Here is a 57,671-nt window from a genome sequence, read left to right as displayed (position 1 = left end):
AGAAACGCCATCAAATACCAGATGCAGGAAGAGTTCATGGATATATCCCAACAAATGTACGAGACCTTGATACCGTCTGGGATAGACCCGTTGCATACGTTGACCATATTGCCTGACGGAGTGTTGTCGACGATTCCATTCGAGAGTTTAGTAAAGTCTGATCGTGATGGGAACCGATATTTGATAGAGCAAGCAGCGGTAAACTATGACTATAGTGCCACGCTATACCTCAGTAATATATCCAGTCAACCGACGGCTGCCAACCGGCAAGTGCTATTGATTGCGCCAGTGGATTTTGATCGTTTGGATGGAATGTCAGACCTACCTGCGACTATGGACGAAGTGAATGAGATCAAATACCTTTTTGGAGGGAATGATGTAGAGGTAAATATGGCGGTAAGGGCTGATGCATCCAAGGAAGTTTTGGTAGGCGATCTGTCTAGCTACCACTATCTACACTTTGCTACGCATGGGGTAGTTAACGAGTCCAATCCAGATCAGTCACGAATCTATATGCATTCGACTGCTAGCAGCGATGGTAGGCTGTACTGTAGCGAAATATATAATCTCAAACTCAATGCAGGGCTCGTGTCCCTGTCAGCTTGTGAGACGGGGTTAGGTAAGATTTCGAAGGGAGAGGGCGTGATAGGTCTGAGTCGTGCGCTTAAGTACGCAGGTGCTAAAAATCTCATGGTCTCACTATGGCAGGTCAATGATCAATCTACCTCAGATATGATGATTTCCTTTTACCAAAACCACTTGTATCATTCGGATCAGGAAGGGTATAGTGATGATTTGAGAAAAGCCAAATTGAAAATGATTGGTTCAGACGATTTTTCAGCACCTTACTATTGGGCACCATTTGTTTTGGTTGGGAGATAAACCGGTCATCATGAGATGTGTTTTGTTTTGGCTAAGTTTACACCGTTACTTTTTATCAAACTGGAATTATGAAAAGGACTTTTTTCTTGCGGTTTTGGTTGATAGTGGTACTGTTTTCGTTTTTGGCAAGCGCGCAAGCAAGTGACTTGACATGGCAGCAGGCGCAGCAAAACAAAGGGGGTGTCATTACAATACAGTACAAACTCAATGAGCCTTTTCTGCTTTCTAACGATGGTGTCTTAGAAGGGCTGGAGTATGAGATGATGATTGGGTTTCAGCGTTTCTTGTCCAAAAAATACGGCGTAAAAATTCAGTACAAATGGCACGAGTGGCAAACCCTCGCCGAGATATTCGGGCAAATACAGAATGAAGAGAATGCGGGTGACATAGGTCTAGACATCATCTCATGGACTGCTGATCGTGAGCGGAATGTTAAATTCTCCAATCCCTACTTCCCTGATTTTCAGGTTTTGGTGACTCATAGGACCAACCCTACAGTCCTGCATGAGGAGGATTTTAGCAATCCATACAGCGACTATACAGCGATCTCTGTACTCGGTACGACTTATGATCAGAACCTGAAACGGATCAAAGAAGCTAATCAGTTCGGGTTTGAGTTGAAGTACATAGATAAGAGTACACAGATCATCCAAGAAGTGGCCGCTACGCCTAGGAGTTTTGGGTATAGCGACCTGACGCGGTATCTTTTGGCGCTAGATCAGAACTGGCCTATCAAACGGCTCAATGCTTTTGCCATGAAAGGGCATGGGTTGGGCGTGGTTTTTAATCATAACTCGGACTGGGATGCTCCCTTCAATGAGTACCTGGCAAGCCCTGAATTTGCGCGTATCAAGAAGGGGAGTGTACAGCGCTACTTCGGCTCGGAGTTCAATGCATTCATCAAGAATCTCTCGAACCATCAAGACGAAGAAGTCGTCCTCCTGATGCAGGAAAAAATGTTCATGGACGAAGAACTAGAACTAAATCGTCAGGAGGTAGAGCGTCAGACCCGTGTCAAGAACCTCATGCTGGTTATCATTGCTTTTGCGGTGGTTATTGCCTTCTTCTTATTCAACCGGAGTTGGATCAAATCCAAAGCGAATAAACAGCTCCTCGAACATCAGGAAATGATCGAAAAGCAAAACGAAGAACTCATCGCTGTGAATCAGGACAAAAATAATTTCATTCACATCCTATCGCATGACCTCCGTGCTCCCATCAATAACATCAACAGCATCTCAAAGATCTTGAGCGCTGACCTGAAACTGGAAGAAGGAGAAACCAAGATGCTACACCACATCACGACCGAGTCACAGCGTCTGAGTGACATGGTGACACGGATACTGGATATCGAAAAGATAGAGTCTCGCACAATAGACGAGTACCAGCCCGTAGACCTTGGTAAGCTGCTCGCAGAGATAGCAAAGAATTTTTCTTCAGCAGCAGCGGCAAAGAGTATTTCGATAGAGACAGATTTGGAGGAAGGTACCTACATTATGGGGTTGGATGAGTTTGTTTTCCATGTGTTTGACAACTTGTTATCCAATGCCATCAAGTTTTCTCCTCTTAAAAAGAGCATTTATATCAGTACGAACCGAGTAGGGGAAGACATAGAAATCAGTATACGAGATGAAGGGCCTGGTATCTCTGAGGCAGACCAGGTTAAAATGTTTCATAAATTTCAGGTATTGACTGCTAAAGCTACAGGAGGAGAACAGTCCAATGGACTCGGCCTATCTATCGTCAGCAAATACATAGGACTCTTAGAGGGTAACCTTCGCTGCGAATCGACATTAGGAGAAGGTACGGCCTTTATCGTGTCTTTTCAGGCTGCTCCACAAGATGTCAAAAAGCTTTGAACATTAGAAAACAAGTTTTAAAATCATTGTCTCCTCAACGAGAAGAGGTTCTAGCTTTCAAAACGGATCGATTTTTGTGTTCATCCTTTGATCAAATAGACGGATGCTTTGTAAGGCTAATCTTAGTGAAACACCAAGATATAGGTGTTTGGTTTTAGTGTTGGTGGGGCAATATTCCTGACTAACCGTTACCCCAACCCCAAGGTAAGGCAACCCCAGCCCCAAGGTAAGGCAACCCCAGCTCCAAGGTAAGGCAACCCCAGCCCCAAGGTAAAGCAACCTCAACCCCAAGATAAAGCAACCCCAGCCCCAAGGTAAGGCAACCCCAGCCCCAAGGTAAGGCAACCTCAGCTCCAAGGTAAGGCAACCCCAGCCCCAAGGTAAGGCAACCCCAGCCCCAAGGTAAGGCAACCCCAGCTCCAAGGTAAGGCAACCCCAGCCCCAAGGTAAGGCAACCCCAGCTCCAAGGTAAGGCAACCCCAACCCCAAGGTAAGGCAACCTCAGCCTCAGGGTAAAGTAAGCTTTAGTCTTCGGTAGCCTTACCTTTGAATACCCCCAACCTAACTCTCCTTGGAACGATGTAATGGGAGTGAATGACTTACTTGGTGACGTGAATTTGTACTTCTCATCGCTTCCTTTGTCATTTGTGATCAAATGGTTATACAAAGGAGGTGATGAGGTATAAGAATGAACAACGTAAATCGAACCATTGATTATTATAGTGCTCTCTTTGCTATCTATTCCAATATTTTAAACAACCTGAACAACAAGAAGTCCTGTCTCATGTGTAGCTTAGCGTTAAAATGTTAACGATATGAGGTCAATTCTTTTTTGGTTGTGGTTAGGTGCTATGGTAGGGGTGTCGTGTTCTGAGCGACCCAAGAGGACGTTGGTGCCAGGTGTGTCCAAGGAACTGGCAGATGATCGTGCGAAGTGGATCAAATCCATTCATTACGATTTGCATTTTACCATCCCAAAAGATCAAAATGAGGTTGTACTCGGTCAAGCAACTCTTTCCTTCAAAATCAAAACACCAAAGGATTTGATATTGGATTTTACGGAGGGGAAACAGCACATCACCAAATGGATCGTTAATGGTGAGACCGAAGAGGTTTATGAAGAAAATGAGCACCTTTTCATCCCAAGTGATCAACTAAAGTCAGGCTATAACGAAATAGAAATTGACTTTGTCGCAGGAGCGGAAGCCCTCAATCGGACAGAAGACTACATGTACACACTGTTCGTACCCAACAAAGCGTCAAGTGCTTTTCCATGTTTTGATCAGCCGAATCTAAAAAGTACGTTTAGCCTTTCGCTCGATTATCCATCAGGATGGTCAAGTATGGCTAACGCCAAAGTCAAGGAAGAAACGGTTCATGGCGATCAGGTAAAGGTAGTTTTTGAAAAGACAGAGGCTATTAGTACCTATTTGTTTGCTTTTGTCGTGGGGGATTTTGACAAGCAGGTTTTATCAAATGGCACATTCTCCATGGAAGTCATGCATCGCGAGCCCATAGACAGTATGTTGGAGACGAACTTGGATGAGATACTTCGGTTGCACGTTCAGTCTTTGGCGTGGCTGGAGTCTTATACGGGGATTGCTTACCCTTTCCAGAAGTTTGGGGTATCCCTCATTCCGGGTTTTCAGTTTGGGGGAATGGAGCATCCAGGTGTGATTGACTACAAGGCCTCTTTGCTCATGCTGGAATCTTCTGCTACCGCAGAGGCAGAACGCAGACGTGCAGCACTGATAGCACACGAGACCGCGCATATGTGGTTTGGCAACTATGTGACCATGACTTGGTTCGACGATGTATGGATGAAAGAGGTTTTTGCCAGTTTTATGGCAGACAAGATCGTGGCTCAACTGTACCCTGAGGTTAATGATGATCTAGTTTTTCTCTACGATCATTATCCTAGTGCCTACGCTGTAGACCGCACTGCGGGTACTGTACCGATCAGACAGCCATTGGCTAATCTCAATCAGGCAGCGAATATGTACAGCAACATCATCTATGACAAGGCACCTATCATGATGCGGCAGTTGGAGCAGCGTGTGGGGGAACGCGTCTTGCAGTCTGCACTGACGGACTATCTGGATAGTTTTTCTTACAGCAACGCGGACTGGGAGGATCTAATGACTATCCTACAGCGGGTATCGGGAGAGGATCTGTCTGCTTTCAATCAAGCGTGGGTTTACCAGACGGGAATGCCATTCTTTGAGCTCAAAGAAGTGCGCAGTGAGGCGGTCAATGAGTTTGATATCATACAGCATGATCCGAAAGGTGAAGGCCGAGTCTGGCCGCAGTATTCGGATATCATGTTCTCGGATGAGGTTGGGTTTGTGAAAGAGAATTTGACGTTAGATAAGATACATACCGTATTGCCAATCAATGCTACTGTAGAAGATAGTCGCATGATATTGCTCAATGCTGGTGGTCAAGGTTATGGCGTGTTTACCCATGGGTTAGGTTATATCAAGGGCGAATTTTTGTTTAATCGTGCTAGGGTAGATCTGTCTCGTTATGAAGATGACTTGACTCGTGGGGCTGCCTACATCAATCTTCATGAGTATCTACTCCAAGAAGGTTTTCACCCACAGTTGTATTTTTATTTCCTACAGAACTATCTCAGAGAGGAAAAGAATGAGATGATTATAGCGTATCTACTGTCCAATCTAGAGCAGGTATATGACCAGTTTTTTAACGGATCGATGCGTGCTGATAATGTGGCGCAGATCGAATCTACACTACTCGCAAAACTAGATGCGGTAGAGGATGTGCAAGTGAAGACATCGCTGTTCAATGCCTATATACGTATGGCATCTTCGCCAGAAGCTGTAGATCGCATGAAACAGTTTTGGGAAAGTGAAGGGCTGCCCGATGGGATCATGCTTTCCAGCCGTCAGTTCGAGAGTCTTGCCCTCAATATTGCGCTCAAAGGGACAGCAGAGGATGAGTCATATATCGATTGGCAGATCGATCGCATGGACAATGAGGATAGGATCAAACGACTACAGTTTATCCAGCCAGCTGTGTCGCATGACTCGGCGGTTAGGATGTCTTTTTTCGAAGGACTCAAAAAACCAGCCAATCGTAAAAATGAACCTTGGGTGATTTCTGCCTTGTACTACTTGCATCACCCGATACGAAACGAAGCGTCTGTGGCTATGATCGCACCATCGCTGCAACTGCTGGCGGAACTACAGCAGACTGGAGATATTTTCTTTACGAAACGATGGCTAGATCAGACCTTATATGGTTACAACTCTGCTACGGCAGTACAGACGGTTCGTGATTTTATAGAGACCGCACCACTCGATGTGCATACGCGCAACAAACTGCTGCAGTCTTCCGATCTCTTGTTTCGATCAGAGAAGAACCTGAGCGAATATCTCGGAGAATAATTAGACGGAGTATATCGAATTAGATTCTAGCCTGATAGGTGTAGAGTTCGTAGTAGCGTCCTTCTTTTTGGATTAGTTGGTCGTGTGTCCCAGATTCTTCTATTTGTCCACCCTCGATGACGAGTATCTGATCTGCCTGTTTGATAGTACTGAGCCTATGTGCGATTACAAAGGTTGTCCGTCCTTTCATCAGTGATTTGAGACTTTCTTGAATGTAAGATTCACTTTCCGTGTCTAGGTTGGAAGTTGCCTCGTCTAGGATCAGTATTTTGGGATCAGCCAAAATCGCTCTTGCGATAGCGATTCTTTGTCTCTGGCCTCCTGATAGCTTGACGCCACGTTCGCCGATTACAGTATCTAATCCATCTTCGAACCGATCCGTGAACTCTCTCACATGCGCAGCATTCACTGCGTTGATGAGGTCTGATTCGCTAGAGTCGGGACGAGGAAAGAGGATGTTTTCTCGAATTGTACCCTCGAATAGGAAATCATCTTGTAATACTACACCCAGATTCATTCTATAGCTCTGGAGTGTGACTTTTGATAGATCTTTCCCATCGATCATCACTTGCCCAGATGCAGGGGAAATAAAAGAAGCTACTAATCCAGCGATCGTAGACTTACCAGACCCTGATGTGCCTACTAGCGCAGTAACACTGCCTTTCGGCGCCTCGAAGGATACTTCTTTGATGACATTCTTGCCTTCTTCATAGGCAAAAGAGACTTGATCGAATTTGATATCACCAGATACCTGATCTAGGATAATGTCTCGTTCGCTGATTTCATCTTCGCTATCCATGGTCATGATCTCCTCAGTTCGATCCAGACCTGCAAAGGCTTCTGTGAGTTGACTGCCGATGTTACTCATCTGCACGATGGGTGCGATCATAAACCCTAGGTAGAGGGTAAAAGACAGGAATTCGCCAATCGTCAAGTCATCATGAATGATCATGTATCCTCCTATACCCATGATACCTGTAGAGGCGATTCCGAGCAGGAAAGTAGCCGAACTGGTAACGATGGCAGTAGAGGTGAGGCTTTTCTTGACATTGTCATAGAGCTTCATCGTACCTGCTTCGAAGGTTTTGATTTCTTGTTCTTCGGCATTGAAGCCTTTGATGACACGAATGCCATTTAGTGTTTCGGTGAGTCTGCCGGTTACTTCCGCATTGATTTTGCCTCGGGTTCTAAATATCGGACGAATGTAACTAAAGGCTTTCATGGAGATAAAACCAAAGATTCCCACGGGTATCAGTACATATAGCGTCATCATCGGACTGATTCGGATGAGCAGCCCTAGGGAAATGATGGCAGTGAGAATACCGCCAAAGAGTTGTACTAAGCCCGTTCCGACAAGGTTTCGGACGCCTTCTACATCACTCATGATACGAGAGACCAGTGCACCACTCTTATTGTTATCGAAGAAGTTGATCGGGAGCTGAATGATTTTCTTTTGCACCTTGACTCTGAGTTGGGCGATCAAGTGTTGTGCCTCTACACTGAGTAGGCGAGTCAGCGCATAACTGGTGATGGCCTGTACTACGATAGCACCGCCTACGACTGCTACGAGGACTTTGAGCATTTCATAGTCACCTTTGGCGATCACATCATCCATCAGGTACTGGCTAGAGCCCGGTAGAATTAAACTCGCCAGTCTACTGACGATAATCAATACTAAACCGATGAGAAGAAGTTTTTTTCTGGGTAGGATGATGGTCTTGAATACTTGACCGAGTGTAGTTTTTTGACTCATAGAAAGGGGTAAAAAAATAATCTTAACCTACTTACGCAGCTTTTACGAAATAGATTAAGATTATGAAAGATAAAAAAAGTAGATCTAAAGATTAATACCCTACACCGTAACCAATGTTGATGATAAATGACTGAATTTGGTAATCATTTGAAGACTGAAAGGCTTGATCATATCTTGCGCTGAGGTTTAGTCCACCACCTCTCAAACCCACTGGGATGTAAACACCGATTTCGGGAGATAGGGTGTAGTTTCCAGTGGTTTCGGATACTTCCCAGAGACCTATTTGTATGTTTTCATTGACGATCGATACCCCTGTGTTGATACCAAAATAAGGTCTGACTCCTCCGTCTTGACCACCGTATATATGGACGTTGGCCATGATTGGATAGATGTTGAGATGTCGAATTTTTCTACCCCATATATCTAGACCGTCTTTGACAGCGTGTAGTCCAGTGGATTTGTCATGGTACAATTGCCATCCCGCATAGCCCCCGAATGAGACAAAATCATAGATGAATTTTCGGCCACCAATGTTGAATCCACCGAAGCTAGGCTGATCTGTGTAGTCTACTAATTCGGCCACAGGTATCGCTATAGACCAGTTGGCTATGAACAGGGATTCTTGTGATCGCGCAACGTTGAAGCTAGTTATGAGGACTAGCGCTAATATGATTGATTTTAGTTTCATCTTAATTCTGGTCTAAATATGGAGATTGGACAAAGGCTTGATCGATTAACTCATTGATGCGGGCTTTAGTCAAATTTTGGCGAAGCACCCCGTTGATAACGGAGACCCATAGTGCCTTTGAGTTTTCATCTTGCTCTTGTATAGCATTTTGATCAATAATGGTGATGATGATAGATCCCGTCTCGTACGAATAGACATATCCAGGTGTTGGAGGGTAATACCCCCATCCCCAACCAGGGTACCATGGATCCCACCAGTACCAACAGTCCCAACAACCACCCCATTCGTACTGCTCGTTGGTCAGTACCTCGGGTAGAACGATGAGGTCCGGGGTAGTGAGACTAGGGTTTACTTCTGTATAGCCATAGTCATCTAGGTTTTGTTTGATCTCGTCAAGAATAATTTGATCAAACTGATGATCAGAATCATTGTTTGCATCATGATGAAGAATAGAGTCTGGGATAGAATAAGTGATGAAATTTCCAGATTCGATAGCTTCTAAATTATAACTGGTCGCTACTACATCCAGCTGGTCGGCAGTAGTCACATCATCATAATAACATCCGTATAAAAGCCCTGAAATGGCTAAAAGAATTAAAATGAGATTTTTCATGGAAATGATAATATTAGATAGTGAATAGGCGAAATTAGTAAAAATCAATGGCTCATTGTTCGAGAATGAATTAAAATGACATAACTAAAATAAGTGAAAAGTATTCTTCGTTTTGTTCTAAAATAAAATTACTTAATTTTGGACACCTAACTTTAAAGCATTGTTATGAAATCAACCTTACTAATGCTCGTAGTGAGTGTAATTTTTTGTTCTTGTAGTTCTCAAAAAGTAGAACTGGTTTCGGCCAACGATTTTCATCAATCCTACCAAGACGATGAAGACGCTGTGCTTTTGGATCTTCGAACCACTGAAGAAATGGCGAATGGAGCCCTAGATGGAGCTGTTCAGTTAGATTTTCATCAACCTAGCTTTAACAATGACCTCTTAGCGTTAGATAAGTCTAAGACCTACTACATCTACTGTCGTAGTGGAGGGCGAAGTGGTCGTACCGCTAAGTTGATGAAGGAAAATGGCTTCCAAAAAGTCTATGATCTTGATGGCGGAATATCCGATTGGATCACTGAGGGCTTACCCGTAGTGACTCCCTAGTCCTGATATAACAGATATTTTTTTCTATCCTTTTTAAAGTTCCCAAGCTTAGGCTCCCAACTGTCTTTGATTTCTTGAGCAGATCGTCCATTTAGGATTTGTTCTTGAAGTCGACTATTGCCTGCGAGTTTGTTGAAGAAGGAGTTGAAAAACTCCTCTGGTGTCTTGTGGTAGAGTTCGATGATGTATTCTAAATTGATAGCACTGAGTGGTTTGGTTGAGCGTAGATCAGTGCCGTAGCAGGTTTTCTTCTCATGTTTTGGGTGTTTGGAGTAGCCAGGCATACTCACGGGGCGAAAGGAAAAATTACCCAATAGACTAGAGTCTCCAGGATAGCCTATCACTTGAAATGGGAAGTGGGTACCTCTACCTACACTGATTTTTGTTCCCTCAAATAGACAGAGACTAGGGTACAGGTTGATAGATTGGTCGTTAGGTAGATTAGGGGATGGTGCGATAGGCAGAGGGTAAACCTGTTGATGATCCCAATTTTCGATAGGGATTATCGTGAGTTTTAGGTCAGAAGCCGTTTCGAGCCACGCTTCACCGACGATCATCTGTGCTAGTTCTCCAGCAGTCATTCCATATACTATAGGTATAGGGTGCATCCCCACAAATGACTGGTAGTCCATATCCAAAACAGGCCCATCTACATAGTGACCATTAGGATTAGGACGATCCAAAATGAGGAATTCTAATCCCGAATCAGCACATGCCTCCATCATATAATGCATACTGCTGATATAAGTATAGAAGCGAGCTCCTACATCTTGGATGTCGTATATGACTAGATCTAAATCGGCCAGATGGTCTTTACTAGGTTTTTTGTTTTTCCCATAGAGGGAAATAACAGGTAACCCAGTTTTTTCATCTCTGCCATCGGAGACTGTTTCGCCATTGGCGAGATCACCTCTAAACCCGTGCTCAGGCGCAAAAATTGTCTGAACCTGAATCCCATGACTTAGTAGTGTGTCCAGTAAGTGCGTATCACCTATATAAGAAGTGTGATTCACGAGGAGTCCTATCTTTTTGCCTTGTAATAGCGGGAGGTACCGATGCAATTGTTCCGCACCTGTTATGACTGGGCGAGACTGCTCGGGTGGAGGAGTGCAAGCGCTCAGTTTGAGCCCTAAAAGTAATAGAAAAGTTACGAGCAAGTATTTCTTAATATTGTGATCTCTGTTCATCGAATTTTGGTTTATTTTACGCCACCACACGAATGTAGCAAGATTTTAGAAGTTTGAATTTCCCATATTTTATATCTCATCGTATTTCTAAAGATGTTCACTCATCTTTTACCAAAATTATCTCCAAATTGGCCGTGGTTAGCATTGCTCTGGGACTATCGGCTATGATATTAGCTTATTTTATTTTGGGAGGCTTTCAACAGACTGTCAAAGATAAAATATACAATTTCAAAGGGCATCTGGAGATTACGAAATATACGCTAGGTAGTGCGCTGGGAGATCATCACATCAGTACTGGAGCTCACTTTTTCAATGATTTAGAACAGTATGAATTTATTGATCATATACAGTCGTTTGCCCATAAAGCAGGCATGCTTCGCACGGAGGAAGAGGTAGAGGGGGTTCTACTGAGAGGAGTAAGTCGTGATTTTGATACGCTGCGCTTTCAGGAGAATATGACAGAAGGTCGATTTATAGCTTATTCTGATTCTGAATACTCCAAAGAGGTAGTACTGAGTGCGCGAATCGCTAGAAAACTCAAACTAGAAGTAGGGGATGATGCGACGATCTATTTCGTCCAGAATCCACCGAAATTTAGGAGGGTACAGATCGTAGGGCTGTATGAGACTGGTTTAGAGGAGATCGATAAGACTATGGTTCTGGGGGACATAGGTATGGTTCAACGTCTAAACAATTGGCCGGATACTTTGGTGGGAGGGGTCGAAGTTTTTGTTAAGGATGGTTATGATTTGGAAATAGCCGAAAACACCCTTTTTGAAAATGTGGATGCACATCTATATGTAGATAAAGTTCGTGATAAGTATGCCCAGATTTTCGATTGGCTTGATCTTCTGAATCAAAACGTATCGGTTTTTCTGATATTGATTTTGATTGTTGCTTGTTTCAATATGATCTCGATTTTATTGATTTTAATTATGGAAAGAACGTACATGATAGGTGTTTTTCAAGCACTAGGTGCTGGTAAGCGACAGATCAAGAAGATATTCATGTACAATGGGATGCTTCTGGTTATCAAAGGAATGTCACTTGGCAATGCTATCGCGCTTTTGTTGGCCTTTTTGCAAGATCAGTTTCATTTGATCCCATTAGACCCTGTGAGTTATTACATGCATTTTGTGCCGATATTTTGGGATTTCAAAGCGTTGTTGCTACTGAATGTATTGACATTCTTCGTCGTGTTGTTGGCTTTGAGAATACCTTTAGCCGTGATTACTCGGGTAAAACCAGTGACCGCTTTGAAATTTGATTAATTTCATCGAAAAGGAAACTAAAACATAAATCATACGATAGTATCTAAGTGCAATTAACAGAAGAAGATATACTGGCCAAAATAGGCAATGATGATCGTGCAGCATTCGAGCAGGTGTTTCGTAACTACTATACAGAGTTGTCTCGTTTTTGCCTCAAGTATGTCCGAGATGAATTTGCCGCAGAGGAGCTCGTACAAGAGGTATTTATCAATATATGGGAGAGGCGTCATACGCTGTCTGTCAATACTTCGGTCAAGGCATATCTATATACTGCAGTACGTAACCGATCCTTCAATTACCTGAAGTTACAGATGCCTAAAGAACTACGTAAGGTAGATGTGGAAGGCGTGGTAGACCTCAGTGACGTAGCAGAGAATAGAGAGGAGGCCTGGGTCATGGATGAACTTAGGGTCTACGTTCAGCAAGCTATTGATACACTACCTCCTAAATGCCAGACTATATTCAACTTGAGTAGAAATGCTGGGATGACCTATAAAGAGATTGCGGAAGAACTCGATTTATCAGTCAAAACTGTCGAAAATCAGATAGGTCATGCCCTTCGTAAACTGCGTGAACAACTCAATCCGATATGGGACAAAATCATGGTTTTGATTTTAATTCAATTTCTGTAAAAAACACGAGCCTTGAATAGGGGGAGCTTACATTCTTGTTGACCTATAATTGAAAGAAATACTGGAATGCAAAATTTAGAAGAAAAAATTCAAGGTTATCTCAGCGGGAAACTGTCCGAAGATGAGCGTCAGGAAATAAAGAACTGGGCGAATGCATCGGAACAGAACGCTAAACTATTGGCTCAGCATCGTAAGTTGTATGAGCTGTCGGAGCTGGATACAAGTAGTTTCTGCCCTAATGTGGAGATGGCTTGGCTAAAAGTAGAGAAGAAGATAGCGAAGCATTCCATTGCGCTTAATTCTGGTAATGTCTTTTATAAAATTGCCGCAGCTATAGCTGTGACCGTAGGTCTTGTATTCTTTTCGATTTCTTACTTTTCTAGTCCTGACTTGGTGGCCGTTAATACTAGGGAAGGAGAGGTTCTCAGTGTGATCCTAAGTGACAGTACGAGCATTACACTCAATGAAAACTCTACGCTAAAGTATCCTGAAGCCTTTGACGGTAGTGAAAGAAAGGTGTATCTGGATGGACAGGCCTTCTTTGAAGTGAAGCGTGACGAGGATCATCCTTTCAAAATTATTGGCAGATCTTCAGTGACGGAGGTATTAGGTACTTCTTTTGATTTGATCGCTAAACAAACTTATAGTCAAGTCAATGTCTTGTCTGGTAGCGTCTCTTTTAAAGGAAGGAAATCGAATGATAAGGTTGTTTTAGAGAAGAATAATAGTGCGACGATCGTTGATGCTAAATTGGAGTCTTTTGAGCACATAGACACTAAAACACTTGTATGGAGATTAGGTGAGTTGAATTTTCAAAGTACACCACTGCGTGAAGTAGCGCAGGTGCTGACCAAGCATTATGGTGTTGAGATTCAGCTACAATCAGGGATTGATAGTTGTCTGATCACTTCTAAATTTGAAGGGAAGACCATGTCTGAAATACTAGAGGTACTTAAAGTGATAGCTAATATTACTAATGTCTCTGATGACGAGAAAGTCGTCGTTCTGAGCGGTCCGAGTTGCTAATCCGTCCGTTCTAGGACAATATTTGAACGCTTCAGATTCTTTATTGATTCTTTATTGATTCAATCTTAATCTATGTTATAAATTTGGCTTTAAGTCACCTTGTAATATGATAGATTGAGTATCTCGACGCGAAAAGCATACGTTTTAATTATTTTGCTATTGACACTGTGCCCTATGGTATCGGCTCAGTCGGATATTCTATCTCAAGAGATTACCCTCAAAAAGCGTCGATACAGTGTGCGAGTGTTGTTGGAAAAAATACTCCCATCCCATGACATACCCTTAGCTTATCATGATAATATCGTGCCTTTGCACAAAGTGATCACCTTTGATGTTAAGCCCTATACCATTGAGCACATCCTGGATAAAATATGTAGAAACGATAACCTTACCTATGAGGTAATAGGGGGGCAAGTTTTGTTGACTTATTACGAACGTCCAGATTTAGAGTACAAATATACCATCAGTGGTAGGGTCAAAGATGCGGATACAGGAGAGGTGCTAATAGGAGCCTCGTTGTATATTCAGGAATTAGCATCTGGTGTTTCTGCTAATGCTTATGGTTTTTATGCTTTTACTGTACCCAGCGGTGTGTACCATATTTCGGTGAGTTATCTAGGGTATGAGCCTATGATGATAGAGGTAGATCTTCGAAAGAATATTAAATCTAATATTGAGTTGGTTCCTAAGCCTATTCAGTTAGATGAATTGACTATCGATGAGCTAAACCCTATGGAAATCAAAGCGCATACTATTTTGTCTAGTACTAACCGCATCGATATGGAGATGGCAAAACATATTCCGTATCTAGGAGAGGTGGATGTTTTTCAGGGGTCTCTATTACTGCCTGGTATTACCAATATTGGTGAAGGCGTCTCTGGAGTTAATGTACGTGGAGGAACTTCGGATCAAAACTTAGTTTTGATGGACGAAGCGGTGTTGTACAACCCCAACCATTTCTTTGGTCTAATCTCTGTTTTTAATCCAGATGCTGTTAATGATGTAGAGATACTCAAAGGCGATTTTCCGGCCAAGTATGGAGGAAGAACGTCATCAGTAATGCATGTGCGCCAGCGTGAGGGGAACGAGAAAGAGTTTGAAGTGTCCGGAGGACTAGGATTGCTCACCAGTCGGTTGATGGCAGAAGGGCCGATGTTCAATCAGAAGGGGAGCTTTCTCGTATCAGGTAGAGCGACATTTTGGGATCTATTATTGCGAAACCTCAGCGACCCCAGATTCAATGATATCCGTGCAAATTTTCAAGACCTAAACGGAAAAGTTAAATACAACATTAACGCTAAGAATAAACTGTTTATGTCTGGATATTGGGGCAGTGATGCTACCAAGTATGGGACGGATGCTTTGCAGCAGTGGGGGAACTCATTGCTTTCTCTACGATGGAACCATATCATGAGAAACAAACATTTTATAAATGTGACATCCTATTATAGTGGGTACAGATATAGTTTGAAGGAAGAAGAAGAGTTTCGGGATTTGGAAGGTAGATACTCGATCAATGATTTAGCGGTGAAAGCGGATATTACCAGTTATTACGGTCCTGGTTTTATTATGGACTGGGGAATTTCCAGTATTCATCATAGATTGTTACCAGGAGAAGTTATCAAAGGAGAACTCGATACATCAGGTAATGAAATTTCATTACCTGATGAGACTAGTTTCGAATCCTCAGTGTACGCATCAACTGAAAACCGAATAGGTAGTAAACTAACTGTTTCCTTGGGGTTGCGTTTTTCGCACTTCATCAATGATGGTCAATCAGATGTTTATGTCTATGAAGAAGGGGAGCCACTGTCCCAAACCACTATTGTAGATACGTTGAAAGCAGGTAGTGATGAGAATAAGATGAATTTTTATAACTGGTTGCCACGTGTTTCGTTGAAATTTTCATTGGGAGCGAATTCGTCTGCTAAGGTTAGTTATAGTAGTTCTGTTCAGTACATGCACCAACTTTCCAATACAACTTCCCCTTCTTCATCTGATAATTGGGTGATGGCAGGGCTGAATGTTCTTCCGACGACTATGAATCAAAGTACGGTAGGCGTGTACAAGTTTTTTCCTCAATGGGATATGAATGCTTCTGTGGAAGCATATTATAGAGATTTAAATGATGTGATTGATTATAAAAATGGTGCTAATTTACAGTTTAACGAGTCCGTGGAGACCGAATTAATTTATGGTATTGAAAGGGCTTATGGTCTTGAGTTTTTTGTAAAGAAGTCGCTGGGGAAGTGGACAGGTTGGGCTGGGTATACGCTTTCACGAGTAGAACGCAAGTTTGATAACAGTAATGAGAGTTTAGAAATTAACAACGGGAATTTTTTTGCATCTGATTTTGACCGGTCACATGATTTTGCCTTATCGTTGGTATACGAGACCGAGCAGAGATGGAGCTTTTCTACTAATTTTGTATTTTATACAGGGAGGCCATATTCTTTTCCTGACTCAAAGTATGAAGTGGATGGCGTGTTAGTTCCAAACTATCCGAGTAGAAATCAGGATCGTTTGAGTAATTATCATAGGTTAGATGTCTCCGCAACCTATCAAATCAAACCCATGAAGAAGAATGGTGAAAAGAGAATGTTTGAATCCGAGCTGGTTTTTTCTATATACAACGTATATAGTAGAGATAATGCTCAAGCATATTTCTTTTCCGAAGATCCTGATATACCAGGTCGACCTACGGTTAATCAATTATCCGTCTTAGCATTTCCAGTCCCATCCGTAACCTATAATTTTAGATTTTAATGAATACTAGAGTTGTTATTTTACTCTTACTGGCTACCTCTGGAGTGCTGAGTACCTCCTGCTTAGAAGAGGTTAAGGTGGATTTACCTTCTGGTGAACCAAGGAGAGTGATTTATGGTTGGATTAGACATGACCACACTAATCAAGAAATTAAATTGAACTGGAGCAATAGTTACGCAAGCACCGAAAACTATGAACCTATTAGTCAAGTGGGGGTATATGTGTACTCGGATCGAGGGAACAAATACACTTTTACAGAGGTAGAGAATACTGGAATATACATCACTGATACAAATGATTTTGCTACAGTTGTAGGAGCTTCTTATCAATTGTTTTTGATTACTGATGGAGACACACTAGTGTCTTACAGTGAAAATATGCAGGCTGTTCCATCCATTGACACTTCGTTCGTGAGTTTTATTGTTGATCCGCAACGTTTCGTGGTTGAAGATGAACAAGATAACTATTATGTCTCGGCACTTATCAATGACGAACCCGATGTTGCCAATTACTATAGGTGGAAGATTTATGTCAACGGTGAACTGAGAAATCATCCATCTGAGATAGTGCTTTTTGATGATTTATTTACGGATGGAAACAAGTTCAGGGTAGACGCAAAGAATGTCGTCTTCAAAAAAGGAGACTCAGTGAGTGTTGAGCAGTATTCTTTGACTAGCCGTGCGTACCAGTATTTAGTAGCGATCAAAAACCAAACCGACCAAAATTCGATCGGCCCGAACGCAAAACCTAATCAAGTAATAGGGAATGTTAGGAGTATCAGTGATCCAAATAGTGTGGTTTTTGGCTATTTTGGCGTATCTGATGTTACATTGGTTAGAGAGATACAGTGGATCAATTAGGTATTCTTCCTAAGAAGAATATTTGGAATTTCCCCCATTTTTCTAATCTGAAAAATACTACACCTTTGCTAGCATAAACTAACACTATGAAAAATAGAAAATTTGTTCTCGTCATGTTTATCCTCATCGGGATATTGGTTTTAAAAAAGGTTAATGACGATAGGGTTGATGCAAATGTAGGAGCGCAGGCATCAATGCATGATTAGTTTATCTTTCAATTAATAATACTTCATTAACATACCCCAAGGCATTGAACCTTAGTCTTAGAAATTTGTTTGTCTTTTTGTCAGTGGTACAGTTAACTTGATATTCAAAGAATTTTTGTCCTCGTTCATATAAGAGTGTTTGATCTGGCATCCCCATCATATCGGTTACCTCGCTCTCTCTCAAAGTTTTGAGATGAGTAGTGAGTGAATCCAGTTGATTTGTCAACTCTGATCTGTAGCCAGTACACTGAGTAAGTTCATTCTTCCATGATTCCTTTTTGATCCAAGTCTGCTCAGTAGTTTGGCTAGTTGTACAGCTCCAAACTAGCGTAGAAAATAGGAGGATAACAATATATAGGTTCACTCGGCGCGATAGATTTTTAGGTTTCATATGCATGAAAAATGTTAATAATGATAGGGGAGGTAAAATTTTTGTCCCACATGATTGTGCAATATTAGCAAGTAATATTATTGTATTTTACAAGGCTTAGGTTTAAGTTGTAAAGTCAAATTAATTCTCTACATTTACTGGCAAGAATTGAATTAAGAATATTTTACAGTATCAACAATAAGATTGACTATGGCCGAAGACAAGCTAAACGAGGGTTCAGAAGAGGAAAAGAAAGCATCAAACGACCTTTCTGATGATGATTTTGGATTACCTGATTTAGAGTTCGATGAATTGCAAGAATTGGACTTATCTGGAGATGACGATGAAGAAGAATTGTCTTTCGAAGAGTCTAACCCTGTTTCAGACTCTCCGCTGTCTGGGAGTTCCGACGATATAGATATGAGTGTGTTAGATGAGATAGATCTTTCATCTGGTTCATCTGAGTCCGTTTTGGATGAGGGTATAGAAGAAGTTGAAGATGTACTAGATAGTGCACAGTTGATTTCTGATAGGTTGGGAGACGATGAGGAGGACGATTCCTTGAGTACTGATTTTGGTAGTAGCGTCAATTATGACGACCTTATTGGTGGAGGAAGTGACGATACGCAGAGCGATTCGATGTTTGATAGTGATCCAATTGATACTTCATTATTTGAGGCTGATACTACAGGAGAAGAGGATGTGATGTCTAGTGATGATTTGTTTGCCAGTATTGATAGTCCAGATGATTTAGCAGCACTGGGTATGGCTGATGATGATGACGATTCTAATTTTTCTATCGAAGATGATACAGATAGTGATTCTTTGTTCTCTTCTGATAGTGATGATTCACTATTTGACTCAGACAATGTGTCATTTGGAGTTGATGACGACTCAGATGATGATTCGTCTGTAGAGTCTGATAAAAAATTACCAGAAAATTATAAAGCATATACCTATAATGAATCCTCTGGAGGTTTTACTAAAATAATAGTAATTGGCGTAGTGGTTATTGCCGTTATTGCTGCGGGAATGCTTTGGTTGTCAGGAGGCCCTGAAGGAACCGAAAAGAAAGTAGCTAAGGTAGAAAAACCAATTACGAAACCAAAGGTTAAGAAGGAAGAACCAGTGGTAGTAGAGGCTACTCCAGAGCCTGCGACAGAGGAGCTGGAATCTGTGTCTGCTAAACCAGAATTAGAGGCTGCATCTGCGCCTGCTGGTGAAATCGTGAGAGTCACAGAAAGAACAGGCGTGTCCTATATTGTTATTGCTAGTTTTATCGACGATGATTTGGCAATGGATTATGCTAAAGAGTTGAGCGCTGAAGGTAAAGGAGTGAAGGTGATTTCACCGTTTGGTAATGCTAAACGATTTAGAGTGTCTGTAGCAGATTACTCAACATATGGTGATGCAGCTAGTCAACTCGGAAGCTTTAAAAGCGAGTATGGAGATCAAGTATGGGCTTTGAAATATTAAAAATATAATTAATTAGCATTAAAAATAAGAAAGGTCAGTTTTGGCCTTTTTTTTGTTTAAATCCATTTTATGAATACACTTAGTATGGTTTTAGTTACGCTATTGCAGGATGTTCCTGTAGAAGAAGCTGCGGCAGCTGCTGTAGCTGCCGATGTGTCCGTTTTAGATTTGTTGTTCAAAGGCGGGTATATGATTCTCCCCATTGTACTATTGTCTTTGGTAGGAACGTATATTTTGGTTGAACGATTGATGACAATCAAAGCCGCAGATCAAACTCCTGAGAGTCTGATGGATGAGGTGAAACAAATGGTCGTGAGTGGAAAAGTATCAGAAGCACAGCAACTCTGTGCTCGTGAGACTACTCCTATCGCTAAAATGTTGGAGAAAGGGCTGTCTCGAATAGGTAACCCACTAAAAAGTATAGAAGCATCGATCGAAAATGTAGGTAAAATAGAGGTCTATAAATTAGAAAAGAACTTGACGTTGCTAGCGACGATCTCTGGTGCTGCACCCATGATTGGTTTTCTAGGAACGGTTACAGGGATGATTCAGGCTTTTATGTCAATCGCACAAGAAGAAGGGGCGGTGAGCCCTAAGTTATTGTCTAGTGGTATCTATGAGGCCATGATTACAACAGCGGCTGGCTTGTTTGTAGGGATTATAAGCTATATCGCCTATAACTTCTTGATTACCAAAGTAGCTAAATTGATTCATAAGATGGAGTATACCTCCATCAACTTTATCGATCTATTGCAAGAACCGCAAAAATAATATCCATGGATATAAAGAGTAAACATAAGGTGGATGCGTCTTTTGCTATGTCTTCTATGACTGACGTGATATTTCTGTTGTTGATATTTTTTATGTTGACCTCATCGTTTATTACGCCATCAGGATTGCCAGTGAACCTACCGACAAGTAAGAGTTCGAATATCGTAATGCAAAAGATTAGCGTAACGGTTACGCCTGATTTACAGTATTTTGTAAATGATAAGCAGGTGTCTTTGAATAATCTTGAGCAAGCACTTAAAGTAGAGTTGAAGGACAAAGAAGGTGTAGTTGTACTTCACTGTGACAAGTCTGTTCCTGTGGAACATTTGGTTAATGTGGCCAGCATAGCAACTAAATTGGAGGCGAAAATATCTTTGGCAACTAAGCCAGATTAATATGAATCTCAGAGAAAAGAAAAATAGGATAACGGGTGTTTACGTCAGTGTAGGGATACATACTGCGTTGTTGCTGATATTCTTCTTTGTATTGGCCTGGAGAGAACCTGATCCACCGATTCCTGAGTATGGCATTGAATTTAACCTAGGAAATGAAATAATCAGTGATTCTGAATCTGATGTACCTGTGCAAGCAGAACAGATCGATGAGGTAGAGGAAGTTCAGGAGGCGGAAGAGGCTGAGGAGACGAGTGAAGCAAGTGATGCAGCTTCTAATGAAGAGCCTGTAGAGCCAGAAGTCGAAGAGACCAATGAGCCTACCGAAGAGACTGCTGAAACGGAAGATATTAATAGTCCCGATATAGTAGAAAAAAAGGTAGAGGAGAAGAAAGTCGAGAAGAAGGAAGTGGTTAAGGCTGAAGCCGAACAGAAAGAAGAAACATCCGAAAAGAAAGAAGAGGCTAAGAAGGTCGTATCTAAACCAAAGATTGATGATCGAGCGATATTCAAAAAATCTGATGCAGGAGGAGGAAGCGGTAATAAAGGTGCTAGTCTAGATCTGAGTGGTTGGGCTTGGGATTTTAGACCAGAACCAGATGACAACTCTACTGAGGAGGGCTACATTGTGTTTGAAATCAAAGTCGATGACGAAGGTGAGATCGTAGCGATTAGAACCATCGAAAAGACCGTATCACCTGTGGTAGAGCGTATTTATAGAGATGCTGTGATGGAATTGACTTTTAGCAAGACAGCTGATAACCGAAATAGTGCCTCTACTTCGACAGGTCGTATTACCTTTATTATTCAATCCAAGTAATATCATGGACTACCAGGAGTCGTTGGACTTCCTTTATGAGCAGTTGCCTATCTTTCAGCGAATAGGTAAGGCTGCCATGAAAAAGGATCTGACCAATACTATAGTGTTAGCAGAAGCACTGTCTAATCCTCAACATGATTTTAAATCCGTACACATTGCAGGAACTAATGGGAAAGGATCTACTGCTCACATGTTTGCTTCTGTACTACAGGAGGCAGGCTACAGGGTTGGGCTGTACACTTCTCCTCACCTAAAGAGTTTCCGAGAAAGGATACGTGTCAATGGTCAGTTGGTGAGTAAAGAATTCGTTGTTGACTTTGTGGAACGTTGTAAGAATCTCATGGTAGAGGTGAAACCCTCATTTTTTGAGATGACTGTGATTATGGCGTTTGAGTATTTTTCGAAAGAGAAAGTGGATATAGCCGTGATAGAAACGGGGCTTGGAGGACGCTTAGATTCTACAAATATCATTCTTCCAGAATTATCAGTAATTACTTCTATAGGTTTGGATCATGAAGATATACTAGGTACTGGATTAGCAAATATCGCTAGAGAAAAGGCAGGGATTATAAAAGAATCTATACCTGTTATTATAGGAGACTTGGCATCAGAAGCAAAGGAAGAGGTGGCCGCTGTGGCAAAACAAAAAAAAGCCCCTGTCTTTTGTCCTAGTGAGTGGTATGAAACTTTAGTTTTAGCTGACCATCACATCAGAGTGGTCAACAGAGATACCAAAAAAAGTATAGAATTCACTTCAGAATTAGGAGGGTATTCTTTGTTGAAAAATGTTCCGCTGATACTGGAGGGCGTATCGCAGTTGCGTACGCGTGGTTTTGCTATCAGCGATCAACAAGCTGTCGATGGAATCAGACAGGTGGTCAGTCATACCGGACTGAAAGGACGGTGGCAGAAATTACGTGTTTCTCCAACTGTAGTAGCCGATATAGGTCATAATGAAGAAGCCGTTCGTGAGCTGATGAGCCGACTAGATACTCAACGACAGGGAGCGAAATTGCATGTGGTCTGGGGAATGGCTGGTGATAAATCTATCGAAAGCATTTTTCGATTATTATTAAAGGATGCTTCGTACTACTTTTGCGCAGCTGATATCCCGAGGGCTTTATCTGTAAACGAGTTGGCTAGATTAGGGGATGAGCATAAACTAAACTACACTACTCATGATACAGTGTCGGCTGCCTATGAAGCAGCTTTGGCCAATGTGCACAAGGAAGATTGGGTCTTTGTAGGAGGGAGTACATTTGTAGTGGCAGAAATAAAAGATATATAAATTGGGGCGTAAGAAGTTAGAAAGGTTTGAGGACAATGCTGTCCGCTACAACGTTGTAGAAAATGGCAAAGCTTGCTTTGGTCAGCTTGTAGGTAAGTGGAGAGATTATCATTTTAAGAATGAGAAGCCGCTGGTCGTAGAACTCGGGTGTGGTAGAGGAGAATATACCACTGGGTTAGGAGAGAAATTTCCAGATAGGAATTTCGTAGGTGTGGATATCAAAGGAGCACGTATCTGGGTAGGTAGTAATTATGCGGTTGAGAATCAATTGGATAATGTTGCTTTCTTGCGAACCAAAATCGAGCAGATTGTGGACCACTTCGGTGAGAATGAAATTTCAGAGTTGTGGATTACATTTCCTGATCCTAGACCAAAAGACAAAGATGAGAAAAGAAGACTAACCTCACCGCGTTTTATGGAGATGTATCGTAAGCTTCTTGCTGAAGATGGTTGGGTTAAATTCAAAACGGATAGCACTTTTTTGTTTGATTATACCTTAGAACTCATTGAAACGGGGCAACTTAAAGTGAAAAATATGTCTTCTACACACAAACTCTACGACTCAGAATATATGGACGAACACTTCGGTGTAAAGACAAAATACGAACAACTCTTCTATGATAAAGGGGAGGATATTAAATATATGAAGTTTCAGTTTGCTTAACTGCTTACAACTAGTCCTATTCCTGGATAGACCTTTCTGAAATTGTTGGTGAAGATAACTTCTGGACCAATCTTGATGTGGTTATTGATGCTTTTGTGCAATGAAGCCTTCATCGTGTGGTTAGAGTAGATACTTGTATCATTATTGTTGTTAAGTCGATAGCCAATACGTGCACTCCAAGTCGAGTTTTTGGAATTGTCTTTAATCTCATACAGCAGATTGGCAAATACGGATGGTATGGCGGTGTTGTTGACTTGCTGCTCACCTTCTGTTGCTTTTCTTTGACCAAATAGTAGAAACTGTGCCGATATACCTGTCTTGATACTATGCGTATGCTTGCCAGTTGATTTGGTGTAAACTGGAACATCTATACCGAGCTCTGGAGTTAGCCCTACTGTACTCAGTGTTGTACCGAGGTAGATTTGCGGTTTGATGTTTTGAAGTGCCTTATGGCTTTCTTTAGGAATTTCTGGTTGTTTGGTTTGGATTATTTCTGTTCCTTTTAATATAGTTGTTGTAGGGATTAGTGAGTTAATACTACTAGGCTGCTTTTTGGCTTTTAGCTCAGAAGTAAGTGCGTGTTCGAATGATTCAATCGGCTCAGATGTATCTATTGTTTTAACCTGCAATGTTAGTTCTCTTTGGGTTGGTATGACCTCAGGTGTATTTTTCCACAACTCTACTCCTCCGGCTATTAGTAATGAAAAGGAGGTTGTCATGGCGAGAAACCATGTGAGTACACGTTTGTCCAAATCTGAAAGACGTTGAGATATATTATCCCACAGTCTTTTCTTCTTAGAGATGTCCACGTTAACGCGGTCAGCAACTTGACTTGCATTTTGACAGACTCTGTCTATAATATTAATGCTCTTGTTTTCTTTGTTGCTCTTCATTTTTATATCAGATTATACGGCACCTATTTTGACTAATGATTTAGCCAATGATGCTCTGGCTTTACTGAGTTGAGATTTAGAAGTGTTTTCACTGATTCCTAACTTTTCTCCAATTTCTCGGTGACTAAAACCTTCAATGGCGTAGAGGTTAAAAACAGTTCGATATCCTTTAGGTAGTTTTTTGATTTCATTGATAATATCCTCTTCTTGAAGATTACTTTCTACTCCATCAATGGATTTTAGTTTATGATCCGTCTCATGGATATCAACGAGTAGATGCTTTCTCTTTCTCAAAACCATCAAAGACTCATTGACAATGATTCTTTTCATCCAACCAGTTAGGCTGCCTTTTCCTCTATATTCAAAAGAACCTACTTTTGAAAAAATCTTCAAGAATCCTTCAGTAACGGCATCTTCTGCTTCTGCTTCGTTAGCTAAATAGCGCAAGCTTATTCGATACATTTGATCCATGTATTTGTCATAAAGTTCCTTTTGAGCGGATGCGTCATGGTCTTTACACTTCTTTACTAATTCTCCCTCTTCCAATTGATTGGAATATTTATGGTTATTGTTCTGATATTGTAATGCTTCCAAAGTGTGTATAGTTGCTTGGTATGTAAAAATTACATTGCAAACTATATAGCATACACAGAACCTACTGTTAAGGAGGAGTTAAAAGATGTTAAGCAACGTTAAGGGAGTGAGTTTATAGTCTGTTAAAATACAAAAAGACTATATACGCGACAAAACCAAGAAGGTACAATGCACCTTCTGCTCTATCAAGTTTGTACTTCTGAAGGGTGAACATGAATAGGAATAACATAAATGTACCAATCATGATGATGTATAAATCTAGATTTAAATCTATATCAAAAGCGAGTGGACCATTGAATAGGGCAGTAGCTCCTAACACGAGCAAAATATTGAAGATGTTAGAGCCTACAATGTTTCCAACAGCTAAATCTGATTTTTTATGAAACGCTGCTACTGCAGTTGTCGCTAATTCAGGTAGGGAGGTACCTGCTGCCAGTATCGTGAGCCCGATGACCTTTTCACTAATATCAAAATGATGTGCAATAACAATGGAATTGTCAACAATCAATTGACCACCAAAGGCTAAACCTGCTATTCCAAAGATGATCATTAATGCAGTCTTGAGGCTGCCGTACATTTCGATTTCATCTAAATCTCCTGCCGAATCATCTGTTCTCGTCATGTTTTGAAATACATAATACAAGAACCCTACAAACATGACCAATAGAATTGCACCATCCCATACACTCGCTGAATTGCTAGCACTACCAAAAATCAATTGGTCATTGACCAGTATAAACAAAACAATAGTGGCTATCAGTGAGTAGGGTACTTCTTTCCATAGTGCATTTTTTTGAACAGTGAGAGGGTATATCACACTAGAGATACCTAGTATCAAAAACATGTTGAAAATATTAGACCCAATGATGTTGCCAAATACTACATCATTATGCCCATTAGACCCTGAGATCAAATTGACAACAAGCTCAGGAGCAGACGTACCCATAGCTACTACTGTGAGTCCAATTGCAATGTCTGAGACATTGTATCTTTTCGCTAGGGAGGAAGCCCCATTAACTAAGAAATCGGCTCCTTTGATAAGCATTACAAAACCGACAACTATTAGTATTGACTCTAAGACCATTTAGTATTATTTAGTGTTGGATGGTTCACCTTATAGAATTGAAATATAAAGAGAACTTGTAATACTTACAGGTAATTTTATGAAATATTGAGGCTTTTTAGAATGACTCAAATTCGACCTGTTTTATTTGTTGTTATAATACAAATTAATCTGGTATAAATTCAAATCCATTTAATAGAGTAGTCTATTGTTCTATTAAAACAATATTTATTCTTTGAATCTTAAAAGTGAACTGGGGTTATGAAATCCCTAGTTCACTTTTGATCTGATTAATTTTTTGGTTTAGCTCTGTTTTTTGTGAGGCTATCGTAGCATTGCTACCCGCAGGTGATTTGACACTAAAATAGAACTTGATTTTTGGTTCTGTTCCTGATGGTCTGAGAGAAACTTTACTGCCATCTTCGGTGACGAACTGAAGTACATTAGATTTAGGAAAATCCATTTTAGTCTTAGTTCCATTTTGAAGATCAGTTGCTTCACCAGATTGATAGTCTAGTAACGAGACTACTGGAGAACCACCCAAACGGCTAGGCGTGTTGATTCTTGCATCGGTCATCATTTGCTGTATTTCTTCAGCACCTGCTTTGCCCTTTTTTGTCAAAGAAGACAAAGATTCCCAGTACATACCGAATTGGCTGTAGATCTCCTCTAGGAGCTGCATGACAGTTTTACCATTGTCCTTAGCCCATGCTGCCATTTCTGCTAGCATAGCACATGAGGCTACCGCATCCTTGTCACGGACACTATCACCGATGAGGTAACCGTAGCTCTCTTCACCACCTCCGATGAACTTTTTCTTGCCCTCGAACTCTTTGATCAACCCTGCGATGAATTTGAATCCAGTAAGGGTATCATGACTCTCGATGTTGAAGTGTGTAGCGATATCTTTGATGAGTTCTGTCGTTACGATGGTTTTGACAATGAACTGATCACCATCTAGTTTATTGTTTTCCTTCCATTTGGTACAGAGATAGTAGATCAATAGCGCTCCTGTTTGGTTTCCATTGAGGAGTTCGAATGCTCCTTCATGGTTTTTTACTGCGATACCTACTCTGTCAGCATCAGGGTCTGTAGCCATGACTAGATCTGCATCTATGTTTTTGGCTTTCTGGAGTGCCATGCTCATGGCTTCTTGTTCCTCAGGATTAGGATAGACAACTGTCGGGAAGTTACCGTTAGGTTCGGCCTGCTCTTCTACGACGTTCACATTGGTGAATCCTAGTTTTTCCAAAATAGAAGGTACTAGCGTGATCCCTGTACCGTGAATAGGAGAAAACACGATCGATAAATCTGATTGATTTTTGATAGAATCTGGAGACAAGCTGAGTCCAGCTAGCATCTCAAGATATTTGTTGTCTAAATCTTTACCAATACTCTCGATGAGTGCTGGGTTCTCATCAAATTTTACTGCGTCGAAACTGGTGATTTTTCTTACTTCATCGATTACGTTTGTGTCATGTGGAGCGATCATTTGCGCACCATCGTCCCAGTAAGCCTTATAACCGTTGTATTCCTTAGGGTTGTGTGAGGCAGTTAACACTACACCACTTTTGCATCCTAACTCACGGATCGCGAAGGAAAGCTCAGGCGTAGGTCTCAATGCATCGAAAAGGTAGACTTTGATGCCATTGGCAGAGAATACTCCAGCAGTAGTTTTAGCAAAGAAAGAGCTATTGTTTCGGCTATCGTGTGCAATAGCGACAGAGATGTCTTGCCCACTAAATTCTTTTTTGAGGTAGTTGGCTAATCCTTGTGTGGCTACACCTATGGTATATTTGTTCATGCGGTTGCTGCCTAGTCCCATGATGCCTCTGAGTCCACCCGTACCGAATTCTAGTTCCTTGTAGAAGGAGTCGATTAGCTCGGTCTCGTTACCAGAAGCGATCATTTCCTTGATCGCTTGCTTGTCAGTTTCGTCGATGTTACTGTTTAACCACTTGTCGATTGATTCTTGTATGTATGCTTCCATCTTTATTAGGGACTAAAATCCGATTATTTTCTTGGTTCTTTGTAGTACTTCTGAGGCGATTGCTCTCGCTTTGTTTTCTCCTTCTTCTAGCTTTTGCTCTAGTTCCGCCTCGTTCTCCATATAGTAGTCGAAACGTTCTCTTTCATGCTGATACTTGTCCAGTATTAGTTCGAGTAGTTCTGTTTTGGCATGGCCGTATCCGTAATTGCCAGCTAGATATTTTTCTCGTAGTGCGGCTGTTTGTTCATTAGTAGCGATGATTTTATAGATCGCAAACACGTTGCAGGTATCTGGGTCTTTTGGTGCTTCTAGTGGAAGGCTATCAGTAACGATAGACATGATGTTCTTCTTGAGCTGCTTTTTGGGCAGGAATATATCTATGGTGTTGCCATAGGATTTACTCATCTTCTGTCCATCCGTACCCGGTATGGTCATGAGGTTATCATCAATTTTCGACTCTGGTAGGAGGAAATTTTCTCCATACTGATGGTTGAACGCACTAGCAATATCTCGTGTCATTTCGAGATGTTGTCTTTGGTCCTTTCCTACGGGGACGAGTTCCGCGTCATAAATGAGAATGTCAGACGCCATCAATACCGGGTAGGTAAATAGTCCTGCATTGACATCAGAAAGTTTGTCCGATTTGTCCTTGAACGAATGCGCATTGGCTAGCATCGGGTAGGGAGTCAGGCAACTCAGGTACCATGTGAGTTCACACACTTCAGGGATTTTTGATTGACGGTAAAATATCGATTTACTTGTATCTAGACCAAATGCCAGCCAAGTAGCTGCCACCGCTCGGGTGTTTTCTTTTCGTATCTCAGCATCCTTGATAGTGGTCATGGAGTGCAGATCCGCTATGAACAACAGTGACTCTTGATTTTCTTTTTCTGTAAGTTGGATTGCCGGTAATATGGCTCCTAAAATATTGCCCAGGTGTGGTTTTCCTGAGCTTTGAATTCCCGTTAATACTCTTGCCATCTAGTTTTGGTCTGATAATAAGACCGCTTGATTAAAATGAATTATTGCTTTATAAAGTGACTGTAAAATAAATGGAATAAAGCCAAGCAAAAAAACGGTTTGAAAAAAATCCTGAGTGCAATTAATTAAATCGTACTTTTCAGTAACTGACACAAGTGAGTACTAGTTACTGAAAAGCACGAAAACAAAATCGGAAATAATAACGAGTCAATTAGATGTCAATAATAAATGGCAGGTTTAGATTTTTACTCCTTGATAAACATTCTTCTAATGGTACTTTGATCCTCGAAAGTGATTTCGAGGATGTTGAGACCAGTAGGCTGATCAGAGACGTTTATTGTGAGCTGTCCTTCTATGCTTTTTAGGAATCCGTGTGTCTTGACATACTTGCCTGTGATGTCATATAGCTTGACACTAGCAGATCTATCCACTACTTTATCACTTTCGATCGTGAGGTAGTCGTGTGCAGGGACTGGGTAGAGCAATAGGTCGGTAGTGTTGGGTTCGATAGTGGACAGTACCATGCCGCCGTCTCCATCGTCTCCATCACCTCCACCACCACCGTTTCCAGCGGATAGATAGGTCGCAATCACATCACTGGCCGCTTTAACTATTTCGGTGGTCGCATTGGCAGAGGCCTTGTATCGAATGATGCCTTCTTTGTCTACGATCACGATACGATCGTAGGTGGTAGAATAACTGGCTTGGACTGAACTCGCATTTAGACATAACTCGTACTCAATTTTAGTTTGCTCTTTGAAATTAGTAACTGTCGCACTATTTCTGTCCCAAGTGTCCAAGCCCACAGCTACAAAATCGGGGTTGTCTTTGTATACTTCATAGATGCCAGACTGGGTATTGGGTCCATTGGCTAGACAATGAGGGCATGCACTGCCAAAGAAGAAGATGAAAACAACTTTGTCAGACTGCTGAGATAATTTGAAAGATCCTCCATTCAACTTGTCTAAGGTGAAGTCAGGTGCTTTGTCTCCGACACTTTGTGCGTGAGTCACTAGGTTGCTGAGGAGTAGGCAAAGGATGAGGATAAGGCGTTTGGGAGTTTTCATATCGTTTGTCATTTTAGAATCTTGTATTTAGTCTGAGTTCTACGCCCTCAAAACTGAGTACATCATAGCATACACCTGAGTTGCAGGCAGGTCCACCACGGCGCTTGCCAGCAAATAGTGTAATGGTATTTTTGGTATTGGGGCGATAGGTCCCTATGAATGCAGGGTAAGCATTGAAGTCGTCACTAGGCTCTACCAACAAAAAAGGATCAGTCGTTAGTTCCAATACCACCGACGCACTGAATTTGGATGGTTTAGCGAGGGTATAGGCGATGTAGTAATTGTGGGCTGGGTCAGCATCCCGCTCGATCTGTTGGTACTCGAACTCTATCGAGGATGTTAGTTTGGGGTGATCCCAGTCTATATAACTACCACCAGCATAGCGATGAGGTTCGCCTCGGAAAGGATCCTCAGCATAGTCTGCAAAGGCCTTGATCGATAGCTTTTCAATCGGGTAAAACTGGTATTCGAGAAAGTACTCCTTGAAGACCGGTTGTATCGTTTCGCTGATCTCATTAGATGCTCTTGACGTGTTGAATGTCAAAATACTGCCATCTTCAAAGCTGTAATAGAGTTCTACTTGGTAGCCACTCTCATCGGTCAGTACAGGGATATGTGTGCTGCGATTGAGCAGTCGGTAGCTGTGTTCTTTGACCAACGTGGGAGGATCATTGATACCTGCTCCGAGTGAGAAGTTATGATAGTTTTTGTATTCCAAACTAGCTCCGAGATTACCAAAGTAGAAACTGAGCCCCACATAGCCAGCATAAGCGGCTTGGTCGGAGAAGTCTGTGAGGTCCGTATTATCGTTGAGCGACTTGGCTAGCTCACCATAGAGGGAGAAGTTTTCGAATAGTACTCCGTCATAGTATGCCGATAGCAATTGGGCTGGGTCAGACCCTACGATACTTTGACTCTCCGTGTGATGTCGCATATAGATAAGCCCTACTTTTTGACTTCCTAAACGATAACTCGCTTCAGCCCCCTCTACGAGATCAGGTCGTCGGTTGGTGTCATCAGAGACTGTAGGGGGGAGTGTCACATCGAGTACTTCGCCACGGATTAGTTTGAGTTCGGCGTTTTTGTAGTTGAACTTGACAGCTGCTCCGAGTAGATCCCGGTAGAAGCCATAGCGCACGCGATAACCGCGCGTCTCCCAGATCGATCCAGGTATTTCATAGGTGCGAAGGAGTAGTCCTCTACCAAATGACTCGTAGAGGTTGCCGACCTGTATGTCTATCATTTCTGCTCGATACTGGAATTTGAACTGACTAACACGGGTATAGCTGATGTCGTCACCAAAAGAAGGATAGTACTGCTCTACACGTGCATCTAACCCAAAGGACTTGTATCGGTAGGATAGATCAAGTTGATCAAATAGTGAGCTTTGGTAGCGTGGTGTGAGCTCAGGGATATTGCCTAGCTGATACTCCATGAGGTTGGAGCCGCGCAGTGTCCCTTGCGCGTGTCCTGTTCCTAATGTAGTGATGATCAACAGCAGGATGAGTAAAAACCTATTCATTCTCTTCCAGCAGTTCGTTGATTTTCTTTTTTAAGTACTCCTCATCACCATGCGTATAGCCCTCATGAGTAAAGAGTACTTTCCCTTCACTATCAAGGATCAACACCGTAGGAAGGACAGATACCAGTAGTTCATTGTAAAGTGCCTGATCGGTATCTAGCAGTACAGGATAGTCTATTTTGAGGGATTTGGAAAAGGGTCGGACCTTGGCCAGATTTCGGGGACTGTCGACGTTGATCCCGACGAAGGCTACTTCTTCCTTCTCATACTGATGCGATAGTTCTACTAGCTTGGGGATGGATTTGACACAGGGTTTGCACCAAGTAGCCCAAAAATCTACAACAGTCAGTTCACTGCCTTTCAGGTCGTCTAGGGTATAATACTCCCCATTGATTTCTTTGAGTTCTATTCGAAGCGTAGACTGAGCTGTGCTATGCTGCGATAGCGTCAGGAGGGAGGTTACCAAAATCAGACACATCAGTGCCTTTTGCGTGTAGTGTTTTTTCATAGTCAATCGTTGGAGGTAGTACAATCATAATCATCACTAAGTTATGACAATCTCAACTACAACATGACTATCTATGAATTGGTTCCTTTATAGGGATTAAAATACTATTTGTATATAGTGACTCCTTCAATGACTATATATCAAGCACCAAGTGGCGCTGTCTCTATAATTTCCTGACTAGTCAGTAACCATGTATCTGTTAAACATCCTCTCAAAAACCTGCTTGTTCAGGTCCCTACCAATAAACACCAGTTTGCCCGTGCGCTCAATGCTTGACTCCCAAGGGCTCCCGTCCGTTGCGACAAACGTACTTCTGGCAGATTGTAGAATGACGCGGTTGGGGTAGTTGGGAATGGCGATATACCCTTTGACACGATAGACTTGGTCGTGGTACAGGTTGACGATCCGGTTGAGTTCCAACGAGAGGTTGTTGAGATCCAGAGGGTAGGGGAAGGTTAGGGTAAAGGTCGTGATCTTGTGGCTGTTGTGTTGTTGCACTTCATGCTGGTGATGATGGTGGGACGACACCTGTGGAGACTCAACGGTCTTGGGTTTGGTAGTCCCTGTATCCAAAATCTCATCAATGGGAAAGTTGCCGTTGTGGCCCGCGAAGACCCGCGCATGGGGGTTGATCCCTCGGACGATCGATTCCACCTCTGATCGGGTGCTGTCCGATACCTTGTCTGTTTTATTGATGAGCACACTGTCTGCCAGGGCGATTTGCCGCAGGGCTTCTTCCGCCTCATCGAGCCAGGATTGCAGTTGACTCGCATCAGCGAGGCAGATGACTTGCTGTAGGTCAAATACTTTTTCGACGCGTGGATCTTGCAAAAACACCTGAATGATCGAACTAGGGTCAGCGATACCGGTGGTTTCAATCACCAATCGATCATACTGCTCTTTCCTTTTGCTGGCCTCATAGAGTATGTCGAGCAAACCATCGGAGAGCGAGCAGCACAGGCAGCCCGCACTCAGCTCTATGATTTCTTCCACACCGTCCATCACCAAAGCACCGTCGACATTGGTTTGGCCACATTCGTTCTCTATGACGAGTATTCTTTCGGGCAGTCGCTCCTTGATGAAGCGATTGAGGAAAGTCGTTTTACCACTGCCGAGGAAGCCTGTGATGAGGTGTACGGGTATTCTATTCATATCTAAACTACAAAACTTCGTGTGATTCTAAGGTTTAGGTTGTAGTCTTCAGACCAAGATTGACCTTGCATTTGTTCTCCTTTACTACATGCATAGCTGAGAGACAAGCCGCGAGTCTCTTGCCTAAGGTTGCATAGGTTTGTATAGGAGTTGCGTCCATTAGATGGGCCATGAGTCGTCAAAATCCCAACCGTCCTCCCAAGCTGCTTGTTCGGACTCGGTCAACAGGCAGTTGTCCAATTCGGATCGAATGGCTGCCTCATCCATGTCCTGACCGATGAATACCAGTTCGTTCAATCGATCGCCCCAGCGTTTGTCCCATTTGGCTTGGATGTGCTCCTGGTTGTCCATGTAAGCCTGACTCACTGCGCGCTGACTCAGGGGCACACTCACCCACCAGCGTCCATAGATCTCGGCCTTCAGAGAACCGCCCGCCTGACTCCATAGGATGGCATGATCGGCCCTGGAGGCGATCCAGAAGATGCCTTTGCTACGAACGATACTTGTCGGAAATCGCTGGCTCACATAGTCCAAAAAGCGCTCGGGATGAAACGGGCGCGCATTGCTATAGACAAAGGAGCCAATCCCATATGCCTCTGTTTCGGGGCTGTGACCGATGCCTTTCTGCGCCAACTCCAGTTCCTTTTGCCAACCTGCCGACTGCTCAGCCTCTGCATAGTCAAATAGCCGTGTGTTGAGTATTCGCTTGGGGTCGACTTTTCCTTCGTGCGCCCTGATTATTTGCGCCGTGGGGTTGAGCTTAATCAACAACCGCTCCAGCATACCCAGTTGTGTGTCATCCACCAGGTCGGTTTTGTTCAGCACGATGACGTTGGCAAACTCCACCTGATCCGTCAGCAAATTGACAATCGACCGATCGTCCTGCGCATCGTCGGTCATGTCACGAGCCAGCAAGGTATCGGCACTGCCAAAGTCTGTGAAGAAGTTGAACGCATCGACGACAGTCACCATCATATCCAGGCGGCTAAACTGCGTGAGATCATACAGTTCATCGCCCGTCGCAAACGAAAAGGTCTGAGCTACCGGAATCGGCTCGGATATGCCCGTGCTCTCCACCAGTAGGTAGTCAAACTTCTTCATCTTCGCCAGTTTTTCGACCTCTACCATCAGGTCTTCTCTCAGGGTACAGCAGATGCAACCGTTGCTCATCTCTACGAGTTTTTCATCCGTTCGTGAGAGTTGGGTCCCATTGGCAATGAGCTTCTCGTCGATATTGATTTCGCTCATGTCATTGACGATCACAGCCACTTTGAGCCCTTGACGGTTGTTGAGTAGGTGGTTGAGCAACGTCGTTTTGCCAGCACCCAAAAAACCGCTCAACACAGTGACGGGTAGCTTTCTTGTTTTGGTCATGAAATTCATGGAGTAAGCGTTATGCTGTAGATTTAAATTGCTTAATTCAGGTTCAACATCTTCCAATTGATCGCATGCGCTACTGCGATGAGAAATGCTCCACTGGAAGTCATCCATACTTCTACATGCGCATCACTAGAGAATCTACCCATAGTAATTAGCAAAAAGCTGGTGCATAGAATCACCACAGGCAACAGACGCCTGTGACGTGAATAATATCCTCTCCCTATGGCGTAGCTAGCGATAACCACACTGATACCAATCATAATTGCCTCTAGTGCGGGATGGTTCATGTACCCAGCCAACATGGGCGCTAGACTAAGCGCAACAGGCATCAGTAGACAATGCAAGGCACATACAAACGAAGCGATCAATCCTATCCAGTCCGCGTGGATTCCTATCAAATATTGTTTCATATTAAACTTATTATTGCAACATAGTTGCAATAATAATCATCACAAGCATTATATGCAATATGGTTGCATATAATGCTTGTGATTGGGGGCTTAATATCAGGGAGAGTGGAAAAGGAGGAGACTTATTACGAAAATTAGGTTGTACAAAGGAGAAGAATGTATAACATTCATACATTCAAAATAATGGAATAAACCAAATAGGTTACTACTCCAAATCTTGTCCTTTCCATTCCAGAAGCCATTTTGTTGAGTATCTCAAATTAGGCTAAGGCTTTTGTCTCCACTTTTTCTTTTCACCCTGTTGCTTTTTGGATTGGATTCGTTTGTTGATGGATGATTTAGAAGGTTTGGTTTTTCGCCTAGCCTTGGGGATATGTAAGGCTTGCTTCAACATTTGTTCCAGTTTGCTAAAGACCAGTTCCTTGTTTTTCAGTTGAGACTTGTGGCTCTCTGCCACGATGATCAACACACCGTCTTTGGTGAGTTGCCCCTTCATTTTGTAAAGAAGACGCTGTTTTTCTGCTTCTGTCAGACCTGTGGACTCCAATACATTAAACCTTAGCATGACTTTCGATTCTACCTTATTGACGTGCTGTCCACCTGGACCCCTACTGCGAGCAGTGGTTACCTTGATTTCGGGCTTGATCCGTGATATGGTGATTCGGTGACTCATTAACTTCAAGTATATCGTAAAACTAAGATTTCCATCCTCTTTCAAGCCTTTCCTGTATAATTTGTTTCTCTATGTGATGTCATCTTACATCCCTATAATTCCCTCAAAGGGGATAGTTGGAGAGAAGGTATAATTTGATTTCAACAGGAGCACTGTTAGTAGATACCAACGCGCTGCTTTTCTATGTAGTTTATCTCCCCGTTTAGGAGGTTAAGCAATTGATGTTCAGTGGAAAATAACTATCGGGCAGGTCTCCAAAGACATATCTTCAATCCATCCTAGAGCCCATGTTGAGATTCACTCAAAAGTATTGTTCTATTTGAATTGTTAGCGTTAACAACAATCGATTGCGTAATTATTGTGATGATTTGTGGAGAGAATGAAAAATTTATATAAAATTTGTTCTTTGGTCAAAATGAAAATGACATGTTAGAAAAAAATACCACTCTATGTTGAGTGTTCAAAACATGGCATTTGTGACTGATCTATATTATTTAACGAAAGAAAATTTGTCGCCTGAGGCGATGTAAACCAAGCATGACATGAAAAATTATCTGAAATTAGGAGTTGTCTTTTCACTTACAGTGTATCTGTCTCTCGCGGCATCATCTGTGCTTTCCGCCAAGGACGCCCACAAGAACCGAGTCATTGTCCTGACGGATATAGAGGCTGACCCAGATGATACGCAGTCTCTGGTACGTCTGCTTTTGTATGCTAATCAGGTTGATATACAAGGAATCATTGCCACAACGTCCTGTTGGTACACTACGAAGGTGAGTCCGAAATCTATTGATAAGGTCATAGAGGCTTATGCTAAGGTGCAGCCCAACCTTCTTAAACACGAAGCGGGTTTTCCAGAAGCTAAACATCTCTCATCGTTGGTCAAAAGTGGTTTGCCCAAGTATGGCATGAAAGGCGTAGGCAAGGGGATGGATTCGGAAGGGTCGGAATGGATTATCAAGGTGTTAGAGGAGAAAGACGATCGACCACTTTGGATCTCTACCTGGGGTGGTGTCAATACACTGGCACAGGCCTTGTTCAAAATGAAACAGACCAAGTCTGAAAAGGAACTTGCCAGACTGGTTTCCAAACTGAGAGTCTATACGATATCGGATCAGGATGATAGTGGAATCTGGATTAGAAACACCTTTCCAGACTTATTTTACATCGTGAGCCCTGGTGATGACTATGGTAGTGCGACTTGGACCGGTATCAATGCCAGTTATATGAGTGGAGTCGATCACACGACGATTAGCAACGAATGGATAGCAGAGAACCTTCAGCAAAACCATGGAGCACTTGGTGCTATTTATCCTGATGTGGCTTGGGGCGTGGAAGGGGATACACCAGCGTTTCTTTCTCTGATAGCCAATGGACTCAATGATGCCGAGCACCCAGAGTGGGGGGCGTGGGGAGGTCGCTACGAACTGTATCTTCCTGATTTTTCGAAGGTAAAAGAGGGGAGCTCGATCGTAAAGATCGCTCCTGAGACCAGAGAGATATGGACCAATGCCAATGATAAATATACAGCTCATGTTCCCAATGAGTTTGGGCGTACAATTAAGCAAGGAGCTGTGACTTTTGAGGATTTCAAAGTGACACTTTGGCGATGGAGAGATGATTTTCAGAATGATTTTGCAGCACGTATGGACTGGTGTCTATCGACCTACGGTGAGGCCAATCATCCACCTGTTCCCGTGTTGACTCATGAAGATCGGTTAACGGTCAAGTCAGGAGAGGGATTCACTTTGGATGCTTTCGATACGACAGACCCTGACGGGGATAGTTTCAGTTTTCATTGGTTTAACTATCCCGAGGCAGGTAGTTACCAGAAGTTGATTCCAGTCAATGGCGCTGAGAATGTTCACATGGCGTATTTTACAGCTCCAGTCGTAGAGCAATCACAAACAGCCCACTTTATAGTCAAAGTAACGGACAGGGGCGAACCTGCCCTGACCAGATACAAAAGAGTGATTGTCACCATAGAACCTAAATAACCCACCATAGATTGCTGCTGGTTTACTTGATGATAAAAATAGAATTATAGTGTATTTGATTTTTCATATCGAATGAAGTGTATAGATTACACTTTGTTAATTCGGCTAAACATTGGATGAATGAAAGACATGAAAACACTACTATGCATGACTGCTGTATGGGTAACCTTTTGGTCCTGCACGCCATCTACTCAGTCCAAGGCAATTCAAAAATTGGAATATTTCTCATTAGAGGATGTTCGATTGTTGGAGAGTCCATTTTTGCATGCACAAGAATTAGACAAGCAATATTTGCTGGAACTGAATGCGGATCGACTTTTGGCTCCCTTTCTAAGAGAGGCAGGATTGAAGCCAAAGGCCGAGAATTATACCAATTGGGAAAATACGGGCTTGGACGGTCATATAGGTGGGCATTATTTGAGTGCACTATCACAGATGTATGCATCTACGGGTGATCAGGAGATAAAGAACAGATTAGACTTTATGCTGACTGAACTCAACGCTTGTCAGCAAGCCAATAACAATGGCTATATCGGAGGGGTACCAGATGGAAAGGTAATCTGGAAAGAAATAGCGCAAGGCAATATCAGGGCGGGAGCTTTTGGTCTCAATGATCGTTGGGTTCCTTTGTACAACATCCATAAGACTTACGCAGGTCTGAGAGATGCCTATCTCTATACGGGCAGTATAGAAGCCAAAGGTATGCTGATCAACATGACCGACTGGATGATTGAAGTAGTCTCACAACTCAGTGATGAACAAATACAAGACATGTTGGTCAGTGAGCATGGGGGACTTAATGAAACTTTTGCAGATGTAGCAGCGATCACAGGAGATAAGAAATATCTGAAACTAGCCAAGCAATTTTCACATCAGGTACTTTTAGCCCCACTCATCAAAGGTGAAGACCATCTGACGGGTATGCATGCCAATACGCAGATACCCAAGGTGATTGGTTTTCAACGAGTGGCGGAGATCAATGGGGACAGCAGTTGGACTCGTGCAGCGCGCTTTTTTTGGGAGCAGGTAGTGAATGATCGCTCGGTCTCTATAGGGGGTAATAGTGCCTATGAGCATTTTCATCCCTCAGATGATTTTAATCGAATGATACAAGGTACGCAAGGGCCAGAAACATGCAACACCTACAATATGCTTCGTTTGACTCGCTCGCTCTATCAAGATTCGCCCAATGCGGATTATATAGACTACTACGAACGAGCGCTTTACAATCACATTTTGTCCTCCCAAAATCCCGAAACAGGTGGTTTGGTTTATTTTACACAGATGAGACCGGGACATTATAGAGTCTATTCCCAGCCACAAACTAGTTTTTGGTGTTGCGTAGGTTCGGGGATAGAAAATCATGCGAAATATGGAGAGATGATTTATGCACACACTAAGGAAGCACTGTATGTCAATCTTTTCATTCCGTCGGAGGTCGAGTGGAAAGAGAGAGGAGTGAAAATATTTCAGGAGAATAATTTTCCTCAAGAGGCAGAAACCAAATTGACAATCGCCTCTGTTGCTAAGGGAGATTTCACCTTACAACTTAGAAATCCAGAGTGGATTCATGGTGAGTTAGAGGTATGGATCAATGGGACTCTGTTTACCGATTTTGATGCGAGTCAGGGATACCTAGCGTTGCGTCGAGAGTGGAAGGAAGGAGATGAAATACTTGTCAAAATGCCAATGAAGTTGCACACTGAGCAACTGCCTGATGGTTCTAACTATTATTCTTTTTTGTACGGGCCTATCGTTTTAGCTGCCAAGACGAGTAATCTAAATATGCCAGGTTTGAATGCAGATGACAGTAGAGGAGGGCATATAGCCAGTGGTCGGACTATTCCTATTCATGAGATGCCGATGCTCTTGAGTGATACTGAGCAGTTGTTGGAAAATGTCGCACCTATACCGGGTAGATCCTTGCAATTTCAATTAACTGGTTTGTATCCTGAAAAATACAACCAAGGATTACAACTAATACCTTTTTATACATTGCATGACGCTCGGTACATGGTTTATTTCCCTCAGGCGAATCAAGATGAATTGGAGGAGATCAAACGCAAGATGTCTGAAAAAGAAGAGGCAGTTCGCCAGCTGGATGCTGTGACGGTGGATATCGTACTGTCAGGACAACAACAACCTGAGTCAGATCATTTTGTTCAGCAGCAGGACACTTGGACGGGGTATATGTATGATGAGCATTATCGTGAGGGAACTGGATGGTTTAGCTATCAGATGAAAAATCCAGAGATTGAATCTAGTACATTGTATGTTAAGTACTTAGATGTAGATCCGTTGCGTCGGAGTGAGATTTATCTCAATGATCAAAAAGTCGCTGATCTAGATTTAGATGCCAAAAGTAAGGAGCACCTGAATATACTGACCATCGATATACCTGTTGATATTCGAAAAGAGAAGTTGATCACGGTCAAAATCAAAAGCAAAGAAGGAAAATGGATGACTAAAATCGTCGAGGTAAGATTACTGAGTGAGAAGGCTACTCAGTAATGTTCGACTGATGAAGTTTTATTAGGAGTGAATAAGAAATAGTTATCATCAAAGAGAGGGTTAAAGTTGTCGATTTAACTCTCTCTTTGATGATACAACATTAAAAATATGATAACTCTTATGCATCTTTTTTGATGATGTAGCCATTTGCTACGATGCGAAATTCTCTAAAAATTTTAGCAGTAGCCAGCTTGATGCTTCTGTCGGAGGTATCTTCTCCCTGAGAGAATACACCAGAAGCATAACCTTGCCAGACGGTTCGTCTTCTTTTCCTGTCGAAAAAAGATACGAGCATAGTGCCGTCATACATGTCGTACATCTGGTTATTGTATTCAGCAGTGATACTGTTGCTGGGGTCTTGTACTAGTTTGTCATCCACAAGGAGCCGTTCGCTCCAGTTGTCTGATACCCATTTGTCAAAACTGGGTTGGGCGTACCCTTTCATAGCAAAATTTTCAACAAATATTTTATATGTAATGAGTAGGTCAGGTTTTTCTGCGCTATAGCGATAGCCTTGAGCATGCATACGCGAAGCAATGGTTTTTTCGATTAGGTCTTTGTGGATGAGCGTGTCATTTTCAGCCATGATGATGAAATCAAATGTCTTGTATTTTTTGAATCGACCATTGTAACTATAGTCTGATTCGATGACGAAATCTTTTTGGCTGGAACAGGAAGAAACTAAAACGGAGGCAAGTAGAATGGCGAAAAAGAAGTGTTTTTTCATATTAAATCGGTTTAAGTTCTTGTAAATCAGACATAAGTTAGTTAAAACTAGAGCAAGAGTCAATAGCGGACTGGGGTTGAAATAAAAAAGAAATCTCATGTTTAATTCAAGCGAGTCATTTTGTAGTTTTGTTGAAACATTATTAGAACAAACATGTCCAAAGTATTAATTATAGGTGCAGGAGGAGTCGGTAGAGTAGTGGCTTTCAAGTGTGCACAAAACAGTGCGGTATTTACCGAGGTTTGTCTCGCCAGCCGAACCAAGTCCAAGTGTGATGTTATTGCAGCAGATATCAAAGTGGCTTTTGGCTATAGTATGTCGACTGCACAGGTGGATGCAGACAACGTGCCTGAGCTCGTCACACTGATCAACCAGATCAAGCCAGAGTTAGTGATCAATGTGGCATTGCCCTACCAAGACCTAACCATCATGGACGCATGTCTGGAGACAGGTGTCCACTATCTAGATACAGCGAACTATGAGCCGCAGGATGAGGCAAAATTTGAATACAGCTGGCAGTGGGCTTATCAGGACAAATTTAAAGCAGCAGGCTTGACTGCTGTGTTAGGGTGTGGTTTTGATCCGGGAGTGACTAGTATATATACTGCTTATGCAGCCAAGCATCATTTCGATGAGATCGAATACTTAGATATTGTGGATTGTAATGGTGGAGACCATGGTAAAGCGTTTGCTACTAACTTCAACCCAGAGATCAACATCCGTGAGGTGACCCAAAAAGGAAAATATTGGGAGAATGGAGATTGGGTAGAGACTGAGCCACACGAGATTAGACAAGAACTCAACTATCCTAATATTGGCGAACGTGCCAGCTACGTGATTTACCATGAGGAGCTAGAGTCTTTGGTTAAAAATTTTCCTTCCCTCAAGCGTGCGAGATTTTGGATGACATTCGGTGATGAGTATTTAACACATTTACGTGTGATTCAAAATATAGGTATGGCGAGCATAGAACCTATCAACTACGAAGGTAAGGAGATCGTGCCGTTGCAGTTTTTGAAGGCTGTATTGCCTGATCCAGGTAGCCTCGGAGACAACTATGTAGGAGAGACCTCCATCGGCTGTCGTATCAAGGGCAAAAAAGACGGAGAAGAAAAGACCTACTACGTTTATAACAACTGTAAGCATCAGGACGCATTTGACGAGACTGGCGCACAGGGCGTATCCTATACCACGGGAGTACCTGCCATGATAGGCGCTATGATGGTATTGACCAAAAAATGGACAGGAGCAGGTGTATTCAACGTAGAGGAGTTTAATCCAGACCCATTTATGGAGCAGTTGATGACTCAAGGGTTGCCTTGGCATGAGCAGCACAACGTGGACTTGGAAGTCCAGTAGGCATGAGTGATGCAAAAATTCCTTCTCCGTGTTTCGTACTCGAAGAAGAAAAACTCATTCGCAACCTCCAGTTGATCCGAAAGGTGAAAGATGCTGCTGGAGTAGATATTATTTTAGCCTTCAAAGGCTTTGCGATGTGGAGTGCGTTTCCTATCGTGAGACAATATATTCAGGGAGCTACGGCTAGCTCTCTGAATGAAGTTCTGCTGTGCAATGAACACATGCGTACCAAGGCGCACACCTACTGTGTGGCTTATGATCAAGAGTCATTTGTACAAATACTCAAGGGGTCTACGCATTTGACTTTCAATTCGCTCAGTCAGTTCCATCACTTTAAAGACCAATGTCAGGATAGCACTGTATCCATCGGCCTACGGATCAATCCCGAACAGTCTGATGTAGAGACGGACTTGTACAACCCCGCTTCGCCCCATTCTCGTCTAGGGATCACCGAATCGGAGTTGAAAGATGGACTGCCCGATGGGGTAGAGGGACTGCATTCGCATGTACTGTGCGAGAGTAGTTCGTATGCACTAGAGGAAGTGCTACAGGCTATAGAGGATAAATTTGGGCATTTATTGCCAGATGCTAAATGGCTTAATCTGGGCGGTGGACACCTCATGACCAGAACTGGATACGATACAGACCATTTGATCAAAATACTCAAAGCCTTCAAGAAGAAGCACGGTCTAGAGATTATACTAGAGCCAGGTAGCGCTTTTGCATGGGAGACAGGCTTTCTCAAAACAACTGTACTTGATGTGGTACAGCGCAATGGAGTGCGTACCGCCATCGTAGATGCGTCTTTCACATGCCACATGCCGGACTGTCTAGAGATGCCTTACCGACCTGCGATCGTTGAGGGTGAAAAAGAAGCTGGGGAGTCACCATTCCTGTATCGACTGGGAGGAGTGAGTTGCTTGGCTGGTGATTATCTAGAGGCTTATGGTTTTGATCGAGAGCTGAAAATTGGGGATACCATTACATTCTTAGATATGATACACTATACGATGGTGAAGACTTCTACCTTTAACGGCGTAGCGCATCCTGCTATAGGTATTTTGAATGTAGATGGAGACTTTGAACTGACCCGTGAGTTTGGTTACGATGACTTCAAAAACCGTCTTTCTTAGCGATTGATAATAATTTTTTGGGTGTTTGTTTGATTACCACTTCTGGTTTTGATCAAATAGACACCATTTTTTATTCCCTCAGTAGTGATTTGAGGGTGTGATCCTGAGCGCAGGACACTTCCAGACAGGTCTATGAGTTGGTACTCGTCTATGTCTCCTTCTATATATATGTAATCCTTAGCTGGGTTAGGGTATACCAGCAGTGATGTAGTAGTTTCTTGTGCACTTGACATAATGATGACATCATTGTCAGCGAAGATGCCGCGTATCATAGGAGATCCTGCTAAGTTCACCCTGTCATTTTGGAACCATTCTTCTCCTATTTTGTAGTACACTTTGTCTGCATTGTCGGTGTTTTTGTCCCAGCCATAAGGGACATAATCATTGGTAAACTGCTCTAGGGAGATGAAGAATTCTCCTGCGGGCAACACGATAGGTGTACTCAGTGTGAAGCGGGAGAATCGGTTGATAGAGTCAGCTAGGCTGACCCTGATCTCAACTCCCCCTTTGGTGTCTGCTACATTTCCTGATAGGGCCGTATAGATTCGTAGACTCAGTGTCGCGACATCAGGTTGTGGGTAGATCTGTGGAAAATAAATGTCAACATGAGTTAGGGTGTCTATTGAAGATAGCGTGTAAGACACAGCTAGTTCTCCAGAACTTTGGTTGATCCCCGCGGCGAATTCTGCAGAGCCATCGTCATAGGCGAGAGTTTCATGGATTTGAAAATAGAATCGTGTGGTGTCGTTGTTTTGGTAGGCGAGATCATCGTCACTGTTGTAAGCCAACTTTGCCTCTAGAAATAGAGAGTCTTGGTTTTGGGAGGGAAGCCAATCCGCCATCGTCATGCTACTTGTAACGTACATCTTATGATCATCCACACCATTCAAAATCAGCTGAGTTGTGCTCTGTGGTGTGTTATAGATGATGTTTTGGTTGACGGTATCTGTTATGGTAAGGAGGAACTCTGGATTGTTTTGCCCTGAGAAAAGCGAGTACAACCAAAACTCCGACCCCTTAAATATCGAATCAGGATAAGCGTAAAATTGATCAAATGGGATATTCGAATAGCGGCTAAAAATAGAGGTAGGCTGTGTCGAAATCGCATGATCTTTGATCGATTCCCCAGCTATCACACGCTCTTTGTCCAATAGGATATAATCCACATGCCATGTGTCATAAGGACCCGTTGGATTACCGTAGCTTTCGATTTTGAATTTGAATCCCTCATGAAATAGCAAAGGGTTATCTATATGGTAGCTGGCCTTTTGGAAGTTGTCAGAGGGTAGGGTAGGATCACCAGCAATTTTTCCATCAGTTGGGACAATCCATTTTTCGTCATTCGTATAGAACCTTACGATCAACGAATCATCACTTTGAGGAATCTCACCTAGGCCTTCTTGTTGCCAGTAAAAACTCAAATAGACGTTGTCTCCCTCGTCTAACCCTGACAAGTCTATCGGTTTAGATTCGAGCACATCGGTGATCGTACCTGTAGTCTCTGCACTGTATGGTGTTCCAGTTTGGTCTACACCATCGAATGTCGCCACATTGATGCTCGGCGGTACGATTGCCATGGTGGCATTGATCAGGACATCCTCTTTGGTGAGCCATAGATCACTACTGGCAGTGCCCCATGAAGTCGAAAAATCATCAAAGAATGGCAAGGTCAAAGTGTCACCTGCTGCATGAGTTCTTGCTTGGGGGATAGCGTTAGACTGGCCTCCGTGACCTATAGGTTTCAGCGTGATTTGTGCATGCAGCGTAGGAGATAGCCAAAAAGCGGCTATTCCGATCAATCCTACAATGATGTTTTTTGACTGCATGCTTTGTGTTTTTGTTACTCTGTAATTTCTAGGCTCGGGGTGTTTTCTAACGCCGCTGAATCCACTTCGACCACCCACAGGTCAATGCTTTGGCCTATTCTTGCGCTGAACCCTGCTTTTGGATTTTGTTTAAAGACCTTGCCTCCAGAGACTTTTAGTTTGGTGTAGGTTGTTTCGCCATCTTCACCTTCGGTTTCTTTGTTGTACGATCCTTCCTTCTCATAGTAGAGGTCTCCAACTTTCAGGCCATAGCCTCTCAATACAAATATGGCTTCATCGAGGTTTAGATTTTTCAGATTGAGCATTTGAAAATTCTGATTGCCCAGTCCATCACCTACTTCGAAATCTACTTGTGATCCTTTAGCGATTTCTTTTCCAGGTTCGATGATTTTACCTTCATGGTATTGGTCTAGGATAGTGTTGAGTGCAAAGTCAGGTTTGTAACGAATCTCACCGAGAGACAGTCCTAGACTTCTTAGTTCTAGCTGAGCGTTTTTGAGCGAACGTCCTTTGAGAGAAGGCATCTTAACCACTGGCGGCTTCTTAGCATTGAGAGTGACGTATATTTTTCTATTCTCTTTGACCTTTGCATTGGGCATTGGGAATTGTTTTAGGACCGCCATTGCGGGGTATTTGGCAGAGTAGCCCGAGTCTTTCTCCACTTCGTAGCGTAGGTCTCGATCTTCTAGAAACTCATCAAGATCATCCACCAAGATGCCTTCTAGGTTTGGTACAGAGAGGCTCTCGCCGTGATTGGTCACGAAGGGAAAGTAAATGTTGAAAACGGCATACACCAAAAATATCATGACAACTGCAGCGAGTCCAAGGTGGATCAAAAACTGCTTTTTGGTGGTCTTTTTCTTTTCTTCGATTTCTTCCATTGATCTGATGATTGTAAAAGAGCAAATTAATATCTATTTCCTATGTAAGGGAAATTATTTTGAAATAAACATCTAGGTCTTATTTCAAAACAAACTTATTGATAGTTTTGCCCATTATGGCAAATCAAAAAATCAACGTCGGTATTCTCTTTGGAGGAAAGTCAGCAGAACACGAAATCTCACTTCGATCTGCTAAAAATGTCATCGAAGCACTGGATCAGCAGCTTTATCATCCCGTATTGATAGGGATAGGAAAGGATGGCAAATGGCTGTACAATGATACCGCTCAGTTGATCGTCGGTACTGGTGAAGATTTGACTCTTAATGCTGACAGCCATGAAGTAGCACTTGTGCCACATAGCGCAGGTCAGCTTCGTTTCGTAGAGACGGGCAAACTGGCGGAGAAAGTAGATGCGGTGTTCCCGATACTGCACGGGCCATTAGGAGAGGACGGAGCGATGCAGGGATTGCTCAAACTGGCAGACGTGCCTTTCGTAGGGTGTGATGTACTGGGGTCTGCCGTAGGGATGGACAAAGATGTGATGAAGCGTATCCTACGTGATGCGGGGTTGCCGATAGGTAAATACATCGCCCTAAAATCTCATGAGACTCGTCCTACTTTCGAAGAGATCACAGAACAACTCGGTTTGCCCTGTTTTGTGAAGCCCGCCAATATGGGTTCTTCTGTCGGGATTAATCGTGCCGATACAAAAGAGCAATACCACCAAGCGCTAGACGAGGCATTTGCCTATGATAGAAAAATCGTCATCGAAGAATTCATCGAAGGCCGTGAAATTGAATGTGCGATCTTAGGAAACGAAGAACCAAAGGCATCCATCCCAGGTGAGATTTCGTTTTCGGCGAATTTCTATTCCTATGAGGCCAAATATCTGGACGATCAAGGATACCGCATCGATATCCCCGCTAAGATAACTGACGTGCAGATTGCTCAGATTCAGCAAATATCCATTGATACCTTTAAGGTGCTAGAGTGCGAAGGCTTCTCCAGAGTAGATGTGTTCCTCACCAAAGACAACCGTATACTGGTCAATGAAATCAATACCATTCCCGGTTTTACTAAAATCAGCATGTACCCGAAACTATGGGAAGCGACAGGTCTGACTTACACTAACCTCATCTCAAAACTCATCGATCTATCCATAGATAGACATCAGAAAGTTGCTGGGTTGAGAACCTCTATATGATATGACTGATCAGTAGTAAGGTTGAAGTTCCTGTATCGGTCTTGTTGTCGTAGAATAATCCAGTATTCATAGCACAAAAATATAATACGTCTCTTTGGACGATCAGGTATTACATGACGCTTAGTGTCTCAAGCTTTAATGATTGGTTTTGTGGTATTTTGGATATTCACCCTGTAGTTTCGCATCTTTAGCAATTTCATCCAAAAATGAACCACGAAGAATCGGCTATCAAGACCACCTACTTTAGTATAGCGGGCAATCTCGGTTTGGCTCTGATCAAAGGAGTCGCAGGACTTTTGGGCAATTCTTACGCGTTGATCGCAGACGCACTGGAGTCGACGACAGATGTATTTTCTTCTATATTGGTCTTGTTAGGGTTAAAGTATGCTAAGCGCCCCGCAGACAAAAATCACCCCTATGGTCATGGCAAGATAGAACCTTTGGTAACCTTTATGGTCGTTGGATTTTTGGTCATCTCGGCTGGGATTATTGCCTACGAGAGTATTCTACATATACAGACCCCGCACAAAGTACCCAAGGTATGGACGCTCTATGTACTTGCTGCGATCATCGTCTGGAAGGAAATATCCTATCGCATAGTGATCAAGAAAAGTAAAGAAACCAACAGCTCCTCGCTCCGAGCAGATGCGTGGCACCACCGTAGTGACGCCATTACTTCGGTGACGGCATTTGTAGGGATTGCTATTGCGCTGATATTCGGGCCGGGATACGAGACAGCTGACGATTGGGCTGCACTTTTGGCCTCTGGCTTCATATTATACAATAGCTTCTTGATTTTTCGTCCTGCGCTTGGTGAGATTATGGATGAGCACCGCTATGATGATTTGATTGATGAGATTAGAGAGGTCTCCCTGACGGTCAAAGGAATCAAGGATACAGAAAAGTGCCGCATTAGAAAATCTGGGATGAAGTATCACGTCGATCTGCATGCGATAGTGGATGGAGAATTGACGGTACGGAGAGGACATGATCTAGCCCATGAGTTGCAAGATGCACTGCACGCAGCGATCCCTACGTTGGGGTTGATCTCGATACATGTCGAGCCTACGGCAAGATAGACTTTGGGTCGATCGATACTCTATATATTGACATGTTAAATTTATCACAAGAAAAACTCTACAATAGTCTGTGGATTGGGCTAAACTCACCTTATTTTTACTTCTGTTGTTAGACTAATTGTATCATTTAAACCTGTTTTATCCTATATGGATCATCTCAAGAATCTAAGACCTATCAAGAAGCTCCTAGTAGCCAACCGAGGGGAAATTGCCATCAGAATATTGCGTGCCGCTAACGAACTCGAAATCCGAACCGTAGCGATGTACACCTATGAGGATCGCTATTCTCTCCATCGATACAAAGCAGACGAAGCGTACCAAATCGGTTCGGATGATGATCCTCTCAAGCCGTATTTGGATATCGATGAGATCATCGCAGTAGCCAAGGCCAATGACGTAGACGCTATCCACCCAGGGTATGGTTTCTTGTCAGAGAATGTGACTTTTGTCCGTAAGATTCAAGAAGCGGGAATAATTTTCGTTGGGCCAGATCCAGAAGTAATGGAACGGTTGGGAGACAAAGTAGCTGCGAAGAAAATCGCCATCGCTGCTGAGGTACCTGTGATCGAAGATAGCCAGGAGGATATTACGTCAGTGGAGATCGCCATGAAGGAAGCCAAACGTATTGGTTTCCCAGTGATGGTCAAAGCGGCTGCTGGTGGTGGTGGACGTGGTATGCGTGTAGTACGCGAAGAGTCTAAACTTGCGCAGTCTTTCAGTGAAGCACGGAAAGAAGCTTTGATGGGGTTTGGAGACGATACGATATTCATCGAAAAATTCATTGACAACCCCAAGCATATCGAAGTGCAAATCATGGGGGATAGGCATGGCAATTTGATTCACCTCTTTGAGAGAGACTGCTCGGTACAGCGTCGCTTTCAGAAGGTGGTTGAGGTCGCTCCTTGTATTTCGATCAAACAAGAAACCAAAGACAAACTCTATAAATACGCGCTCAATATCACAAAATCTGTGGAGTACAGCAATGTGGGTACGGTAGAGTTTTTGGTGGATCAAGAAGAAAATATCTACTTCATCGAAGTAAATCCACGAGTGCAAGTGGAGCACACAATCACTGAAGAAGTGACGGGTGTTGATATTGTCCGTTCGCAGATATTGATCGCGATGGGACACAAACTTTCCGACAAGGAGATTTTCATCAAGTCACAAGAGGATGTAGAATGTCATGGCTATGCAATCCAGTGCCGTATCACGACAGAGGACCCTGCTAACAACTTTAGCCCTGACTATGGACGGGTGATCGCTTACCGTAGTGCCAGTGGATTTGGGATTCGTCTCGATGCGGGCAACTGCTACTCGGGGGTGAATATTTCACCCTTCTTTGATTCGATGCTGGTGAAGGTGAGCTCATGGGGTAGAACGCTCGAAGGAGCGTCTCAGCGTCTCAGTAGAGCGCTCAAAGAATTTAGAATCCGTGGAGTCAAGACCAATATTGGTTTTGTCAACAAGGTGATCACGCACCCTGAGTTCTACAAAGGGAAAGCAACGGTCAAGTTCATCGAGGAACATCCAGAACTATTTGATATGCCGCGTCGCAAGGATAGCGGTACCAAACTGCTCCGCTACCTCGGCAACATCTCTGTCAATGGGAATCCAGATGTGAAGCGTGTAGATGAGCAAAAAGTCTTTAGAGCACCCATCATTCCTGAGTTTGACAAAGCAGGTGCGTACCCTGAGGGTACTAAAGACAAACTCACTGCATTGGGCAGGGAGGGATTTGTGGATTGGTTGAAGAACGATACTAAAATTCACTATACCGACACGACTTTTAGAGACGCGCACCAGTCGCTATTGGCGACTCGTATGCGTACGCAAGATATGCTCAAAGTCGCAGAGGGCTTTGCGAAGAATCACCCGAACATCTTCTCGATGGAAGTGTGGGGTGGAGCGACTTTCGATGTGTGTATGCGTTTCTTGAACGAAAACCCATGGGAGCGATTGAAATTGCTACGAGCGGCTATGCCTAACGTACTGCTCCAGATGCTGTTTAGAGGATCGAATGGTGTGGGCTACAAAGCCTATCCAGACAACCTCGTAGAGAAGTTCATCGAGAAGTCCTGGGAGAATGGCATGGATGTATTCAGGATTTTTGATTCACTCAACTGGATAGAGGCCATGAAGGTCAGCATCAAGGCTGTAACGGAAAGAACAGGTGCGCTGGCCGAAGGGTGTATCTGCTATACAGGGGATGTATTCGAGAACAACTCAAAATACAACTTGGACTACTACCTCACACTCGCAAGACAACTCGAAGACGAGGGTGTACACATGCTGGCTATCAAGGACATGGCAGGTCTACTCAAACCTAAGAGTGCAGAGCTGCTAATCACCGAATTGAAGAAGGCGGTGGATCTACCGATTCACTTGCATACACATGACACATCATCCATACAGTCAACAACTTATCACTCAGCAGTCAATGCAGGGGTGGACGTGGTAGACTTGGCATTGGGCTCTATGTCAGGGTTGACTTCTCAGCCCAACTTCAACTCCTTCTTACACGTGATGGAAGGGCATGAGAGAGCGCATCAGTTTGATGTGAAATCACTCAACGACTATTCTAATTATTGGGAGGATGTACGTGAGTATTACTACCCGTTCGAGTCTGGATTGAAAGCTGGAAACGCTGAAGTCTACGACCATGAGATCCCAGGAGGACAGTACAGCAACTTACGTCCACAGGCCGAATCGTTGGGCTTGGGGGACAAGTTTCAAGAAGTGAAAAAGAACTACGCCATCGTCAATAAGATGTTTGGAGACCTTGTCAAAGTAACCCCATCTTCTAAGGTGGTCGGTGACATGGCGATTTATATGACCTCTAACAACCTAACTCCAGAGGATGTGATGACCAACAAGTCATTGTCATTCCCAGAGTCGGTAGTGAGTTTATTCAAAGGAGAGCTTGGTCAGCCGGCAGGTGGCTTCCCGATGGAGCTGTCAAAGGTGATACTAAAAGGGGAGAAGCCCTTTACCGAGCGTCCCAATGCACATCTAGAGCCAATCGATTTTGATGTAGAGATGAAGGCGTTTCAGGAGGAGTTCGACGAGTACTGTGACGAACTAGACTTCTTGTCATTCAAACTCTACCCCAAAGTATTCAAAGATTTCTACAACAGATGGAAGATGTTTGGCGAGGTGATGAAGTTACCTACTAGAGCTTTCTTCTTTGGATTGAAAGAAAACGAAGAGATTTTGGTAGAGCTGGAAAAAGGAAAGTCTATCATCATCAAGTTCTTATACCAGTCCAAACCAGATGAGTCTGGTCAGTGTGATGTGTATTTTGAGCTCAATGGCCAGACACGAATGATTCGCGTATTGGATCAAAACCAGACTGCAGCTAAGCCTGCACACAAAAAGGCCGAGGGAGACCATGAGATCGGTGCTCCGATCCCAGGTAAGTTGGTTGATATCCGTGTCAAAGTAGGAGACAAAGTGAAGGACAATGATCCGCTATTCGTGATCGAAGCGATGAAGATGGAAACAACTATTACTGCTACAGAAAGTGCAGTAGTAAAGCGTGTTCATTTGACGGCTGGTGATCTCGTAGAATCTAATGATTTAGTGATAGAATTCGAATAAGATAATAATTACACAAAAGGCCTGACCTGTTTCACTCCATAAGGATAGAGATGGGTCAGGCCTTTGTTTTACCCAAAGTATATCAATATGAAAATGAAGAATGTAGCCATAGTTCTAATCGTATTATCTGCATGTAACACACCAAAACCAGAAGCAGTGAGTGTGGAGTTTAATGATTTGAAAGCAGAAGTGATTACCATACACGATGAGGCTATGGCCGAGATGGGGACTATCATGCGTCTTAAAAAGGAGTTGGCCGCAGAGCTAGATAGCACAGCTATAGATAGTACTGCTGTGGTCGCGATAGAGGATTTAGAGGCTGCACATGAGGGTATGATGGTTTGGATGAGAGGGTTCTCTGACGCATTTACAGGCGAAGAATTGCTCAACGGATTACCCGAACAGTTTGACACGGAAGAAGCTAAAGCTGAGGCAGAACAAAAACTTGACGCACTTAAAGCACAAGAGGCTAGTGTTAAAAAAATGAATGAAATGATAAAAAATAGCATCTCTCAGGCGAAAGCTACGTTACAGGGGAAGTAAATAACATCACTCGCCTGAGTGGTACACGATTTGATTAAAAAAACATTTTACATGCTATTAACGATTATTGGCTCATCAATCGCCCTATTGGCTATTGGTGGGTTTTTATTTGTCCAATTTAGCCCTGAGTTTGGTGGCAAGGCCGGCAAAACAGACTTAGAAAAATATGCCCAGTTGGATCACTATGAGAATGGTTCGTTTGTCAACTTGATTCCCACTTCGATGGATATGGGATTTAAATCCTTCGTTAGTATTCTCAGAGATCAGTTCAAAAATGATCCTAAGCGTGCACCCGTTCCTAAACTCCACACGGGCAAACTGGACTCTTTAGATATAGTAGGGAATGAAAAGACAAGAGTTACTTGGTTTGGGCATTCGGCCTTATTGTTAGAGATAGATGGGGCTAAGATCATGATTGATCCGATGCTAGGGGATGTTCCCGCTCCACATCCATGGTTGGGCAAAAGTCGATTTGTGGATGATTTACCGATAGCCATCGAAAAACTACCGCACCTAGATGCAGTTATTATTTCTCATGATCATTACGATCATTTGGACTATGGTTCTATCAAAAAGCTGAAAGACAAAGTGGACAGATTCTATGTCCCGCTTGGAGTTGATAAACATCTCGTCGCTTGGGGAGTAGAGCCCTCTCGGATTGAAGCCTTAGATTGGTGGGACGAAACTAAACTGAATGATATTCATTTGGCTTTCACGCCATCGCGTCATTTTTCCGGTAGAGGGCTAACTGATCGCAATGCCTCTCTCTGGGGGTCTTGGGTGATCAAGGGAAAAGAAGATAACATCTACTTTAGTGGAGATGGTGGATATGGACCTCACTTCAAAGAAATAGGAGAGAAGTATGGTCCTTTTGACTTTGCGATGGTAGAGTGTGGGCAGTATGATCCGCGTTGGAGGCAAATCCACATGATGCCAGAGGAAAGCGTAATGGCTGGCCAAGATGTGCAAGCTAAAGTAATCATGCCGATTCACTGGGGAGCTTTTGTGTTGGCGTTTCATGACTGGAGAGATCCTGTGCAACGGGCTGAGAAAAAGGCCATAGAGCTGGGCATACCGCTGATAGCACCTCAGATTGGCTTACCCTTTACGATGGACTCTTTACAAACGGATTTTCCTCGCTGGTGGGATCAGGCAAAAGCCTTAAATTAGCCAGATGAAGAAATTGATTTTCCTTTTCATCGTATTATGGGTGGGAGGTAGTGCTAGTCTCCTTGCTCAAAACGACCAAGTCGTGTTATCCGAAACGATTACTTGGTTGGAAAGGAAAATCAATATCACTTATTTCAATGCACAAACCAATGAATGGTGGAGCAACCGTTTCTTTTACAATTCAGAAACAGGTGTCATTAATATCAAAAACACTTCATCGGATGTGCCGTCCTTTCTGAATAGAAAGAGCTACTATGATCGCAAAGTATTGCTGTCAGATCTGGATGCCAGTAGCATCAAGGTACATGATGTGAATGAAGATCAGGGACGCATCGTCTATGGTCAAGTGGTTCAGGTAAATGTCATCGGCAATCAAAAAAAGATACAGCGTATCAAGAATGATAGACCGTCATTCAACGAATTCTTTCTCCAAATACCTGTCCCACATACTTATGACAGCCTTCATGTCACAGCTGACTCTATCAAAGTTAAGTTGGCCTTGGCGATAGAACTATCTTCCAAGATCAAACCGACAGACGATGAAGAGCAGAATGCCCATACGGTGTTGTCCATGCTGCATGGAGAGTTCAAAGGCACAGATGAGACGGTCATTCGTTTTACACGAATTCAGGATAATGCTTTCGAGATCGAGCAAAAGAACGGAGATCAGTATGTGAAAGAAGGTTTGATTGGCTTTGATGAAGTCAACAATAACTTCTACCAATGGACCATCAACAAGGGGCAGCGTGAGCGGCTGACATTAGCAATCAAATCAACCGAAAAAGTATATCTAGAAAATTCTGATGGTGGTTATACGATCAGTATCCATGGTACAAATCACTTCTCTATTACAGAGGATGGAGTTCATGCCGACTTTTATAGACAGGAGGATTGACAAAGAAGCTAGTTGAGTAGCTGCTTTATTACATTCATTAGTTTAGACTCTTCAAATACCCAGAGCGCTTGTGCGCTAGGCGTAGCAGGCTGTTGTTTTACTTCTGTTAAGAAAGCTAGTGTCATTTCTCTCTCAGGTTTATTGAAGTCCAAAGCCAAACCTTTCCCTTCTGCTTGGATGAAAGGTGACCAATAGCTACCCGTTTCGTACAACATCGCTAGTCCATTGGCAGCATATTCATAGACTTTGGTGGGCATACAGTGGACATTGCTAGGATTGGTGCGATAACTAACGACCCCTACATCTGCTCTTGATATAGCGGCTTGAATCTCACGGTATGGCAATGGGGTTAGGGAGATGTTTAGACTCAGCCATTGGTGGTCTATTTGCAATAACTCTTCGTACAAGGTTCTATTCGAACAGTGCCCGATTACTTCCAAATGTAGATGCGGTTGGTTCAAAATTTTGACCAGCTCGATCGCTGTCTTGACGCCTGTATTTTCTGAAATCGTCCCACTAAAAAGCAGTCTTGTTTCCTTTGTTTTTCCCTCTCTAATGATAGGTGTTGTATCGGGTTTTAGTGCTTTGTTTTCTAAGACCGTATATCGATTTCTCAAAAAAGGAAGTTCGTTGGCGTAGCACTTTTCTGCTAAGATAAAGTGCGAGATGAAAGGTGCGGATGCAGTTTCAATCAGCCGAATCCCCCAGGCGAACAGATGTTTGACTACAGGAGGGTAGATCTGTTGGTGCCATAGGTTTCTGTAGTAGTTTTCTTGGATATCATAGACGGTTTTCGTACCAAATATTATTTGGCACACAATTGTAACTGGCAGTAATTCAGGAGAGTTAATGATTACTAGTTTGGGTCTCAGTTTAAGTAGCTTTTTAAAGACTACCCAAGGCTGAATAAATCTAGGAAGACTTAATCTACTATAGTTTTTAGAGGGGTGGAAAATGATGGTGTCACTTGACGAATGTTGTGCTTTGGATGGATACCCGATCAGGTGGATGGGGAGTGGACATGACTTAGCAATTGATTTGGCCAGCTTATGATAGGAGCGGATATCGTCTACGGGTTTGAGCAGGGAAATGATTGCTATTTTTTCCTTCGGCATGAAATCAAATGTATGTAATATTGCGGAGCTTTTACCCGCTAATGATACTTAGTCACTTTTTAAATTTAATACCAAAGATAAGATGGAAGACATCAAGAAACTAGTAGAGGATACTTGGGAAGACAGATCGAAATTGAGCCAGCCAGAAGTGGTGCAGGCTATAGAATATGTAATCGAAGAATTGGACAAAGGTAGATTGAGAACTGCCGAGCCTACTGCAGACGGATGGCAAGTCAATGACTGGGTAAAGAAAGCGGTGATTATGTATTTCCCATTGAGAAAAATGGAGAAGATAGAGGTTGGGCCATTTGAGTTTCATGATAAAATGGCGCTCAAAAAAGACTATGACAAGCTCGGTGTTCGTGTAGTCCCTCACGCAGTAGCGAGATATGGCGCGTACATCTCGGCGGGTACGATATTGATGCCTTCGTATGTCAACATCGGTGCGTATGTCGACGAAGGAACGATGGTCGATACATGGGCTACTGTAGGTAGCTGTGCACAGATTGGCAAGAATGTTCACCTCAGTGGTGGTGTAGGAATCGGCGGTGTACTAGAACCAGTTCAGGCATCTCCTGTGATCATCGAGGACAATGCCTTCATCGGATCACGATGCATCGTAGTAGAAGGTGTGAGAGTAGGAAAAGAAGCTGTACTAGGATCAGGAGTCAACTTGACGATGAGTTCGAAAGTGATCGATGTGACGGGTGACGAACCTGTGGAGTACAAAGGCTATGTACCTGAGCGCTCTGTTGTGATTCCAGGTTCTTATGCCAAGAAATTTCCTGCTGGCGAATACAACGTTCCGTGTGCAATCATCATTGGTAAAAGAAAAGAGAGTACTGACAAAAAGACCTCTCTTAATGATGCACTACGTGACAACAGTGTAGCTGTCTAACAACATATTATGAAGCAATTTCTAAGTCTAATTCTCCTGTTCTCAAGTCTGTTTGCTGTGGCTTCTGAAAAAGTTACATTCAAAGCAGCGGATGGAGTCGAGGTGGTGGCGGACTTACACATGTCTCATCCCAAATCTGCTCCTCTGATTGTCCTGTTTCATCAGGCAGGGTGGAGTAGAGGAGAGTACTTGGAAATTGCTCCTACCTTGAACCGACTAGGGTATAATTGCCTAGCAGTCGATCTACGCTCTGGTAATCTCGTCAATGGTATCCGCAACGAAACCCATCAACATGCCAAGGCTCAGATGCGTCAGACACGCTATGTGGATGCTCATCAAGACATAGAAGCGGCGGTCAGCTACGCAAAGAGCCTCACTACGGGCAAGCTATTGATATGGGGTAGTAGCTATTCCTCAGCATTAGTGATCAAATATGCCGGAGACAACCCAGATGTGATACAAGCAGTATTATCATTTTCTCCTGGAGAGTATTTCCGTTCGCAAGGCAAACCCGAGGATTGGATTACCCAAAGCGCTAAGCAGATCACGTGTCCCGTATTTATCACTTCAGCCCGCAATGAAAAACCGAATTGGGAAGCCATATATGAAGCGATTCCAGTAGATGGGAAGATGAATTTCTTGCCTGAGACTTTAGGCAACCACGGGTCGAGTGCTTTGTGGGTGCGCTACGATGACCATGAAGCGTATTGGACAGCAGTAGTTTCTTTTCTGAAGTCCCTTGAAAAGTAGATAGCGGGGGGATATTCTGGCACTTCTTCGAATGATCGATTGACTGTACTTTGATATCATAATGAGCTTGCGCAAGGTCAGGCACGTCCTTGTGCAAGAAGGGAGGCGCCCTTGCGCAAGACAGAAGCCATGCTTGCGCAAGCTGCACAAAAGGTATCGGTTGACTTGTGGTGTTTATCATGTACTAGATCACCACCCTATGCGAGGGGCTCGTGATATATTCTGGTGAGTTCGATGACAAGAGCCTCATCCCGACCAGACAGGGTCAAGGC

General features: G+C 43.0%; 47 protein-coding genes (1 of these 47 running past the window's edge). 27 read left to right on the top strand and 20 right to left on the bottom strand.

Annotated features, from left to right (window positions below; translation table 11 throughout):
• From BUB99_RS13400 to BUB99_RS13385, 3 genes are all read left to right on the top strand, one after another.
• Positions 1–882: the final stretch of a CHAT domain-containing protein gene (locus tag BUB99_RS13400; RefSeq protein ID WP_170863807.1), read on the top strand. Its footprint begins 1,767 nt before the window's first position; 882 of the gene's 2,649 nt are visible here — the last part of the coding sequence; its start codon lies off the left edge, out of view; it ends in the stop codon at positions 880–882.
• 68 nt (positions 883–950) lie between these two features.
• Positions 951–2,741, top strand: coding sequence for an ATP-binding protein (locus tag BUB99_RS13395; protein ID WP_073123077.1), 1,791 nt, complete (start codon positions 951–953; stop codon positions 2,739–2,741).
• 815 nt (positions 2,742–3,556) lie between these two features.
• A complete protein-coding gene (locus BUB99_RS13385; protein ID WP_073123073.1) occupies positions 3,557–6,148 on the top strand; it encodes a M1 family metallopeptidase in 2,592 nt (863 codons plus the stop codon).
• 19 nt (positions 6,149–6,167) lie between these two features.
• Here BUB99_RS13385 and BUB99_RS13380 read toward each other — a convergent pair whose 3' ends face one another.
• From BUB99_RS13380 to BUB99_RS13370, 3 genes are all read right to left on the bottom strand, one after another.
• On the bottom strand, positions 6,168–7,901 hold the full coding sequence (locus BUB99_RS13380) for an ABC transporter ATP-binding protein (protein WP_073123071.1): 1,734 nt from the start codon (positions 7,899–7,901) through the stop codon (positions 6,168–6,170).
• A 91-nt stretch (positions 7,902–7,992) separates the two neighbouring features.
• Positions 7,993–8,589, bottom strand: a complete 597-nt coding sequence (locus BUB99_RS13375) for a hypothetical protein (RefSeq protein WP_073123069.1) — start codon at positions 8,587–8,589, stop codon at positions 7,993–7,995.
• 1 nt (position 8,590) lies between these two features.
• Positions 8,591–9,202 carry a DUF4136 domain-containing protein gene (locus tag BUB99_RS13370; RefSeq protein WP_073123068.1) on the bottom strand — a complete coding sequence of 204 codons (612 nt, stop codon included), beginning with the start codon at positions 9,200–9,202 and terminating at the stop codon, positions 8,591–8,593.
• A gap of 165 nt (positions 9,203–9,367) precedes the next feature.
• Here BUB99_RS13370 and BUB99_RS13365 point away from each other — a divergent pair, with 165 nt between their 5' ends.
• Entirely contained in the window at positions 9,368–9,751 is a 384-nt protein-coding gene (locus tag BUB99_RS13365) for a rhodanese-like domain-containing protein (RefSeq protein WP_084190552.1), read from the top strand.
• On the opposite strand, the gene BUB99_RS13360 is transcribed toward BUB99_RS13365, so the two are convergent.
• The gene (locus BUB99_RS13360) at positions 9,748–10,938 is read right to left on the bottom strand and encodes an exo-beta-N-acetylmuramidase NamZ family protein (protein ID WP_073123066.1); all 1,191 of its coding nucleotides are present in this window, start codon (positions 10,936–10,938) and stop codon (positions 9,748–9,750) included. The two genes, BUB99_RS13365 and BUB99_RS13360, sit on opposite strands and share 4 nt — an antisense overlap.
• Before the next feature lie 134 nt (positions 10,939–11,072).
• Between BUB99_RS13360 and BUB99_RS13355 the strand changes: the two genes are divergently transcribed.
• From BUB99_RS13355 to trmB, 11 genes are all read left to right on the top strand, one after another.
• Positions 11,073–12,209 (top strand): ABC transporter permease, encoded by a 1,137-nt coding sequence (locus BUB99_RS13355; protein ID WP_245816845.1) that lies wholly within the window; start codon positions 11,073–11,075, stop codon positions 12,207–12,209.
• 47 nt (positions 12,210–12,256) lie between these two features.
• On the top strand, positions 12,257–12,841 hold the full coding sequence (locus BUB99_RS13350) for an RNA polymerase sigma-70 factor (protein ID WP_073123061.1): 585 nt from the start codon (positions 12,257–12,259) through the stop codon (positions 12,839–12,841).
• A gap of 66 nt (positions 12,842–12,907) precedes the next feature.
• On the top strand, positions 12,908–13,867 hold the full coding sequence (locus BUB99_RS13345; RefSeq protein ID WP_073123059.1) for a FecR family protein: 960 nt from the start codon (positions 12,908–12,910) through the stop codon (positions 13,865–13,867).
• Positions 13,868–14,041: 174 nt separating this feature from the next.
• Positions 14,042–16,633, top strand: a complete 2,592-nt coding sequence (locus tag BUB99_RS13340) for a TonB-dependent receptor (RefSeq protein WP_084190551.1) — start codon at positions 14,042–14,044, stop codon at positions 16,631–16,633.
• A complete protein-coding gene (locus BUB99_RS13335) occupies positions 16,633–17,493 on the top strand; it encodes a DUF4249 domain-containing protein (protein ID WP_073123057.1) in 861 nt (286 codons plus the stop codon). Before BUB99_RS13340 ends, BUB99_RS13335 begins: the two co-directional genes overlap by 1 nt.
• Before the next feature lie 786 nt (positions 17,494–18,279).
• Positions 18,280–19,545, top strand: coding sequence for an SPOR domain-containing protein (locus BUB99_RS13325; RefSeq protein WP_073123052.1), 1,266 nt, complete (start codon positions 18,280–18,282; stop codon positions 19,543–19,545).
• 69 nt (positions 19,546–19,614) lie between these two features.
• Positions 19,615–20,316 carry a MotA/TolQ/ExbB proton channel family protein gene (locus BUB99_RS13320; protein ID WP_245816842.1) on the top strand — a complete coding sequence of 234 codons (702 nt, stop codon included), beginning with the start codon at positions 19,615–19,617 and terminating at the stop codon, positions 20,314–20,316.
• Positions 20,317–20,321: 5 nt separating this feature from the next.
• Entirely contained in the window at positions 20,322–20,711 is a 390-nt protein-coding gene (locus tag BUB99_RS13315) for an ExbD/TolR family protein (RefSeq protein ID WP_073123050.1), read from the top strand.
• 1 nt (position 20,712) lies between these two features.
• Entirely contained in the window at positions 20,713–21,528 is an 816-nt protein-coding gene (locus tag BUB99_RS13310; RefSeq protein ID WP_073123047.1) for a hypothetical protein, read from the top strand.
• A 4-nt stretch (positions 21,529–21,532) separates the two neighbouring features.
• Positions 21,533–22,816, top strand: a complete 1,284-nt coding sequence (locus BUB99_RS13305; RefSeq protein ID WP_073123045.1) for a bifunctional folylpolyglutamate synthase/dihydrofolate synthase — start codon at positions 21,533–21,535, stop codon at positions 22,814–22,816.
• Position 22,817: 1 nt separating this feature from the next.
• The gene (gene trmB, locus BUB99_RS13300) at positions 22,818–23,480 is read left to right on the top strand and encodes a tRNA (guanosine(46)-N7)-methyltransferase TrmB (protein WP_073123043.1); all 663 of its coding nucleotides are present in this window, start codon (positions 22,818–22,820) and stop codon (positions 23,478–23,480) included.
• Here the strand turns inward: trmB and BUB99_RS13295 are convergent.
• The 12 genes from BUB99_RS13295 to arfB all read right to left on the bottom strand — a co-directional run bounded on the left by BUB99_RS13295 (position 23,477) and on the right by arfB (position 35,713).
• Positions 23,477–24,373: a hypothetical protein gene (locus BUB99_RS13295; RefSeq protein ID WP_073123041.1), complete on the bottom strand. Its 897-nt coding sequence runs from the start codon at positions 24,371–24,373 to the stop codon at positions 23,477–23,479. The two genes, trmB and BUB99_RS13295, sit on opposite strands and share 4 nt — an antisense overlap.
• Before the next feature lie 12 nt (positions 24,374–24,385).
• Complete coding sequence (locus tag BUB99_RS13290) at positions 24,386–24,967, bottom strand: RNA polymerase sigma factor (protein WP_084190550.1); 582 nt, start codon at positions 24,965–24,967, stop codon at positions 24,386–24,388.
• A gap of 112 nt (positions 24,968–25,079) precedes the next feature.
• A complete protein-coding gene (locus tag BUB99_RS13285; RefSeq protein ID WP_073123039.1) occupies positions 25,080–26,051 on the bottom strand; it encodes a calcium/sodium antiporter in 972 nt (323 codons plus the stop codon).
• Between the two features lie 238 nt (positions 26,052–26,289).
• On the bottom strand, positions 26,290–28,020 hold the full coding sequence (locus BUB99_RS13280) for a phospho-sugar mutase (RefSeq protein WP_170863806.1): 1,731 nt from the start codon (positions 28,018–28,020) through the stop codon (positions 26,290–26,292).
• Positions 28,021–28,032: 12 nt separating this feature from the next.
• A complete protein-coding gene (trpS, locus tag BUB99_RS13275; protein ID WP_073123035.1) occupies positions 28,033–29,001 on the bottom strand; it encodes a tryptophan--tRNA ligase in 969 nt (322 codons plus the stop codon).
• A 245-nt stretch (positions 29,002–29,246) separates the two neighbouring features.
• Positions 29,247–30,068 (bottom strand): T9SS type A sorting domain-containing protein, encoded by an 822-nt coding sequence (locus tag BUB99_RS13270; RefSeq protein ID WP_170863805.1) that lies wholly within the window; start codon positions 30,066–30,068, stop codon positions 29,247–29,249.
• Positions 30,069–30,081: 13 nt separating this feature from the next.
• Positions 30,082–31,590 carry a DUF6029 family protein gene (locus BUB99_RS13265; protein ID WP_073123031.1) on the bottom strand — a complete coding sequence of 503 codons (1,509 nt, stop codon included), beginning with the start codon at positions 31,588–31,590 and terminating at the stop codon, positions 30,082–30,084.
• A complete protein-coding gene (locus tag BUB99_RS13260; RefSeq protein ID WP_073123029.1) occupies positions 31,583–32,098 on the bottom strand; it encodes a TlpA family protein disulfide reductase in 516 nt (171 codons plus the stop codon). The genes BUB99_RS13265 and BUB99_RS13260 overlap by 8 nt, the downstream gene beginning before the upstream one ends.
• 177 nt (positions 32,099–32,275) lie before the next feature.
• Entirely contained in the window at positions 32,276–33,250 is a 975-nt protein-coding gene (locus BUB99_RS13255; RefSeq protein ID WP_073123027.1) for a CobW family GTP-binding protein, read from the bottom strand.
• Positions 33,251–33,409: 159 nt separating this feature from the next.
• Entirely contained in the window at positions 33,410–34,624 is a 1,215-nt protein-coding gene (locus tag BUB99_RS13250) for a GTP-binding protein (RefSeq protein ID WP_073123553.1), read from the bottom strand.
• A gap of 41 nt (positions 34,625–34,665) precedes the next feature.
• Positions 34,666–35,040 carry a MerC domain-containing protein gene (locus tag BUB99_RS13245; protein ID WP_073123025.1) on the bottom strand — a complete coding sequence of 125 codons (375 nt, stop codon included), beginning with the start codon at positions 35,038–35,040 and terminating at the stop codon, positions 34,666–34,668.
• Positions 35,041–35,305: 265 nt separating this feature from the next.
• On the bottom strand, positions 35,306–35,713 hold the full coding sequence (arfB, locus tag BUB99_RS13240; protein ID WP_073123023.1) for an alternative ribosome rescue aminoacyl-tRNA hydrolase ArfB: 408 nt from the start codon (positions 35,711–35,713) through the stop codon (positions 35,306–35,308).
• Positions 35,714–36,255: 542 nt separating this feature from the next.
• Here arfB and BUB99_RS13235 point away from each other — a divergent pair.
• Complete coding sequence (locus BUB99_RS13235) at positions 36,256–37,710, top strand: DUF1593 domain-containing protein (protein ID WP_073123021.1); 1,455 nt, start codon at positions 36,256–36,258, stop codon at positions 37,708–37,710.
• A 120-nt stretch (positions 37,711–37,830) separates the two neighbouring features.
• Positions 37,831–40,221: a glycoside hydrolase family 127 protein gene (locus BUB99_RS13230; protein WP_245816841.1), complete on the top strand. Its 2,391-nt coding sequence runs from the start codon at positions 37,831–37,833 to the stop codon at positions 40,219–40,221.
• 118 nt (positions 40,222–40,339) lie between these two features.
• On the opposite strand, the gene BUB99_RS13225 is transcribed toward BUB99_RS13230, so the two are convergent.
• Complete coding sequence (locus BUB99_RS13225; protein WP_073123019.1) at positions 40,340–40,948, bottom strand: DUF4136 domain-containing protein; 609 nt, start codon at positions 40,946–40,948, stop codon at positions 40,340–40,342.
• A gap of 153 nt (positions 40,949–41,101) precedes the next feature.
• Between BUB99_RS13225 and BUB99_RS13220 the strand changes: the two genes are divergently transcribed.
• Together BUB99_RS13220 and nspC are read left to right on the top strand one after the other, a co-directional pair.
• Entirely contained in the window at positions 41,102–42,307 is a 1,206-nt protein-coding gene (locus BUB99_RS13220; protein ID WP_073123017.1) for a saccharopine dehydrogenase family protein, read from the top strand.
• Positions 42,308–42,309: 2 nt separating this feature from the next.
• Complete coding sequence (gene nspC / locus BUB99_RS13215; RefSeq protein WP_073123015.1) at positions 42,310–43,440, top strand: carboxynorspermidine decarboxylase; 1,131 nt, start codon at positions 42,310–42,312, stop codon at positions 43,438–43,440.
• On the opposite strand, the gene BUB99_RS13210 is transcribed toward nspC, so the two are convergent.
• The gene (locus tag BUB99_RS13210) at positions 43,437–45,266 is read right to left on the bottom strand and encodes a T9SS type A sorting domain-containing protein (protein ID WP_073123013.1); all 1,830 of its coding nucleotides are present in this window, start codon (positions 45,264–45,266) and stop codon (positions 43,437–43,439) included. The two genes, nspC and BUB99_RS13210, sit on opposite strands and share 4 nt — an antisense overlap.
• 14 nt (positions 45,267–45,280) lie before the next feature.
• Positions 45,281–46,147, bottom strand: a complete 867-nt coding sequence (locus tag BUB99_RS13205; RefSeq protein WP_073123011.1) for a PASTA domain-containing protein — start codon at positions 46,145–46,147, stop codon at positions 45,281–45,283.
• Positions 46,148–46,263: 116 nt separating this feature from the next.
• On the opposite strand from BUB99_RS13205, the gene ddlA reads away from it, so the two are divergent.
• The 6 genes from ddlA to BUB99_RS13175 all read left to right on the top strand — a co-directional run bounded on the left by ddlA (position 46,264) and on the right by BUB99_RS13175 (position 54,636).
• On the top strand, positions 46,264–47,352 hold the full coding sequence (ddlA, locus tag BUB99_RS13200; protein WP_073123009.1) for a D-alanine--D-alanine ligase: 1,089 nt from the start codon (positions 46,264–46,266) through the stop codon (positions 47,350–47,352).
• Between the two features lie 206 nt (positions 47,353–47,558).
• Positions 47,559–48,431 carry a cation diffusion facilitator family transporter gene (locus tag BUB99_RS13195; RefSeq protein WP_073123007.1) on the top strand — a complete coding sequence of 291 codons (873 nt, stop codon included), beginning with the start codon at positions 47,559–47,561 and terminating at the stop codon, positions 48,429–48,431.
• Between the two features lie 147 nt (positions 48,432–48,578).
• Positions 48,579–52,028 carry a pyruvate carboxylase gene (locus BUB99_RS13190; RefSeq protein WP_073123005.1) on the top strand — a complete coding sequence of 1,150 codons (3,450 nt, stop codon included), beginning with the start codon at positions 48,579–48,581 and terminating at the stop codon, positions 52,026–52,028.
• A gap of 87 nt (positions 52,029–52,115) precedes the next feature.
• On the top strand, positions 52,116–52,571 hold the full coding sequence (locus BUB99_RS13185; protein ID WP_073123003.1) for a hypothetical protein: 456 nt from the start codon (positions 52,116–52,118) through the stop codon (positions 52,569–52,571).
• 51 nt (positions 52,572–52,622) lie between these two features.
• Positions 52,623–53,741, top strand: a complete 1,119-nt coding sequence (locus BUB99_RS13180; RefSeq protein ID WP_073123001.1) for an MBL fold metallo-hydrolase — start codon at positions 52,623–52,625, stop codon at positions 53,739–53,741.
• 4 nt (positions 53,742–53,745) lie between these two features.
• Positions 53,746–54,636 carry a hypothetical protein gene (locus BUB99_RS13175; protein ID WP_073122999.1) on the top strand — a complete coding sequence of 297 codons (891 nt, stop codon included), beginning with the start codon at positions 53,746–53,748 and terminating at the stop codon, positions 54,634–54,636.
• Between the two features lie 8 nt (positions 54,637–54,644).
• On the opposite strand, the gene BUB99_RS13170 is transcribed toward BUB99_RS13175, so the two are convergent.
• Positions 54,645–55,751, bottom strand: coding sequence for a glycosyltransferase family protein (locus BUB99_RS13170; protein WP_073122997.1), 1,107 nt, complete (start codon positions 55,749–55,751; stop codon positions 54,645–54,647).
• 82 nt (positions 55,752–55,833) lie between these two features.
• Between BUB99_RS13170 and BUB99_RS13165 the strand changes: the two genes are divergently transcribed.
• Positions 55,834–56,649: a 2,3,4,5-tetrahydropyridine-2,6-dicarboxylate N-succinyltransferase gene (locus BUB99_RS13165; RefSeq protein ID WP_073122996.1), complete on the top strand. Its 816-nt coding sequence runs from the start codon at positions 55,834–55,836 to the stop codon at positions 56,647–56,649.
• Positions 56,650–56,658: 9 nt separating this feature from the next.
• A complete protein-coding gene (locus BUB99_RS13160; RefSeq protein ID WP_084190548.1) occupies positions 56,659–57,399 on the top strand; it encodes an alpha/beta hydrolase in 741 nt (246 codons plus the stop codon).
• Positions 57,400–57,671 lie beyond the last annotated feature (272 nt).

This window comes from Reichenbachiella agariperforans, from assembly GCF_900142205.1.
GTDB classification, from domain to species: Bacteria; Bacteroidota; Bacteroidia; order Cytophagales; family Cyclobacteriaceae; genus Reichenbachiella; species Reichenbachiella agariperforans.
This window is presented reverse-complemented; position numbering and strand designations above follow the sequence as displayed.

Excerpts from the sequence above, each read along its gene's own strand:
- BUB99_RS13395 (WP_073123077.1), top strand. The coding sequence starts at position 951 with ATGAAAAGGACTTTTTTCTTGCGGTTTTGGTTGATAGTGGTACTGTTT.
- BUB99_RS13190 (WP_073123005.1), top strand. The coding sequence starts at position 48,579 with ATGGATCATCTCAAGAATCTAAGACCTATCAAGAAGCTCCTAGTAGCC.
- BUB99_RS13180 (WP_073123001.1), top strand. The coding sequence starts at position 52,623 with ATGCTATTAACGATTATTGGCTCATCAATCGCCCTATTGGCTATTGGT.
- BUB99_RS13195 (WP_073123007.1), top strand. The coding sequence starts at position 47,559 with ATGAACCACGAAGAATCGGCTATCAAGACCACCTACTTTAGTATAGCG.
- BUB99_RS13320 (WP_245816842.1), top strand. The coding sequence starts at position 19,615 with ATGAATACACTTAGTATGGTTTTAGTTACGCTATTGCAGGATGTTCCT.
- BUB99_RS13305 (WP_073123045.1), top strand. The coding sequence starts at position 21,533 with ATGGACTACCAGGAGTCGTTGGACTTCCTTTATGAGCAGTTGCCTATC.
- BUB99_RS13365 (WP_084190552.1), top strand. The coding sequence starts at position 9,368 with ATGAAATCAACCTTACTAATGCTCGTAGTGAGTGTAATTTTTTGTTCT.
- BUB99_RS13250 (WP_073123553.1), bottom strand. The coding sequence starts at position 34,624 with ATGACCAAAACAAGAAAGCTACCCGTCACTGTGTTGAGCGGTTTTTTG.
- BUB99_RS13335 (WP_073123057.1), top strand. The coding sequence starts at position 16,633 with ATGAATACTAGAGTTGTTATTTTACTCTTACTGGCTACCTCTGGAGTG.
- nspC (WP_073123015.1), top strand. The coding sequence starts at position 42,310 with ATGAGTGATGCAAAAATTCCTTCTCCGTGTTTCGTACTCGAAGAAGAA.
- BUB99_RS13220 (WP_073123017.1), top strand. The coding sequence starts at position 41,102 with ATGTCCAAAGTATTAATTATAGGTGCAGGAGGAGTCGGTAGAGTAGTG.
- BUB99_RS13230 (WP_245816841.1), top strand. The coding sequence starts at position 37,831 with ATGAAAGACATGAAAACACTACTATGCATGACTGCTGTATGGGTAACC.
- BUB99_RS13205 (WP_073123011.1), bottom strand. The coding sequence starts at position 46,147 with ATGGAAGAAATCGAAGAAAAGAAAAAGACCACCAAAAAGCAGTTTTTG.
- BUB99_RS13295 (WP_073123041.1), bottom strand. The coding sequence starts at position 24,373 with ATGAAGAGCAACAAAGAAAACAAGAGCATTAATATTATAGACAGAGTC.
- BUB99_RS13255 (WP_073123027.1), bottom strand. The coding sequence starts at position 33,250 with ATGAATAGAATACCCGTACACCTCATCACAGGCTTCCTCGGCAGTGGT.
- trpS (WP_073123035.1), bottom strand. The coding sequence starts at position 29,001 with ATGGCAAGAGTATTAACGGGAATTCAAAGCTCAGGAAAACCACACCTG.
- ddlA (WP_073123009.1), top strand. The coding sequence starts at position 46,264 with ATGGCAAATCAAAAAATCAACGTCGGTATTCTCTTTGGAGGAAAGTCA.
- BUB99_RS13370 (WP_073123068.1), bottom strand. The coding sequence starts at position 9,202 with ATGAAAAATCTCATTTTAATTCTTTTAGCCATTTCAGGGCTTTTATAC.
- BUB99_RS13210 (WP_073123013.1), bottom strand. The coding sequence starts at position 45,266 with ATGCAGTCAAAAAACATCATTGTAGGATTGATCGGAATAGCCGCTTTT.
- BUB99_RS13380 (WP_073123071.1), bottom strand. The coding sequence starts at position 7,901 with ATGAGTCAAAAAACTACACTCGGTCAAGTATTCAAGACCATCATCCTA.
- BUB99_RS13225 (WP_073123019.1), bottom strand. The coding sequence starts at position 40,948 with ATGAAAAAACACTTCTTTTTCGCCATTCTACTTGCCTCCGTTTTAGTT.
- BUB99_RS13245 (WP_073123025.1), bottom strand. The coding sequence starts at position 35,040 with ATGAAACAATATTTGATAGGAATCCACGCGGACTGGATAGGATTGATC.
- BUB99_RS13185 (WP_073123003.1), top strand. The coding sequence starts at position 52,116 with ATGAAAATGAAGAATGTAGCCATAGTTCTAATCGTATTATCTGCATGT.
- BUB99_RS13345 (WP_073123059.1), top strand. The coding sequence starts at position 12,908 with ATGCAAAATTTAGAAGAAAAAATTCAAGGTTATCTCAGCGGGAAACTG.
- BUB99_RS13375 (WP_073123069.1), bottom strand. The coding sequence starts at position 8,589 with ATGAAACTAAAATCAATCATATTAGCGCTAGTCCTCATAACTAGCTTC.
- BUB99_RS13175 (WP_073122999.1), top strand. The coding sequence starts at position 53,746 with ATGAAGAAATTGATTTTCCTTTTCATCGTATTATGGGTGGGAGGTAGT.
- BUB99_RS13235 (WP_073123021.1), top strand. The coding sequence starts at position 36,256 with ATGAAAAATTATCTGAAATTAGGAGTTGTCTTTTCACTTACAGTGTAT.
- BUB99_RS13280 (WP_170863806.1), bottom strand. The coding sequence starts at position 28,020 with ATGGAAGCATACATACAAGAATCAATCGACAAGTGGTTAAACAGTAAC.
- BUB99_RS13310 (WP_073123047.1), top strand. The coding sequence starts at position 20,713 with ATGAATCTCAGAGAAAAGAAAAATAGGATAACGGGTGTTTACGTCAGT.
- BUB99_RS13385 (WP_073123073.1), top strand. The coding sequence starts at position 3,557 with ATGAGGTCAATTCTTTTTTGGTTGTGGTTAGGTGCTATGGTAGGGGTG.
- BUB99_RS13360 (WP_073123066.1), bottom strand. The coding sequence starts at position 10,938 with ATGAACAGAGATCACAATATTAAGAAATACTTGCTCGTAACTTTTCTA.
- BUB99_RS13170 (WP_073122997.1), bottom strand. The coding sequence starts at position 55,751 with ATGCCGAAGGAAAAAATAGCAATCATTTCCCTGCTCAAACCCGTAGAC.
- BUB99_RS13285 (WP_073123039.1), bottom strand. The coding sequence starts at position 26,051 with ATGGTCTTAGAGTCAATACTAATAGTTGTCGGTTTTGTAATGCTTATC.
- BUB99_RS13265 (WP_073123031.1), bottom strand. The coding sequence starts at position 31,590 with ATGAATAGGTTTTTACTCATCCTGCTGTTGATCATCACTACATTAGGA.
- BUB99_RS13160 (WP_084190548.1), top strand. The coding sequence starts at position 56,659 with ATGAAGCAATTTCTAAGTCTAATTCTCCTGTTCTCAAGTCTGTTTGCT.
- BUB99_RS13165 (WP_073122996.1), top strand. The coding sequence starts at position 55,834 with ATGGAAGACATCAAGAAACTAGTAGAGGATACTTGGGAAGACAGATCG.
- arfB (WP_073123023.1), bottom strand. The coding sequence starts at position 35,713 with ATGAGTCACCGAATCACCATATCACGGATCAAGCCCGAAATCAAGGTA.
- BUB99_RS13260 (WP_073123029.1), bottom strand. The coding sequence starts at position 32,098 with ATGAAAAAACACTACACGCAAAAGGCACTGATGTGTCTGATTTTGGTA.
- BUB99_RS13340 (WP_084190551.1), top strand. The coding sequence starts at position 14,042 with ATGGTATCGGCTCAGTCGGATATTCTATCTCAAGAGATTACCCTCAAA.
- BUB99_RS13325 (WP_073123052.1), top strand. The coding sequence starts at position 18,280 with ATGGCCGAAGACAAGCTAAACGAGGGTTCAGAAGAGGAAAAGAAAGCA.
- BUB99_RS13315 (WP_073123050.1), top strand. The coding sequence starts at position 20,322 with ATGGATATAAAGAGTAAACATAAGGTGGATGCGTCTTTTGCTATGTCT.
- BUB99_RS13270 (WP_170863805.1), bottom strand. The coding sequence starts at position 30,068 with ATGAAAACTCCCAAACGCCTTATCCTCATCCTTTGCCTACTCCTCAGC.